This is a genomic window from Streptomyces sp. NPDC001002 (genome assembly GCF_053599215.1).
Genome location: NZ_JBSFLV010000081.1, coordinates 1 through 43,081 on the forward strand (window position 1 = coordinate 1; position 43,081 = coordinate 43,081).

Consider the following 43,081-nt stretch of genomic DNA (forward strand, 5'->3'; position numbering starts at 1 on the left):
GGGCGCGTGAGTTGATCGTGGCGGAGTACCGGATCACCGGGCTGTCGCCGGTTGTGATCGCTGAACTCATTGCCGAGACAGGGCCGTTGTGGCATGAACCGGCCGTTGATCTGCGCGCCGGTGACAAGCATGGCGTGGGTGTTGCCCACCACCGAGATGTACGTCGTGTCGGGGTCGTCGGGTGCCCTGCCTCGCATGCGGTGGGGGTGCGTGGCAGGGTTCGGCCGGCCGGCTGCTTACTGTGCGAACTGGAACCAGTTGAGGTTGACCAGGTCCCCGGAGCCGCTGGTGGTGAAGGTGGCGTAGAGGGTGTGCACACCGGTCGCGGTGGCGGACAGGTTGACCTTGGGACTTGTCCAGGTCTGCCAGCCGCCGGTGGTGGTCACCGGGACGGTGGCGACGACGGGTCCGGTCGTGCTGTCGAGGCGGTACTGAAGCGTGCCGGTGGTCGCGGAAGCCGACGCGAGCCGTGTGGTCACCGACGTCGCGCCCGCTGAACCGAAGTCCACTCCGCTGTAGGCGAGCCAGTCGCCGGCGGTGATGTACCCCACGTCCTGGCCGCCGCCGGTGTCCGTCGTCGTCTCCGTCTGCGTCCCGGACTGTGAGGTGTAACTCTCCGCCTGCGTCACGTCGTAGGCGCTGTGGTTCTGCGGTGCTCCATAGGTGAGCCCGTACCCGAAGGGGAACAGGGGTGTCTTTCCGTCGCCGTCGTTGATGGGCTGCTGGCTTGCCGACTGCATCCAGGTGCTGGGGAGTTTGCCGGTCGGGGCGTAGTCGCCGAAGAGGACGTCGGAGACGCCGTTGCCCTCGGTTCCCGGCAGCCAGGAGGCGAGCAGGGCGTTCCAGTTGGGCAACTGGGCGGCGATGTCCAGGGGGCGTCCGGATACGAGGACGACGATCACCGGCACCCCGGAGGCTTTGAGGGTGGCGATGGTGTTGAGGTCGGTGGAGTCGAGGCTCATCGAGCCGGGCCGGTCTCCGGCGCTCTCGGCGTAAGGGGTTTCGCCGACGACGGCGACGGCCGCTTTGTAGGAGCTGTCGATGCCGGTGCCGTTGGCGTTGTAGGTGACGGTGGTGCCCGTACCTGCGGCGGACCGGATCCCCTGCAGGACGGTGGTGCCGGGTGTGGTGGCGCCGCTGCCGCCCTGCCATGACATGGTCCAGCCCCCCGACTGGTAGCCGATGTTGTCGGCGCTCTTGCCGGCCACGAAGATCTTGTTGTTGGTCTTCGCCAGCGGAAGGACGTTCCCGGAATTCTTGAGCAGGACCTGCGACTCGCGCACGGCTTGGCGGGCGAGCGCCCGGTGGGCGGCGGATCCGACCGTCGGGGTGTAGCTGCGGTCGGTCAACGGCTTCTCGAACAGGCCGAGTTGGAACTTCTTGGTGAGGATGCGCCGGTTGGCGTCGTCGATGCGTGACATCGGCACATGGCCGTTCTGTACTTCGGTGCGCAGGGTGGTGATGAACCGCTGCCAGTCGGTGGGCACCATGACCATGTCGATGCCGGCGTTGATCGCCTGGCTCACCTCGGCCGCGGTGAAGCCGGCCTGGCCGTCGATCTCGTCGATGCCGTTCCAGTCGGAGACGACGAAGCCGGAGAAGCCGAGTTCGTCCTTGAGCAGGGTGGTGATGAGGTACTGGTTGCCGTGGTCCTTCACTCCGTTCCAGCTGTTGTACGAGATCATGACCGAGCCGACGCCGCGCCGGACCGCCTCCTGGAAGGGCGGCAGGTGGGTGGCGCGGAGTTGGGCCTCGGTGAGGGTCGCGTTGCCCGCGTTGACGCCGTTGTCTGTTCCGCCGTCGCCGATGAAGTGCTTGGCGGTGGCCAGCACGGACCCGGGTGCGTTGAGGGAGCTACCCTGCATGCCGTCGATGTAGCTGGTCATCATTGTGGCCACTTCGGGCTTCTCGCCGAAGGATTCGTAACTGCGGCCCCATCGGTCGTTGCGCACGACGCACAGGCAGGGCGAGAAGTCCCAGTCGATACCGGTGCCCGACACCTCCTGCGCCGTGGCCTGGCCGATCTGCTGGACCAGGGCGGGGTCGCGAGTGGCGCCCAGACCGATGTTGTGCGGGAAGATCGTGGCGCCGTAGACGTTGTTGTGGCCGTGCACGGCATCGACGCCATAGATGATCGGGATGCCGAGGCGGCTGGTCAGCGCGGCGTTCTGGAAACCGTCGTACATGTTCGCCCAGGACGTCGCGTTGTTGGGCGAGGGTGCGGAGCCGCCGCCGGAGAGCAGTGATCCGAGCCCGTACGCGGGGACGTTGCCGGTGGTGACGGAGGCGCGCTCGGCCTGGGTCATCTGGCCGATCTTCTCGTCCAGGGTCATCCGGGAGAGCAGATCCTCCACCCGGGTCGGCACGGGCAGCGTCGGGTCGCGGTACGGCTCGCCGGCGGCGTGGGCTGGCAGGACCTGCAGGCCGGTCACGACCAAGGACGCGGCGAATGCCAACGCCGCTGCGGATCTGGGGATCTTGAGGACGGCTGTTCGCACAGTGTGTCTCCCGTCTCGGGGGGAATGGCACGTCGGTCACTACGTCCCGGGAACCGCCCGGGTCCTTGCCTCGTGGACGGCACCGGACCGGTGCGCCCGGTGAAGTCCACTGCCGGTTGGCGCCAGAGTGCGGGCCGGGAGGTGCCGGAGGCGGCGTGACGCACGGTGCGGCGGCGGATTTCCTCTCCTCGGCCGCGGGGTGCACCTGCCGTCACACGGAATGCTGCCGCTCTGCGGCCGGACATCCGTCACCGTCGTGTCTGCTGCGGTGTCGCCCGGCCCGGGGAGGGTGGGCGAGACACAGAGCCAGGCGCCTGTCGCTGCCGCCCGTCACTGGGTGGTGAGGACCGGTCATGGCGGTCCCTTCGTGGGGGATCTTGTTCAGTTCGTGAAAGAGGAAGGGCGTTCCCATGGGAGCGGACGAGCCGTCAGATATCCCCGGGAAGCAGTGGTGCGGGGGTGTCCGACAGGTTTTCAGGGGCATTGAACAGCCCTCTCGAAGAAGGGTCAAGGTCCGTACCAATACCGGTGAATCGGAGTCCGTCGAGCAGCTGGACCCCTCTCGGTTTCACGACCTGAACGACCGTGAGGGCCGCGGTCTGCGATGAACGGCAGGGAGTGAATCAAGTCCGCTGCGTCGCCGGTGGTTCCCGCAAGGGCGGACGGGGCACTCACTCGTCTGCAGGGCGAGCCGGGGCCGGCGACGCCCAGACCGGAACCGGTCAGGTGGCCTACGGCAGGGACGGCGAAGACAACTGCGTCAGCTTTCAGGGCCCGCATGGTCACCGAGTCGACCGCGCGGCGTGACCGGTCCAGTTCACCCGGGGAGCCGAGTTCGTCGTAGGTCGCCTTGGCGAGGCGCAGGGTGTCGAGGACGTCGGCGGGCTCCCACGTGGGGAGGTACCGGTGCAGCTCCCGGTAGTCGACGTGCGCGTGGTGGGCGCAGGTCCAGGATTGGCCGAGGAAGTCGTGCACCCGCTCGGCGAGTTGGGGCCAGGCCGGTTTGTCGGCCAGCACGTCGTTGGTCAGGCAGTGGATGCCGGCGTCGTGGGCGAGTGCTGTCAGCTTCGGCCTCGTCGAGGTCCTGCGGCGCGATGCGCGTCCTTCGGCGCCAGGCAGCTCTGCATGCCGGGCTCGTCCAGGCCGCTGTCGGCAGCAGCCGTCGCGAGCACCCCTGGCCGTCTTGGCCGAACTCATCGACCGTGAGCGGCTGATGCTGCAACTCGCCCACGAGCCTCGTGCTTTCATGAGCGTGCTCGTCCATGCCTGATTACATAAGCGGAGAGTGCTTCTGAGCTGCAACGATGGGACCTGTCTGGGGTCTTGTTGGCTGCACGGAAGGAAGCACTCTCCAGGTGAGCAAGCGTATCGGGGTGTACCCACGTGTCCGCCTAGAGGGCGGTGGCAGCGGGGTAGTCTCGCAGACCGGGGCAGTGCTGCTGGTCGAGACAGTCGATCTGACCGACTGAGCCCGGATCCACCGGTTTGATGCCGGTGGATGGTTCACCCAGAAACGACGAAGTGCCTTGCGACTTGCGATGATGGGGTTTTTCAGGACCACATTTGGCGCGATCGACAAGGCACTTCCGAGATGCGGTCTTCCCATGCCGCGGCGACGGTCTCATCCGCGTTCGATGATCCGAACCTGATCCCGTACGGCGGGCTGGAGTGGGTGGTGCGGCTGGCCGAGCGGTGCGGTCTGCCCGCGCTGGTCGGGGAGACGGACCCCTGGTACGGCTGAAGGGGTTGGACTATCCGTTGTGTGCTTCGAGCTCGGTCGCCAGCGTCTGTTGGGTGGCCGCCCACGACGCCAGGAGCGCCACATTGTCAGCGGTCGGTGTGCCAGCGGGTGCGGTGTAGATGTTGAGGTGCAGACCGGGTTCGGCGGGCAGTTCCAGGGGCTCGACGTCCAAGTCGAGCCGGCCCACGATCGGATGGTGCATACGCTTGCGGCCGGACCGGTGCAGCCGCACGTCCTGAGATGCCCATCGCTGCCGAAACAGCTCACTGCACGTTGACAGTTCCCCGACCAGGGCGATCAGTTCCTCGTCGTGCGGATTGCGGCCGGCTTCCATGCGCAGCTTCGCGGCCACGAAGCCGGCAACCTGGTCGTAATCGACAAAGAAATCTCTGGCCGCCTCAGGGTTGAGATAGACGAACCGCGCTGTGTTCGCGGGCCGTCGCGGGTCGGCCAGCACCGGCGAATACAGCGCGCGAGCGAGTTGATTCATGGCAAGCACGTCATAACGGCCGTTACCGATCCAGGCCGGCGCATCGGAGATCGCGTCGAGCACCTGCTGCAGCGTCGAACGCACCGACACGGCAGGCCTGCGCCGGCGTGGGCCGCTGGGCGCCCCGGATTGGCGCGCGAGGTGGAACAGGTGGTCGCGCTCTGCCTCGTCGAGCTGCAAGGCAGAGGCCAACGCGCCGAGCACGCCGTCGGAGGCACCGGCGAGGCTGCCGCGCTCCATGCGCACGTAGTAGTCGACCGATACCCCCGCCAGTAGCGCGACCTCCTCGCGGCGCAGACCTTTGACCCGGCGGTTGCCGCCGTAAGCGGGCAGGCCCGCCTGCTCCGGTGCGATGCGGGCGCGACGCGAGCTGAGAAACTCCCGGATCTCCGTGCGTAGATCCATCGTGGTTATCTCCTCACCGTAAGCCCGTCCCGCAATCTAATGCATGTTTGTAGCGGTCGTTGCGGTGCCGCCGTCCACCGGGATGATGGCGCCCGTGAGGTAGGCCCCGGCCCGACTGGCGAGAAACACGGCGGCACCCGCCATGTCGTCGTCGCGGCCGACCCGGCGCAGAGGGGCCGCCGCCGCGATCGTGTCGCCCATGGCATCGAGAGTGGTCGCCATCATCTGCGACGGGAACACTCCCGGTGCTACCGCGTTCACCGTGATGTGCTGTGGGCCCAGCTCTCTGGCAAGCACCCTGGTGAGCTGATGGAGTGCCGCTTTGCTGCTGGCGTACGAGTAGTTGGGCGACGGGGCGACGTGGATGGCGGCGATGCTGCCGATGTTGATGATCCGTGCGGGATCATCGGCGGTGCCCGCCTTGCGAAGTGCCGGGAGCAGTGCCTGCACCAGCCAGAACGGCGACTTGAGGTTGAGGTCGAGCACTGCATCCCAGGCCTCGTCCGGGAACGTCTCCAGCGGCTCGCGCCACATCGCTCCCGCGTTGTTGACAAGGATGTCCAGGTGTTCCGAGTCAGCCTGGACAAGATCAGCGAGGCGCTGACACTCGTCGTGCCTGGACAGGTCGGCGGGGATTGCTCGCACGTCGCCGAATTCGGACAGTAGACGCTGTGCCTCCGCGCACGTGTCTGCGTTGCGTGAGCTGATGACGACGCGGGCGCCCGCCTGGAGAAGGCCGCGCGCTATCATCATCCCAATGCCTCTGGTGCCGCCCGTGACAAGGGCGTACTTTCCCCTCAGGTCGAAAAGTTCTGTGTGAGTGGTGAACTGCTTCTCTGGCATTGTTATCCGTTCCTTCTGTCGTAAAAGAATGCGCTGACACGGTCGCGTATTCGGGGCAGCTGAATTGAATGATGATGGTAAAGCTGCGTTTCCATGGAGTGTTGTCGGCGCTTTCGGCTCAACCAGGTTGACAGGTTTTTGGAACGGCGGGGAGACCCTGGTGATACAGGTACTGCCAGACCCCCCTTCCCTGGTGCGCTGAGTCCGGGTCACCCCGGCTTGATTCCCGTGGATTGTTCACCCAGAAACGAAGAGGTGCCCTGCGACTTGCGATGACGGGGTTTTTCGAGGACCACATCAGGCGCGATCGACAAGGCATTTCCGAGATGCGGTCTTCCCATGCCGCGGCGGCGGTCTCATCCCCGTTCGATGCCCCGAACCTGATCGCGTACGGCGGACTGGAGCCGGTGGTGCGGCCGGCCGAGCGGTGCGGTCTGCCCAAGCTGGCCGGTGAGCACGTCCGGCTGCCCGCCTCGAAGGAGGGCACCGGCGCCTTCCCAGCGGCGATACTGATGTCGCTAGTGGGCGGCATGGCCGCAGGCGCCCACAGCATCGACGACATGGACCGGCTGCGGCACGGCGCGATGGGCCGCCTGATCTCCGGAGCGCGGGCCCCATCGACGCTGGGGTCGTTCCTGCGCTCCTTCACCCACGGGCATGTGAAGCAACTGCACGCCGTGGCCCGCCGGTTCCTGCACGAACTGGCCCGTCACACCGCGCTGCTGCCCGGCGCGGACCAGGCCACCTACGTGGACATCGACGACACTATCCACCGCACTCACGGCCATGCCAAACAGGGCGTCGGATACGGATACAGCAAGGTCAAGGGCCTCAATGCACTGCTCGGCGTCGTCTCCACACTCCTGTCCGCCCCCGTGATCGCCGCCACCAGGCTGTGCAAGGGACCCTTGAGACTCCGCGCGCGGGGCGGCAGGGTTCCACTTCGGCAGCCGCTGGCTGCAAAACGCGTCATGAACGGTGCTCCGGGAGATTCCAGTCCCCTGCAGGACTTGAGCGACTTCCGTCAGGCTCGGGCGCCCGGCCAGCAGGTGCAACCGGTGCAGTGCCGCATTCAACTCTTGGTGAGCACCGGACAACTCAGGCTTACGAAGCTGTCCAGCCCGTCCCATCCCGGCCTCCGTCCGAAACCATCCGAATCCGTCCAGGATCATGCCACCGCGTACGACCATGGCGGGAGTCATCCGAAGACATCGCATTCCAACAGGGCGCCGTCCAAAGGCAGTTGCCGTAGGGAAACGTCGACACCGTGACGGCCTTCTCTTCACTTCCGCCGGACAGCGCACGAAGGAGACCACGATGACTTCGAAACGAAACAGGACGCCCGCCAGGACAGTTCACCGCCTGGCACAGAGCGCACTATTCGCCATGGTGCGAGGAGCATCGGCGGCAGCCGGCACCGCGGTGTTCGCCGTCGCAGCCTGGTGGTGGGGCAACCACTGATGGGAAGCTGCCGGAGGCAGGGTCGAAGCGTTCAACACCCGTCAGATCTGGCCTGATGGCCCGTATCAGGACCGCTTCACGGGAGAATCGGCGGGAGTTGTGACGGTGCGGCAGGAGGCCGGAGCCTGCAGTGAGGACCAGCTGCTGCAGGCCCCAGAGCGCTATGACGTTCGTACCGTTGCCATTGGTCACGGATGTGGTGCACCTGGCAAAGGAGTGTCCGGGAGAGTGCATCCGTAGAACTGCAGATAGTGAGGCTGTGAGGTGTGCGCCGAGGGCCTGCTGCAACGGGATGCCGTGCTCCTGGCCCTACTGCTCGCCGGGGCGCGCAGCGGAATGTCGACGGGAGAGGACGTGGCGGCGTTCGCGACGAACTCCTCGACTTCGTGTTCTCCATGACCCTCTACACCCGAAGCGATGACGTAGCCGAAGGCCGACCACGCTCGGTGAATTCGCCGTCACCGTCGCTGGACGACCTGCGGGAGCAACGCGATGACTGCGGGCACCAGGAGGTACCCGGTGATCGCGGTGATGGCCTTGCGCGTCCCGATGGGCAGCACCGACACGGACCACACCTGGGCTATCGCTGCGTCACGATCGTTCGCAGGCATGTCAGTCGTGGACAGCGAAGCGACGTACTCCTTCTTGACGTCCAGGGCCGAGTGGTAGCCGATCGAGGAGGGGTAGATGATCACGAGGGCGTCCACCATCATCACCACCACCACTGCGAAGAGCGTCCACGGTGCGGCGGACAGCCAGATCACGAACAAGACCAGCAGCCCAGCCAGATGAGCGAGGGCGGAACCGTAACTCCACAGCATGAACTGCCTGAGGGTGCGGAGCCCTTGGAACCCGTCACTGTCGTAGGCCATGTTCGGTGTCACACCGAAGCCGAGTTCAGAGGACCGTTTCAGGTACATGGTGAAGACGACGCCCATCGCCAGCTGCTTCGCCAGGAAGTAGAAGGCGTACGCGCCCGCCACACACAGCGCCATCGCCAGCTCTGGGTGGGTATACCGGTTGGCCCACCAGCCGTCGTACACCTCGGACCGCCATACCGCGTCCGGGAGTGTCGTCGAATTCCAGCCCTCCAGGAGACCATGGTCGTTGACGAACATGTACAGCAGGGCGGTACCGACCGCCACGGAAGCCATGATGGCTGCCGAAACGTCCCTGCGACCGAGCTTCGCGAAGGCCCTGTTGGTTCTGGCAGTCAGCCGATTGAGCTGCCTGATCCGGCGTCCTGAAAGCTGAGAGGCACCCCCGTTGCGCTCATTCATCGGTACGAAGTCGGAGATCGCCCGCACCTGCTGGCAGTAGAACATCGGCGTGACGAAGACGACGGCCAGGATGATCAGGCCAGCAGGATCCTGAAGTAGCGACAGGCTGACCGCGCTCGGCTCGGCGTTCACGGAGAAGAGGTAGCTGAGGGCCGGCCGTGCGCCGTCGGCAGTTGGCGACACCAGCACTCCTCCGGCATCCGCCAGACCCAGCAGCGCCATCGAGGAAGACAGGCTGATCAACAGGAACCTGGTCTTGGGAGTCCAGGGCGTGTAGCACAGACGGACCAGCAGGCGCGCCGCGCGCCGCACGGGACGCGGCAGTCGGCGAAGCACACGCATCGCACTGCGGATCCCGAAAGGTTCCCACGCACGGAAGATCGCGCCGGTCAACTGCGGCTGCAGGATGTCGAGTTGTGCCATGCGCTCCCCCGATCGCAATATCGCACCGCACACTTTTCATATCCGGCGTGACCAGCCTTAACCCAACCTTCAGCCACAGCCAGGGGCCACCGACCTTCACAGCGCCGCTCCGTACCTCCACGGCTGGCTCAACGTGTGCCCAAGTCCGGCTGGCGAGAGGTCCAGATGAGAGGAAGGGCGGCCAACCCGGCAGTGGCGGCCAGGAGGGCGTCGGTCGTGTGGACGCGGGTGTGTCCGGCAAGCGGTCACAGTTTGTGCATGACGAGATCGGTGCTCTCCGCGCTCGCGGGGGTTGTGGTGAGCAATCGAAGAATTACCGGTACTCCACGAACCATCAGGTCGTCATCGATGCTGACACCCGGCGCGTCGTCCTCGTCGGCCGGCCGGTGCCGGGCAACCGCAACGACTGCAAGGCGTGGGAGTTATCCGGCGCCAAGGAAGCCGTCGGCAAGACCACAGTCATCACAGACGGCGGCTACCGGGGCACCGGTCTGGTCATCCCGCACCGTCGCGAGAAAGGCCAGGCGGATCTCCCGGCATGGAAGGAAGAACACAACGCCTCCCACCGCAAGATCCGTGCCCGTCGAGCATGTCTTGGCCCGCATGAAGGGGTGGAGGATCCTCCGCGGCTGCCGCCTCAGGGGCGACGGTGTCGATCACGCCATGCTCGGCATCGCCCGCCTGCACAACCTCGCTCTGGCCGGCTGACACACCCAACAAGGCCACTACGTGCCGAAGGCCGGCAGCGATAGACCGATCACTACGGCCGAGAGTCGCGGTCCCGCAGACCGCTGACGCCGCTGCCATCGGCGAAATGCTGACAAGCATGGGCCTGGCCGCGCGCATCGCGAAGCCCCCGGGTAGCTGCCGCTTCGATCCGATGCCCTTCGGGATCGAGCGGTATGCGCCGTCGCTCCCGACGTACAAGCACGGTGATGGCCACGGCCAGAATTGACGCCACGACCGCCAGCGCCGCAACCACGTAACCCATCGTCCTTCACAATCGCTTCAGACGGTCGTCGTGATCGACGGACCCAGCTTCGCTCGTCGAAGACTGCCTGACAACGGTACGTACCTGGTTGCTCGACTTGAACGGCAAGTTCCGGTATCAAAACCGGCTGGTCTTTGCCGCCTTTCGGTAACGCCCAGCCAACCCAGTCTCACTTCGCACCCGATGGGGGCGTCTGACATACGGGACAGCCTTTACGACGGATTCGAGATTAGCGGTCTCCTCCAGGAGGACGGGTCCTCCGATGGCGTCGAATCAGCCGCCCGGAGGACCTTGGAGTTATCTGGGCCCTCTACGGTGCCACCCCGCCGATCTGGCAGGCGCTCTGGCCTGACCAGGACAACCAGTTCCCGAACGAGGCTCACTGTGGGTGGCCCGTACTCGGGTAACCCCTGCTTTGAATTGCCCGGGACGCCGAACTCGCTGTTGAACAACGTAGAGCGGTGGGGGCGCTCGCTGTTCGGCGGTTCGTCAAGCAACTTCGTACGTTTGACAGGCCAACGGCCTGATCCATCATCTGCCGGACTACGTTGAGCCCAATGTGGACAGAGACGGCAACTGACCTGCCGTGCCCGGCTCCATGAGCATCCCGAATGCGGGAGACTGCCCGGGGAGCCTGGAGGGTAGGGACAGTGAAGATCGATCTGACTCAAGCGCGAGGCACAGTGCAGGCACTGGCCGACGAACTGGCTGCGCTGGACGGAACCGACGTGATCGAACGGCCGAGCCGCGAAGCACGTCGTTTGAACAGTCACACCAGTCGCACTCTGCTGCGCCTGGCGCACCTCGGTGACCGCGCCTCCGTGGAGATCATGGACGTGTACCACGACTTCAAGCTCCGGGATGATCCAGGGCAGGGAAGCGGCCACTGACGTGAACGAGGAGACCGGGAGCTTGCTGTTCGACGTGGCTGGCCGATTGGAGCGGGCTGTTCTCGAACGGGACTGCCCAGCCATGGTGGCGTTGCAAGGCGACCGGATTCTCGTGCTGTCCGATTACGACTACCTGCGGGACCAGGCCACCGCCGCCGCGTTCGAGCAACGCGCGGCGGAGAAAGCCCAGGAGAACCATACCTTTCGCTTCGTCTTCGCCGTGCCGCAGGTCTGGGTTGATACGGACGATGCGGTCCAAGCGCGAGCAGTGTCCAGCCATCCGCTGCGCGTGGGCGAACGTGAAGTTATTGCTTGGATGAGCTACGACGTCCACGACGGCGTGGACTACGGGTTTGTGCCGTATACGCGCCGCCCCAATGGTGAGCCGATCTTCGCCGACCTCGAGGTCTTTAATGATCTCGTCCGGCCTCGTGAACAAGCTCCGGGCTGGACTCTGTTGCGCGCTCTGACGAAGGATGGTGCCGGGCCGACTGCCCACTCGTAGAGGCCTACGGCGGCGGTCCTCTCGGCGGGTAGTCACCCGAGGGAGGAAAAGGTCGCGCGTCCTTGGAGTTCAGCGGCCCGGAGCAGCGTGGGGAAGCCGCTGCTCCGGGCTATGCAGTTGCACATTGCTGCCGTGAATCTGGTATGGCGGGACGGACATGGCAACCAGGCGGCCCAGTTATCTGCCTGGCAAGTAGAAGGGGCAGGGGCTATCGCCGTCAGTCGGGGATAGCCAAAGGGGCTGATTGCACGAACACGCCTGCAAAGAGGCAGAGTCGTGTCGTGACTCTCCGTGCAAGTCGGGTGTGCGGCCGGACGGTCGATTGGCGCATGTCGGCACAGGTTACCCTTCCTCTTCTTTATGTGTCCTTTAGTCGAAGATCGTTGATTGTTTAAGTAGGCGATCCTTACGATCCTCGCGTCTCGGACATGATCCCCATCGGGGGTGAACTCCACAAATGCATAGGGGGGCGTATCTATGCTGCAATCCAGACGCACTCGGCACAGACCTGTGGCGCTGGCTGTCGTACTCTTCTCGGTACTCGCGTGGCTCGGCCTGGGAAGCTTGACGCAGGCGGGTGCCACGAGCGCTTCCAGTGGCGACTTCTTTCCCGTCTCGCCTTCTTCGAAGATCGTCGATACCCGCTCTTCTCTCGGAGTCAGTGCGACGCTCGGCGCGGCATCCACCACCTCCTTCCAAGTCGCGGGTCAAGGTGGGGTGCCGTCCTCGGGGGTCTCGGCGGTGTCGCTGGTCGTCAAGGCAGTGAACGCGACATCGTCGGGCGGCTACCTGGAAATGTGGCCTGACGGAACGGCCAAGCCAGCTCCTGCCTCCACCGTCAACTTCTCGAGCGGCGACACAACGAGTAACTCGGCGATCATCGCGGTCGGGGCGGACGGCAAGATCGACGTCTACAATTCAAGCGGCACCGTCGACCTAGTCGTTGACGTCAGCGGGTACTTCACCTCGGCTGGGGGCGCCACTTCTCCCGGTGGATATGTTCCTGTCACCCAGGAGCGGGTCCTGGACACCCGGAACGGAACCGGAGCACCGGAGGCGAAGATCGCCCCGGGTGGAACGCTGAACGTCCAGATCGACGGCGAAGCCGGTGTTACTGACGAAGCGTCCGTGTACGCGAATCTCATAGTCCCCGCATCGGGAGGCGACGGGAGCCTGTACGCCTACGCCGCCGGCGGTTCGACCGGACAACCGGTCGTCGACTACAAGAGCGTCACTACCTCGCAGGGTGCGGTCATCCCGGTGGGAACAGGCGGCCAAGTCACCCTGAAGAACGGGTCTTCCACGCAGTCGATCGATGTCGTTCTGGACGTCTACGGATACTTCACGGAAGCTCCCTCGGGCGGAGGCGTATTCACCGCCGTCCAGGACCGCTTGCTTGACACTCGTACCTCCACAGCGATCCCGGCCGGCGGTAGCGTCAGCGTCGCGGTGGCCGGCAACGACGGTATCCCGACCTCCTTCGGTGCCGCGGCGCTCAACCTGATATCGACTGGCCAGCAGGCCCCCGGCTACTTGCGGGTCTGGCCCACCGGACAGACCATGCCTTCCATCACCTCGGTGGACAACTTCCAGGCCAGTACGTCAACTTCCGACTTGGTGATCGCCCAACCGGGCACTCAGGGCGCGGTGAGCATCTACAACGGCAGCTCTGGCACTATCCAGCTCATCGTCGACCTGCAGGGCTGGTTTTCCTCCAACCAGGATCCGGCGACGCCCGACCCTACTGACACTGCACCCGACCCAGAGGTAAGCGACCCGGGCCCCAAGCCGACCGGAGCCGTCTCCATCTCGCCGGCGCCCACGGTGAGCGACACCACGGACCCGACAAGCAGCCCGGCACCGCCGGTCACCGGAGTCGCCACGGTAGGAGGGGTGTTCACCAACGCCAGTGGCGTACCGCAGCAGAACCTGGGTGTCTCGGTCACTGCGGTCGACGGTGTCCCGGACGACGGAAGCGAAGCCCCGGATCCGGTCGTTGGTACAGCGACGACCAGCGCGGACGGCAAGTGGTCGCTCACCCTGCCCGACCCACTCCCCAGCACTCTGCAGACCCTGGCCGATGCCAACGGCGGGGTTCTCAACCTGGCGGCTACCGCCAGCGGTTCGGCAAGCGACGGCACATTCATCACCGGTACGGATTTCCTGAGTGCCGGTGTCGCACACGGCTCCGACTCCACAACGGCCTCGGCTGAGGTGCGAGCGGAGGCGACGCCGCATACGACCCCGATGTACGCCGACACGGTCACCACTGATGTGGACAACGCGCCCACCGACGCGCAGGTCGCTCTGAGCGCGGCACAGCGTGTCGAGGACGACGCGAGCAATGTCACGGAAGACAACACGGATCTTCCCACCTGGCAGTCCGCGACGGGCGACACATCCGCCTACAGTGCTGCCGTCGCTAACGGGACCGACTACAGCGCAGCGATCGTCACCCCTGATTCCTGCTTCAACTCCGCCACGACGCTTCACTCGAGGATCGTTTACACCACGGTCGGTGAGGCACACGCCTACTTCGACGCGAAGGCAAGCTTCGACTACACCAGCACCATGTCGAGCACCATCAGCATCGCCGTGAGCGTCAACCAGAGCAAGTGGACGCTCAGTGGCGAATCGTCACAGACCGGCTCCATGGGTCACTCCACCGGCTTCTCCGGAAAGGGACCGTACTTCGCCAAGCGGTGGCGGGTGCCGATCCTCTACAAGTACCAGCGTGTGCACACCATTTGTGCTCGCGAGAACACTCACACGTGGTATCGGATCATTCCTGCCGGCTACAAGATCCCCGCAGGCGGTGCCGTCGGATCGTACGGAAAAGACGTCAGCAGCAAAGACGGGCTGTCCGGCTATCTGAACTCCAACTCCAAGTGGCGCGGAGTCGTTACCCGGGGAAGCTACTTCGGTCTCGTGAGCGGGACCACGCGAAACGAATCGGGTGGAGTGAGCGTTTGGGGTGTTGGACTGAAGGTGTCCACCTCGTACGACTCGAAGCACATCCAGAAGGTCGAGGCCGGCGACAGCCACGTCGAACACGACATCTGGGGTGCGCGTGGACCGCTGGATGGGAACCCTGGTGTCTTCTACTCTTACTAGGAAGCTCGCGGCGATCGCGGTGGCAACGCTAGCTCTCGGCGCGTGCTCAAGTTCCCAGAACACGGTCCACACGGGTACGGCGCTCCGCGCAGAAGGACCTCAAAACGTGGGAGTGCTGGGTATCCCTCACGCGCAGATCGGCAAGACCTATCGTTTCGCGTTCCCGCCGTTCGTGAACGGTACGGACACAACGCTGGTCATCGAAGGCGTGAAGCTCACTCAAGTTCCTCAGGGAGCCAGGGTGATCGACTACCCAGTGTATTCAGTCAATGATACCGATGGGTACATCCTGGACAGTCAGGATGCACTCAAGGACCCGCGGGACATGACTCGAATGCCTAACTATGCCAGCAAGCCGATCGCGGTGAAACCGCACAAAAGAAGTGACTTCTATGCAATGGTCGCAGTTCGGGTGACCGCCCGGGTTCAACACCACCTGGGAGGTTGTCAGATCAACTATTCGCAGAAGGGTAAGGAATATCGGCAGACCCTGCGCTGCGACTTCGCACTCGACATGAAGTGACCACTGGTCAAACGTCAAGCTGCAATATCGAGGCTGCGCTGCGGAACGGAGGTAACCGCAGCGCAGCCTCGTGGTCGTGCCGACCGGGACTCACCGATTACTGGTGGTCCGCGACGACAGTAGACCGCCAACTCGAATGCGCCCTTACACGTTCAGGTGTTGGATGGCCTGGTGGCGCCAGCGTCGGCCAGCTCAGAGCCTCGCTAGTAGCCCACGGCCTGTGATCCAGCGCAGGCGAGTCCTCCGATGAAGCTGCAGTCAGCGAGGAAACCATTGCCCGGTTCAAGGACACAGAACTCGTTGCCCTCGGGGTCAGCGAGTACCACATGGGACGCGTCCGGCCCCTGGCCGACGTCGGCGTGCTGCGCGCCGAGGTCGAGCGCCCTGGCCACGGTCTCCTGCTGGTCTTCCAGGGAGGAACTGGTCAGGTCGACGTGCAGCCGGTTCTGGGCGGTCTTCTGTGTCTGGGAGGGACGGAAGCCGATGCGGTAGCCGGAGTCATTCCCGGACAGCAGGGCGACGTCGTCGTAGGAATCGTCGGCTCTCTCCAAGCCCAGGACGCCGGACCAGAAATACGCCAAGCTCTCCGGCTGGTGCCCGTCGAAGGAGACTGCGAAGAGTCGGCTGCTCATTGCGCCACGCATCCTCGGTCCGTTGAGTGCCCACGGTCGACAGAGCACCATGACGGCGCCTCGAACGAGGATCCTATGAGTGGGCTAGCCCAGTGGCTGGAGACGGCTACCACGGTCACGGTGACTGCCGCGCTTCTGCCCTTCATGCAGTCGCTGGCAACTCAGGCCGGGGCGCGGATGTTCGATGTGGGGCACGGTTTCATGGACCGGACAGTTCGGCGCCTCATAGAACGAGGCGCGATGGTGGAACGGTCTGTCGACGAACATGGTGGCTCACGGGGTCGGTGAAGCCTGAAGCACCACTGGGTCTGGAGCCCTCTGATCAGACGGGTTCATCGGCCCCGGCCTTGCGGTGATGACGCTAGTGATCAAGTCGATGATGTTCGTGGTCCGAGCCCCTCGCGGGAAACACCTCTCAGCTCACCGGGAGCTTCCGAGCCTCTTGCAAAGACCGAGGACCCCGCGGGCAGCTGGGGTCACGAACGGCTGATCGGATGACGGGCCATCAGAGCCCTTCCATTAGGGAGTCGCGTGCGTCCACGGCTGTGACCACCAGCATCAGACACTCCCGACGGAAGGACGTGAAACAAGCCCGTGAGGATCTTCTGCGGAATCGACTGGGACAGCGACCACTACGACATCGCCCTCGTCGTTGCCGACACGGCGCGACAGTCGCCGTTCACCACGGGCGTCGAGTGCCACACAGTGGTGATGCTCCTTGCCGATGTCGACTCCGGCCCAGATCCTGAACATGACCGCCTCCGTCAGCTGTTCGTTCTGCGGTCCCGCGGACGGCCTTGCCGACGTTGTCCTGCACAGCGATCAAGTCGCTTATCCCAATGAGCGGTTGTGACCGTCACGGGCTCCGGGCGGCCAGGTCTTTTCGGCCATCGAGCGGCGACGAGCTCACTGCCATACCCGGAACCCTCGGACTCACCGATCCTACGAATGACCGGCGTAGACCCGCGCCAAAACCGTAGGACAAGCTGAACGTGCCTTTGACCTTGGCCGGGTCCCGTGACACCTTCTGCCACGGAAGTTCGACCGGTCTTATCGGGACAATGTCACCAGCCCATGTCCCTGGCGACCGCCTCTTGAGCGACGGCAATCTCCTCAGAGGTGGAGCCGGTCAGGTCGATGTCAGCGTCCGACTCCAACCGGGAGAGCAGATCCGCCAGTGCCTGCTTCTGGGCGGGGTGCGTCACTGGCACTGAGTCGAGATCCGTACTCATCAACCAGTCGAACAGCACGACGGCATCGGCACGCCACATGCGTACGGTCACGGTGGGCAGATCGGCTGTCATGGGCACATGATGCCAGTTGGTGATCCAGGCTGACGTCAGTCGAATGGCCCCTCGAACTCGATCGTCCGAGAATGAATTGCCTGACGTAGAGGTGGCCTTCGTCCGATCCTTTGCTCCGTCACGGAGGCACGGGAACAGCGCGAAGCCCGTGATCGTGAGCTTGGCGCATCAGGGAAACCTCTGGGACGGTGTGGAATCTGATGCGGGGCCTGGGGCTTGTGCCCGAGGCCGCCGATCTGGTGATCGACGTCCTCGGGCGACAGACGACGAGCCTTTGCGGGCGGCGAGTCAGGTTCGGCTGTCTGCGCGCCCCACCGGATCTATTCGGCCCAGGCATGCTCCAGCTGGGTGCGGAAGGTGGCGGGCTTTCGCCCGATCAGTTCGGCCAGCGTCGAGTCGACAGCGGTGAACTCGCCATTGCGCGCCGCGGTAAAGATGCTCAGCAGCAGGTCGGCGATCGGGGCCGGGGCGCCGTGCGCCAGGGCCTGGTCTCGGAAGACGTCGTCGGGGACGACGGTGCGGGTGAAGGATCGTCCGGTGGTCTCGGACGCGATCTCGGCGATGGTGTCGAAGTCGAGCGCCGCCGGGCCTGTGAGCGGCGGAGTGGGCCCCTCGAAGTGTGCCTCCTTGGCGAGGATCACCGAGGTGGCCTCTGCGAGGTCGTCGTGGCCGGTCCAGGCGACGGGGCCGTCGGCGGGGAGGGCGATGTCGCCGGTGCGGCGGGTGGGCTCTAGGAAGTGCAGGGCGCTGGAGGCGTAGAAGCCGTTGCGCAGCGCGGTCCAGGGCAGGCCGGTGGCGTGCAGCATGTCCTCGGTCTGGGCGTGGTCCCGGCATGCCTGGAAGCGGGAGTCGTGGGCGGCGCCCATCTGGCTGGTGTAGAGGATGCGGCCGACGCCGGCCCGCACGGCGGCGTCGATGGCGGCGCGGTGGCCGCTGACGCATTCCTGGCCTGTGCGGTCGAGGGACACGAGGAGCAGTTGCTCGGCGCCCTCGAAGGAGTGGGCGAGCGAAGTGGGGTCGTCGAAGTTGCCCTGGCGGACGCGGACGCCGCGGTCGGCGAGGTCCTGGGCCTTGCGGGGGTCGCGGACGCTGATGCCGACGCGGTCGGCGGGGACGCGCTCCAGGAGGCGTTCGACGGTGCGGCGGCCGAGCTTTCCGGTGGCTCCCGTAACGATGATCATTGGGTTCTCCGTGAGATGTTTCCGATGGAATCATAGAAACGGTAATACTGGAATTTCCGCTGGAAACAGATCATCGGTATCATCGGTTCATGGCTACGCGCGACTCAACCGACAGCCCACGGCGACGCATCGTCGAGGCCGCCGTCGAGCTGCTGGAGAACGGCGGCCCTGACGCGGTGAGCACCCGCGCGGTCGCGACCGCGGCCGGAATGCAGCCGCCGGCGATCTACCGCCACTTCGGCGACAAGGAGGGGCTTCTTGAGGCCGTCGCCGAGCACGGATACGCGCAGTTCCTGGAGAGAAAGCGTGCGCAGCTCGACCCCGCCCCACAGGACCCGGTGGAGGAACTGCGCCGCGGCTGGGACATGGTGGTCGAGTTCGGGGTCTCCCGCCCCGAGCTGTTCGCGGTGATGAACCGGGCCATCGGCCGGGGACCGGACGCGGCACACCGCGCGGGCCTGGAGATCCTCCACGGGCGGGTGCGTCGGCTGGCGGCCGGGGGATGGTTGCGGGTCGACGAGGAGCTCGCCGCCCAGATCATCCAGGCGACCGGCCAGGGCGCGGTCACCACCTGGCACTCCACCCCTGCGGACCGCCGCAACCCGGCGCTGCTGACCATCCTGCGCGAGTCCATGGTCGCTGCTGTCACTCGCGCCGAGCCGGTGGTCCCCGCCTCGGAGTCCGGTCCTCCCGCGGCGGCCCGCGCGCTGCGCGCCGCCCTCCCCGACGGTGCCGATGTCCTGAGCGACGCCGAGCAGCGCCTACTGCGTGAGTGGCTCACGCGCCTGGCGGCGGACGATGGCGCGCCACATGCCTGACCACGCGTCAAGCGCTGCCCGAAGGCCAAGGGTGACGTGGTCGACGCCGACCTGACCAACGCGGGCAAGGTCCCGGTGACCGAACTGCCGGGAGCGGCGACGACATCCCCGCCGTCGGCGGCGCCGTGGACCTCGCCATCGGCGCCCAGGACGTCTACGTGATGGTGACGGTATTCACCCGCTCCGGAGAGCCGAAACTCCTGCCGCACTGCACCCACCGCCAGCGCCCGCGATCTCGCGGAGCGACTCGGCATCACGCTGCCTTATAGCCCGCGACACCATCTTGCTGAAAGCGCCGTGGCCCACGGGGGGGGGCTTCCTGCCAACGGGTTCTGACGTGTTCGCCTGATGCGGTACGGCGAACAGGTCACAGGTGTTGTCGCGCCTCGCGCCGCCGACGCTGTGCGGCCGGGTCCGCGACCGGCGCGGCGAGCAGGAGCCGTTGCGTGTAGGGGTGTTCGGGGTCCGTGGTGACCCGACTCGCCGACCCGGTCTCGACGATGTCGCCGCGGTGGATCACGCTCACGCGGTGGCTGACGTGCCGGATGACCGCCAGATCGTGCGAGATGAACAGGTACGCGACGCCGGTGCGGCGCTGGATGTCGACGAGCAGGTCGAGGACGCGGGCCTGGGTGGTGAGGTCGAGTGCGGAGACGGGTTCGTCACAGACGATGAGCCGGGGGGCGGGTGCCAGGGCACGGGCGATCGCCACGCGCTGCCGCTGGCCACCGCTGAACTCCCGCGGCAGTCGCTGCGACGCGTCCTTCGGCAGCCCCACCTGGTCGAGCAGCTCCGCCACCCGGTGTCGGGCCTCACTCGTCCCGCTGCCCTGGACGATGAGTGGTTCACCGAGGATGTCCCCGATGGTGAGGGCGGGGTTGAGGGAGGAGTACGGGTCCTGGAAGACGACCTGGATGTCCCGGGCCAGGGCGCGGCGCTCCGCGCGCCCGGCGCGGGTGATGTCGTTGCCCCGGAAGCGGACCGTGCCGCCGCTGGGCGCGACCAGGCCGAGCACAGCCCGGCCGATGGTCGTCTTCCCGGAGCCCGACTCGCCGACGACACCTAGGGTCTCGCTCTGCCCCACGGTGAACGACACGCCGTGGAGGACCTCGTGGGAGCGGGCTCTGAAGCCCCGCCCCGGGTAGGCGACGCGCAGATCGCTCACCTCCAGCAGTGTGGTCATCGCTTCTCCGTTTCGAGCGCGCCCGCCGGGGTGGCCGGCGGGTCGGTGCGCAGCGTGGTCTCGTCGAGGATCGAGTCGAGGAGCGTGCGCGTGTAGGGGTGCTGGGGCGCGCCGAACAGTTCTTCCGTCGTGCCGGTCTCGACGACCGTTCCCTCCCGCATCACGGCCACGCGGTCGCAGATGTCGGCGACCACACCGAAGTTGTGGGTCACGAGCAGTACGGCCATGTTGAGTTCCTTGCGCAGGTCGCGCAGCAGGTCGAGGATCTCCGCCTGGACGGTGACGTCGAGGGCGGTGGTCGGTTCGTCGGCGATGAGCAGCAGAGGCCGGCTGGCGACGGCGCCCGCGATGAGGACGCGCTGCGCCATGCCGCCGGAGATCTGGTGCGGATAGGAGCGGAAGGTGCGCTCGGGTTCGGGGATGCCGACCCGGGCGAGGAGTGTCAGTACCCGGTCGCGGGCCTCGCCCCTCGACACGGGCGTCGCCGCGCGCACGCCCTCGACGAGCTGGGCGCCGACCGTGCAGGACGGGTCCAGGTTGGACATCGGTTCCTGGGGGACGTAGGCGATGGACGTTCCCCGTACCGCTCGCAGTTCGCGTTCGCTCAGGCCGAGCAGTTCGCGGCCGTCGAGGCGGATCGAGCCGCGGGTTACCACTGCCTCCGCTGGCAGCACGCCCAGTGCGGCGAACGCGGTCTGGGTCTTGCCGGATCCGGACTCGCCGACCAGACCGAGGGTCTCCCCGGCCGCCACGCTCAGGGTGACGCCGCTGACGACCTCCTTCAGTTCGCCGGTCGGCGTCGGGTAGGCGATCGCCAGGTCGTCGACGGTGAGCAGTCCGGAGACGGTGCCCGCCGTGGCGGGCGGCCGGTACGCGGTGGCGGTGACGATCCGGGCCGGCTTCGGACGGCCGCCCTCCAGGGCGTCCCGCAGCGCGTTGCCGAGGAGCACGAGCGAGGCGGTGATGATCCCGAGGACGAGACTCGGCCACAGGAACTGCAGCGGTTCCTCGTACAGGTTGGTGAATCCCTCGGAGATCATCGCGCCGAAGCTGGGCACCGTGTTCGAGCCGACGCCGAGGAAGGCCAGGCCCGACTGGACGGCGATGGACGACCCGGCGAGGAACGCGGTGGCGATGATCACCGGTCCGCGCACCACGGTGAGGACATGCCGGCGCAGGATGCGCCGGTCGGGGAGTCCGGAGACCCGGGCGGCGTCCACGTACAACTCGTTCTTCACGCCGAGGACGAGATTGCGTACGAGCCGGTAGACGCCCGGGGAGAGCAGTACGCCGAAGATGACCATGGTGGCCTTGTAGTCGCCCTTGGTCACCGGTATCAGCACGATGAGCAGCAGCAGCCCGGGGAACGTCATGATCAGGCTGAACAGCCACTCGGCGACTCCGCGTACGCGCCGCCCGAAGTACCCGCCGACCAGCCCGGACGTGATCCCGATCGCGAGGGCGATGCTCGTGCCGATGAGCGCCGAGACCATGCTGGTGTTGATCGAGAACAGGAGCCTGGCGAAGATGTCGCGGCCGCTCTTGTCGCCGCCGAGCAGATAGCCGTGATCGCCGGCGCCGGCGTTGACCGCGTCCAGGTTCGCCTCGTTGGCACCGTGGGAGGTGAGGACGGGGGCCAGCAGCCCGAGCAGGACGATGACGACGAGCAGGCTCGCGCTGACGACGGCCTGGGGGTCGGCGATCAGTCGCCGCAGAGTGGAGCGGCGCCGCGTTTCCGCATTCGGGGTGGTCAACTGACGATCCTCGCCTTCGGGTTGAGCCAGCCGTTGAGGAGATCGACGACGAGGTTGACCACGACGACGAGCAGTACACCGAAGAGGCTGATGCCCATGATGATCGGCACGTCGCCCTGCAGGGAGGCGTTGAACGCGTACTGACCGAAGCCCGGCAGGGCGAAGATCTGCTCGATGATCAGGGCCCCGCCGAGCATCTGGATGAACTCCAGGGACAGGACCGTGAGGGCCGGTCCGGCGGCGTTGCGCAGGGCGTGCCGCAGCACGATGGAGCGGGTGGGGATGCCTCGGGTGCGCAGGGTGCGGACGTAGTCCTTGCGCAGTTCGCCGATCATGGCGCCGCGGATCTGGGAGGTCAGGCTGGCGACCCCGCCCATCATCAGGGCGACCACGGGAATGGCGATGGAACTCGCCCAGCGGGCCGGGCTCTCGCTGAAGTCCGTGTATCCGGTGGCCGGGAACACGTGCAGCTTCACGGCGAACACATAGACCAGCGCGATGGCGACGAGCAGGCTCGGGACGAGGTAGCCGGTCATCGCGGCGCCCTGCGCGAACCGGTCGACGGCGCCGCCGCGTGCGGCCGCGGCCACCCCCAGGGCGACGCTGATGACCGAGGTGGCCAGCAGCGCGACGACGACGATCGACAGGGTGACGCCGAGCCGGGCGGTGATCGCGGAGCGGACCGGTTCGCTGGTGAAGTACGAGGCGCCGAGATCTCCGCGGGCGGCGTGCGAGAGCCAGTCGACGTACTGCACCGCCAAGGGCCGGTCGAGACCCATCCGCGCCTTCTGGGCGGCGATCTGCCCCGGTGTGGCGCCGTTGCCGAGGACACTGCTCGCCACGTCCTCGAAGGACGTGCTGAGCAACAGGAAAGTGATCATGGTCACCAGGACCGCGAGCACGAGGCCCGCGGTCAGGCGACGCAGCACATAGACCGTCATGGGTGGCCGCTCACCCTCCGGACCGCGACGAGTCGGCGACGCCGAACTGCCGGACGGTGGACATCGTGGAGGAGCCGTCGCCGAGGTAGGCGATGCCCTTCTTGGTGGCCCAGTCGCTGCCCAGGTAGAAGACGGGCGCCAGCCACGCGTTGTCGACGCCGAACGCGTTGATCTCCCGGTAGATCCCGGCGGCCTTGGCCGGGTCGAGTTCCCGGGCGGCCTGGTCGAGGAGCTTGGTCAGCTTCGGGTCGGTGGAGCGGAAGACGTTGCGGAAGCCGGTCGGGGTGTAGAAGCTGCGGGTCATGATCGCGTCGGAGGCGAGGCCCTCCACGAGCAGGAACATGGGGTACTTGCCGGAGGCGACGGCGGTGGTGGTCTGCTGGGCCGGCACCGGTTCCCAGGTCACCTTGATGCCGATGTCGGCGAGGGCCTGGGTGAACAGCGGCTCGAAGGACTTGGTGAAGACGAGGCTCGGCATGGTGACCTTGAAGCCGTTCGGGTAGCCGGCCTCGGCGAGCAGCTTCTTGGCCCCGGCGACGTCGTAGGGATACAGCTGGTTGAGCGCCTCGTCGTAGGCCTTGCTCTTCGGGTTGAACAGCTGGTCGGTGGCCTTGCCGGAGCCGCGCAGCACCTGCGTGACCATCTTCTGCCGGTCGAAGGCCATGTTGATGGCCTTGCGGACGCGCAGATCGCCGAGCGGCTTCAGCTTGGTGCCCGCACGGTCACCGAGGACGAGGAAGGCGCCCGCGGTCGCCTGCACATGCGTGATCTGGAAACCGGCCGCCTTGAGCGCGGGCAGCTGGGAGACGTCGGCGGTGCCGGCGTTGGTCTCGCCCGCCTTGAGGGCGTTGGCGGACGCGGTCGGGTCGGTGATCACCCGGATCTTGACCGTCTTGAAGGGGTACGCCTTCTTGTTCCAGTAGTCGTCGCGCCGGTTGAGGACGTACACCGAGCCGTTGACCGTGGTCTTCGGATCCAGGGTGTACGGCCCCGAGCCGACCGGGTTCAGAGTGGTGCTCTTGTTCGCCATCGTCTTGGGGTCGCCGATCACACCGGGCGACGTCGACAGCGCGGCGAGCAGTGAGGCGTCGGGCTGCTTGAGCTTGATGGCGACCGTCGAGGCATCGGGGGCCTCGACCGAGGCGACGGAGGCCAACGACAGCTGGCTCTGCCCCGGCGTCGAGCGGATCCGCTCCAGGGTGGCCTTCACCGCGTTCGCGTCCACCGGGTCGCCCGAACTGAACTTCATGTCCTGGCGGATCTTCAGAGTCAGCGTGCGGCCGTCCTTGGAGTACGACCAGCTCTGCGCGGCGCCGGGGTGGAGTTCGCCCTTGTTGTCCTGGAGAAGGAGCGTGTCGAAGATCGAGTCCCAGACGTAGGTCTGCTGGCCCTCGACGAGTTGGGCGGGGTCGAACGAGTTGGGCGTGCCGAGGATGGACAGCGCGAGGGTCTGGTCGGTGCCGGAGCCCGACGCGGTGGTCGGGCCGCTGTCGCACGCCGAGGTGACCGTGGCCAGCAGGGCTACGGCGGCTACGGCGGCCAGGGCCTGGGAGCGCTGTCGCGGCCGTGGCCCGGGCCGGGAAGGCGAGAAGCAGATGCGCATGGTGGATTCCTTCGTCCTGGAACCTGGAGGGCCGAGGCCTTCGTCAGTGCGTCGGTAGGGCGGTGCGGTCATGCACCGGTGCACGAGTGGGCCGACACACGCGTGGGGGTGTGCGGCGGAGCCCTGAGTGACGTCGGCATGCGGTGGTGAGCAGGGCCCGTTGCGGCGGTGGCTGATCCGCCGGTGCACCCTGTCACGTGAACAGTTACCACGTGGTCGGATTTCATTCGGAAGGTAAGCCCCGGCGGGAGGCGCGGGAAGAGTGGGGACCGCGTTCGTAACCAGAGCGTTATCCGGCGTGAACTCGCCGCGTCCCGTCCCTTGCGCTCATGGCCGCCGCCGCCCACAATCCGAACAGGCCGCGAAACGTTAAGGCTTGGAAGGTTTTTGGAATGGTGATGCGGGATTCGGAAAGAGGAAGCGCACTGTGACCCAGGCCAAGGCTCGCGGCCCGTACACCAAGACCCCGGCGAGGCGGGCGGAGATCGTCCGGGCGGCGCGCGAGAGCTTCGCGGAACACGGGTTCACGAAGGCTTCGCTACGGGACATCGCCGAGCGGGCCGACATCACCCACGCCGGTCTGCTGCACCACTTCCGCACCAAGGACGACCTGCTCGCCGCCGTGCTCGCCGAACGCGACACGGAAGAACGGCGGTACGCCGAGTCGAAGGTCCCGGACATGGACCACCTGGCGCCGTACCTCGGCGACATGCTGCGCCACCACCAGAAGTCCCCCGAGTTGATGCGGCTGTGGATCGAGCTCGCGACGGCCGCCTCACGTCCGGAGCATCCCGCACACGGATACTTCGTGCAGCGCTACGCCTGGGGAAGCGAGCAGTTCGCGCGGGGCATGCGCGGCAAGGCGGACAGCGGAGAACTGCACGAGGCCATCGCCCCCGAACACGCCGCCACCCTGCTCCAAGCCGTGCTCAACGGCCTGCAGTTGCAATGGCTGCTCGACCGGGATCTCGACATCGTCGGCCCGGTCCGGGCCTTCATGAAGATGACCTTCCCGCAGGCCGCACCACCAGAGGACGAAGAATGAGACCTGGCGCTCTCGCCGTCCAGCTCTACAGCGTGATCGATGCCCTGGAGGCCGACCGCCCCGGCACGCTCGCGCGCCTGGCCACGCTCGGCTTCCGTCACGTCGAGCCGTTCGCGCTCGGCCTGTGGAACACGCCTCCCGACGAACTGGCCGCCACCGCACGTGCGTTGCGCGCGGACCTGGACGAGGCCGGCCTCGGTGTCAGCTCGGTGCACATCGCCGTCTCGGCCGACGGCCAGGCAGCCGCGGTCGAGGTCTGCCGCATCCTCGGCACGGACACCGCCTTCGTGCCGGTTCCGTGGCTCGTCGACGGCTTCGACGAGCGGTCCCTGGAGAGCCACGACGGAGTGCGCGCCTTCGCCGGCCGGCTCAACGCGGCGGCGCGGGAGCTGGCAGGGGCGGGGATCCGGCTCGGCTACCACAACCACCACTTCGAGTGGGCGCGGCTGCCGGGCGGCGCCCACGCCTTCGACGTGCTGTGGGATCTGCTCGACCCCGAGGTCCTCGCCGAGGCCGACGTCTACTGGGCCGCCGTGGCCGGCCAGGACCCGGCCGAGGTCCTGAAACGTCTCGGAGAACGCGCCGTGGCCGCCCACCTCAAGGACGGGCCCGCCACATTGGACACACCGCAGACGCCCATCGGTACGGGGGACATCGACATCCCGGCCGCGCTGGGTGCCGGGACCCATCTGCGCTGGCACATCACGGAGATCGACCGCACCGAAGCGGACCGCTTCGAACTCCTCGCGGCCAACCGGCAAGCGCTCCTGGAGGGTGGCCTGACCGTCCCCTGATACTCCCTCAGCCGTGGTTGCCCCGTGGAGGGACCCGTGCCGTGGCCGACGGGGACAGGGGCGCGGACATGATCGAGCCCGAGCGGAAGCCGGTCACCAGCGAGGAGACCGTCGACTCCGGCGGTACTGCGTCGTTGTCGCCGACTCCACGGACGCCGGTCGACGACCGTTTGCACCCAAGAGGGCTGGAAGCCTTCGTTTCCCCATACTGGGCCTGTCGTTGGAGGTGGCATGACTGCGGCAGGGGATGAGGACGGGGCTTCGGTGGCCGTCGTCCGGCTGACGGGCGCCTACTGGCTCACGCACGAGGGCAGTGACTGCGCATGGTGTGGCGCATTGTTCGGTTCAGGCAAATCCGATGCGACAACGGATGTCGCGGGACGTGCCGATCACGCCGCACGGAGTGAGAGTCGGGTGCCGAGGTGGATGGATCAGGTACGAGTGGTGATAGTGCCGATGGCGGTGCTGGTCGTGGCCTCCGCGTTGGCGGCGGCGCTGTTGTGATCACGAGTCAGGTGCGACAGACGCGTTGAAGAATTCGCAACCGGGCGACGGCGTTCAGGAGTCGGGCCCGGGTGGGGGCGGGAGAGTAAGAGGTAGTGGTCGCCATTGACCGCGATGGCCGTCAGTACGTGCTGGATGTGGACCTCGCCGGTCGACTCAACCCGCCTTCCCCACGCGGCGGGAGGCGCTGAACCTGCCGCAGGGAAGGGGTTCCACCGTGGTGCCGTCGGGGAAGACGACGCGTGCGGTGGTGGCCGGCGGGACGTCGACCGTGACGGTGAGCAGGTCGCCTGCCGTTCGCCACTCGACGGCGATCGTGCCCTGCGGGGACTCGTGCGTGCCCCGGGCCCACGGCACGGACGGATGCGGGACGGGCGCGACCTCGAAGGACTCCCAGGCGACCGACCTCGGTATCTGCCGCAGGCCCAGGACGTGGGTGTGCAGGAAGCGGACCACCGCGCCTTTGCTGTAGTGGTTGAGCGACTCGTGCGCTGTGCCGGTGTCGTCGACGCCCTCCCAGTCCTCCCAGATGGTGGTGGCGCCGCGGTCGAGCATGTACAGCCAGGACGGCGCGGTGCGCTGGAGGAGCAACTCGTAGGCGAGGTCGGGGTGACCCGTATCGGCGAGGACGGGGAGCAGGTCGCCGGTCGCGAGGAAGCCGGTGCCGAGATGGGTGTCGGCCGCACGGATCAGCTCGACCAGGCGCGCGGCGGCGGCTTCGCGCAGTCCACCGGGGACGAGGTCGAGCGACAGCGCGCGTACATAGCCCGCCTGGGTGTCCCCGACGGTGCGTCCGTCGGGGGAGAGGAACTCGGTGCGCCACGCGTCACGTACCCGCTCGGCGATCTCGGCGTAGCGGTCCGCGTCCTCGGTACGGTCCAGCACTCGTGCCACGCGGGCCAGGGTCGCCGTCGAGCGGTACAGGAAGGCCGTACCGATCTCGCCCTTGTCGGCCAGGAACCAGGCGACGGGATCGTCCTTGACCGGGTCGACACGGCTCCCGTCGGCCGCCTTCACCCGGGGCTCGGTCCACTCACCCCAGTGGAAGGAGCCGTCCCACAAGTACCGCTCGTGCGGCAGCGGTTCGGCCGAGCGCTCGGTCCGGGACGGGTGACGGAGCGTACGGGCGGTCGTGAGCGCCCATTCCACCCAGCCGACCATCGCCTCCCAGTTCTCGGCCAGCACCTCCCGGTCGCCGTACGCCTCGTACAGCTCCCACGGGACGGCGACGACGGCGTCTCCCCAGCCGGCCGAGCCGGTCATCAGGGCGAACTGGTCGTCGAGGTGGTGTTTCATACGGCGTCCGTCGGGCGAGAAGTTGGCGATCCGGCCATCGGGCAGCTGGTCGTCGCGGACGGAGCACAGCCACTTGCGGCTGAAGCCCAGGACGTCGTAGAGGCGTGTCGCGGTGGGGGCGAAGACCTGGTAGTCGCCGGTCCAGGCGAGGCGTTCACGGGTCGGACAGTCGGTGGGCACGTCCACGGCGTTGCCGCGGAAGCTCCATTCGGCGATCTCGTGGAGGCGGTTGAGATCCTCGTGTCCGCACATGAAGGTGCCGGTGCGGCGCAGGTCTGAATGGACGACCCGCATGACGACGCTCGCCGGGTCGAGCGGGGCGCCGTCGCGTCGGACGCGGGCGTAGCGGAAGCCGTGCACGGTGTGGCGCGGCTCGAACGTCTCACCGCCGCCCGCGGACACCACCTCGTCGCGCTGGACGAAGGGGATCGATGCCTGGCCCGGCCGGGTGGCGTCGAGGTGAGTGGTCGTCAGGTCGCCGTCGGGGCCCAGGTGTTCGCCGTAGTCGATGACGGTACGGGTCCCGGCCGGTCCGAGGTCGCTCAGAGTGATCCGGCCGGAGGCGTTCTGACCGAAGTCGGCGATCCAGAGCCCGTCCCCGATCCGCTGGACCGATTGTGCGGGGCGCGACCCCACGACCCGCACCGGCGGTGCCGGCGACCAGGTGATCGCGGGTGCCTCGACCCGGTCCACGAGGACGGGCCGTTCGGTGCCGGGCCCGACGCGGAAGTCGGTGGTCTGCCCGTCCATCAGGTCGGCCCGGGTGATGGCCGACTCCGCGCTTGTCCACGTCCCGTCGGTACGGACGACCTGCCGTGTGCCGTCCTCGAGCATGAGGTGGAGTTCGGCCCGCGCGCCGGGCACCGATCCCCAGCCGGCCGGTTGGCGGAAGGCGCCCACCTGGCCCCGGTACCAGCCGTCGGACAGCAGGATCTCGATCCGGTTGTCGCCCGTGACGACGGCTTCCGTGACGTCGTAGGCCTGGGCGTAGAGCGTACGGTCGTACGAGGTGGCGCCGGGCGTGAGTTCGGCGGTGCCGGCCCGTTCGCCGTTGACGTACGCCTCGTACACCCCGAGTGCCGTCGCGTACAGCCGTGCCGAGCGCACCCCGGCCCGCACCGGGCACCGGGCCGACAGCGCGTATGCGGGTCGCCTGCCGTATCCGCGGTCGCCGGACTCGGCGGGACTGATCCAGCTCGCCCGCCAGTCGGCGGCCATCAAACCGCTCTCGAACGTGTGCCACCGCGACCACGGCGAGTCGCCGTCGGCGCCGAGCGCCCGGACCCGCCAGGCCACCCGACGGGCGCTGTCCAGCGCCGCCCACGGCCAAGGGAAGAAGCGGTGCCTGCCCACCGCAGTGGTCACAGCGGGCCGCGCCTCGTCGTCGACGGCGCACTCCACCTCGTACGCCACCGGGTGTGCCGCGTCCGACGGCGGCTTCCACGACAGCCGGGGTGTGGGCCCCGACACGGGGAAGCCGTCACCGCTGCTGTCGATGCCCAGGTCGTACGGTGCGTTGTGCATGTTGTGCCTTCTCCGAACTCGGTGGAACAGGATGGTTCTCGGGACGCCGGCCGGGGCGGCGCTACCGGACAGACTTGATCTTGAACTTGACGATGAGGCCGCCGACCAGGGCCAGGACGGCGCCGATCAGGTAGAGCCGGGTGTAGTTCTTCTCGCCGCCGTCGCTGACGCCGAGGGTGACGACGAGCGAGGCGATCAGCGGGGCGACGGCGCTGGGGATCTTCTGCGCGAAGGCGACGACGGCGAGATAGCGGCCGGCCTCGGTCCGGTCAGGCAGGACGGCGAACACGATCGCCTGGTCGACGGCGCTGAACAACGCGATGGCGAACTGCATCAGCACCGCGCCGACGACCAGTTGGGGCAGCGAGTGGGCGAACGCCTCGGTGACCGCCCCGGCGACGAACACCGCGGAGCCGATCAGGGCGAACAGCTTGCGCCGGCCGAGCTTGTCGGAGAGGAAGCCGCCCCCGATGGCACCGCCGGCAGCGGCCACCACGCCCACGGTCCCGATGACCGCCACGATCCCGGCGACTTCCTTGACCGGCAGGTCGAGCCGCTGCGCGTAGAAGAAGGTGCCGAAGGTCGTGTTGAAGTACAGGCCCATGAAGAAGACGAACCGGCCGAGCCAGTTCCAGCCGAAGTCCGGGTACTTGCGCGGGTTGAAGCCGTAGCTGGCGACCATGCTCCGCAGGGTCACGCCGCCGGTGTGCACGAGCGTGCGGGAGTCGCCCTCGGGCTTGAACACCGGGAACAGGATCACCAGGGCCGCGCCCAGTACGCCCGGGACCAGGAACACCAGAAACGTGCTGGAGGCCACCCCGTACGCGAGGCCGATGCCGATCACGGGGGCGATCTGGGTCATGACACTGGTCAGCGCCGAGACCCGGCCGCGCTGCTCCTCGGACACTCGGTCCGCCTGGACGTTCTGGACGGCCTGCCCGGTCGTGGACCAGCCGATCATGCCGACGACCCACGCCAGGCCCAGCAGGAGGACCGACGGTGCGAGGGCCACTCCGACGAGCGCGACGGTGCCGAGGAGGGCGCCGCTGATCATGAAGGGGGTCCGGCGGCCGAGCCGGGAACGGGTCCGGTCGCTCCAGAGGCCGATCAGGGGGCTGAGGACCAGGTAGACGAACTGCGCGGACCCGGTGACGTAGCCGAGCTGTTCCTCGTGCCCGGGTGCCAGGTCGGAGATCCGCACCGCGAGCGAGTAGGAGAGGGGCACCATCAGGGCCAGGGACCCGCCGAAGCTGGCGATCATCAGCCAGAGGAGGTAGTCCCTGCCGACCGTCTGCAGCGGCGGTGCCTCGATCTCGGGCTTGGCGGGCGGCTCGGTGGGAACCCCGACGGCGTCCTGCGGCGACACCGTCAAGGGGGACCCCACCACGCTGACGTCTCGGTCGGCGTGAGGCATGAGGACTCCTTTGTCGCATGGTCACGAGGTGTGGCGGCAGCCGGCGGCACGGTCGATGCCGTACCGCCGGGATCCCGGCTCGGGCGACGCCGGTGAGGGACGCCCGGGGCTGCGGCGAACGCACAACAGTGGTGGCCGTGGCCTTACGCCGATGGGTGCCGGGGTCGAGACATGGGCCGCCTGCTCGGTTACGAGGCGCAGTGGCAGCCCAGTGCTGCGTAACGAAAGCACGGTGCCGCGCGCCCCCGCAGGTGTCAGTCGGCCGTGGCCTCGCCGGGCTTGCGGCCGCCCAGACCCTGCCAGCGCCGGCGCAGGGCGAACGCGGCGGACTTGGGCTTGCGGTCGCGGGTGAACACGCCCTTCTTGTTGCCGTCGACGCGGTGGATGCCGGGAGAGGTCTGGAAGTCGGCGAAGTTCCAGACGTGTTCGCCGACGAACTCCGGGATGCGGTCGAACACGCGGTGGTACATGGCGAGGAAGTCGCTCTGGTACTCCTCGCTCCACGGCGTGTCCCAGACGGAGTGCAGGCCGGGCTGGGTGTCGGCGCCGTACTCGGACATCATGACGGGCTTGCCGAAGCGCTGGACCCACCCACGCAGGTCCTGCTCCAGATACCCCTCGGCGGTCGCGAGGTCGCCCGTGAACAGGTACCAGCCGTAGTAGCGGTTGATGCTGAGCACGTCGAACAGGTCGCCGATCTGGTCGTTCTGCGGCGTCGCGAACATGACGGCGGCGTAGGTGAGGGGCCGGGTCGGGTCGAGCTTGCGGGCCAGTTCGACCAGGGGCTCGAAGTAGTCGCGGGCGCCGTCCTCGTTGGAGGCCGGCTCGTTGGCGAGACACCACATCACCACGCTCGGGTGGTTCCTGTCCCGCTCGATCAGCTCCCGCAGGTGCTGGGCGTGGACGTCCCGGGTCGTCCCGCCGAAGTTCTCCGGCGCGAAGGTGGGGGTCGGCGGGATGCCGGTGAGGCCGCCCTGGACGCCCAGGTTGAGGCCGACGGCGGCGGTCTCGTCGATCACGACGATCCCGTGCCGGTCGGCGAAGTCCAGGACCTCTTCGGCGTAGGGATAGTGGGAGGTGCGGAAGGAGTTGGCGCCCGTCCACTCCATCAGTTGGAAGTCGTGGACGAGGTAGGCGTCGTCGTGGCCCTTGCCGCGGACCGGGGTGTCCTCGTGCTTCCCGAAGCCGGTGAAGTAGAACGGCTCGCCGTTGATGAGGAAGTCGGTGCCCCGCACCTCGACGGTCCGGACGCCGAAGGGCTGGGTGTAGCTGTCCACGGTCTCGCCGTCGACGGCCAGTTCCACGACGAGGTCGTAGAGATAGGCGGCGCCCGGCTGCCAGAGCGTGACGTCCTCGATGCGCAGGACGCCCTCGGGGCCGTGGCCCTCCGCGACGGTCCGGCCGGACTCGTCCACCGCACGCACCCGCACGGTGACGGTGTCGGCGTGCTCGCCGTCGGTCTCCACGCGGTACTCGACGGTGCCGGCCGTGCCGTCCCGTCCGGTGACGACGGTGACGTCCTCGACGAAGGTCGTCGGCGTGCTGTACAGGCGGACCGGGCGCGCGATGCCCGCGTAGTTGTAGAAGTCGTGCAGATACGACTGCCGTTCGCGGCCGTCGGGGCCGGTCGTGACGGTGCCGGGCGGGATCGTCACGTTCGTCAGCCGGTTGTCGACGCCGACCGTCACCCGGAACGCGGCGCCGGGCTCGACGACACCGGTCAGATCCGCCTCGAACGGGGTGTAGCCGCCGCTGTGCTCGGCCACGAGCCGTTCGTCCACGTAGACCTGCGCGGCGTGGGTGACGGACCCGAAGCGCAGGACCACGCGTTCGCCGGCCCAGCCGCGCGGCACGCGCACGTCGCGCTGGTACCAGACGACTCCGACGTGGTCACGGATCTCCGGGTCCACGAACAGGTCGTTGTAGCTGGCGGGCACGGGGACTTCGAGCGGTGGGACGATACGCGACGCCCACGGGGTCGCGCCGGCCCGGGTGCCGAGAGCGAACCGCCACAGGCCGTCGAGGCCGACGAGGTCGCGGGTGGGGGTGGTGCGGGGCGAGAGCATGGGGTTCCTACCGGGTCGTCGGGGCGCTGGGGGCGGTGTGCCGTTACAAGGTCTCGCCGGCGTCGGCGAGGAGCGTGCTGCCCGTCATGAAGGCCGAGAGGTCGCTGGCGCAGAACAGCACCACCCGGGCGATGTCGTCGGGCACGCCGAGCCGGCCGAGCGGGCCCGGCTGCATCACGGACATGAACGAGTCGGCGTCCACTCCGGCCGCCGCGGCCGCCGCCATGTTCCCCTCGGTCGGTACGAACGTCGGGGCGACGCCCAGTACGCGGATGCCGAACGGGGCGAACTCCAGGGCCAGTTGGCGGGTGAGGCCGCGCGCCGCGTGCTTGGAGCCGACGTACGCGGCGAGCCCGGGTGCCGTCCCGCGGAACCCGGCCGTGGAGACGACGTTGACGATGACGCCCCCGCCGCCGGCTTCGCTCATCCGGCGCGCGGCCTCGCGGGAGCCGAGGAAGACGCCGCGGGTGTTGACCGCGAACACCTCGTCGAAGGCTTTGTCGGACATCTCCAGCGCGGGCACGCTGGGGAAGATCCCGGCGTTGTTCACCCAGATGTCGATGCCGCCGAGCTCCCGCACCGCGAGGTCGGCGGCGGCCACGACGCTGTCGGTGTCGGTGACGTCCAGATGGGTGCCCAGGGCGCGGCCGGGGCCTCGGGCGCCGAGTTCCTCGGCGGTGGCGGTGGCGAGCTCGTCCTGGATGTCAGCGACGAGCACGTCCGCTCCGGCTTCGGTCAGCCGCTCGGCGACGGCCCGGCCGAGTCCCTGGCCCGCGCCGGTCACGACGGCGCGCCGCCCGCTCAGCGAGACGAGTTCGGCCAGGGACTTGGACGAGACGTCGGGTACGGAAACCTGCACGGTGTGTCCCTTCGGTGGAAGTGCGGTCAGATCCGGCCGCGGCGGGCGGTCTCGCCCAGCCATGCGAGAGACGGCTTGGGGCGGCGCTCGAACGTCTCGCGGTCGACCTCGACCAGACCGAACGTCGGCGCCCAGTGGCCCCACTCGTAGTTGTCGAGCAGGCTCCAGTGCAGATAGCCGCGTACGTCCGCCCCGTCGGCGATCGCCTTGCCGAGGTGCTCCAGGGCCTCGCCCGTGTAGGCGATGCGACGGGTGTCGTCAGCGGTGGCGATGCCGTTCTCGGTGATCAGGATCGGCAGGCCGCCGGTGAACTCGGCGGTGTGCCGTACCGCGATGCCCAGGGCGTCGGGCCGATAGGCGGTCCCCACCAGCGTGTTGTCCGGGTGCGGCGGGTAGGGCTCGATGCCGTCCGGGCTGACCCACGGGCTGGAGTACGACTGCACGCCCACGAAATCGTCGCCGCGCGACCCCTCCAGGTAGAGGTCCTCCCAGACCCACTCCAGCTCCCGCTTCTTCTCCTCCGCCCCGGGACGGGCGACGAAGGCGCGGTTGGCGACCGTCCAGCCGACCTTGGCGCCGGCGCGCTCGCGCAGGACCTCCCGCGCGGCATGGTGCGCCTCGACGAGCCGCGCGCCGATGGCCGCGTCGGGGGCGGGCAGCGCCGGTCGGGGCCCCTCGTTGTCGAGGGTGGGACTCTGCCACTCCCCGGCGGCCTGCGCGCTCTGCATCGCCCGGGCCATGCCGACCATGATGGCCAGCATGTTCGGCTCGTTCATGGTGACGACCCACTCGACGCCGTCGAGGATCGGCGCGACCGTCTCGACGTACGCCCGGAAGCGGTCGACCGCGCGTTCGCCGAGCCAGCCGCCCTCCTGGGCGAACCAGAGCGGGCTGGTGAAGTGGTGCAGGGTCACGACCGGGGTCAGACCGAGTTCGAAGGCCGTTTCGATCATGCGCCGGTAATGGGCGAGTTCGGCGCGCGACACCATGCCGGGAACGGGCTCGATACGGGCCCATTCGATGCCGAAGCGGTAGGCGCCCAGCCCGGCGTCCGCGAGCAACTGCATGTCCTCGCGGAACCGGTGGTAGCTGTCGCAGGCGTCGCCGCTGCGCTCCATGCCCGGGATGCGCCCCTCGTTCGCCCAGAAGTCGCTGTTGAGGTTGTTGCCTTCGATCTGGTGCGGGGCTGTGGAGGCTCCCCAGAGGAACCCGGGCGGGAATTCGGTCATCGTCGACTGCTTTCCTGAGTGTCGGTGGGTTGGGCCTCGTGGCACCCGGGCCACGGATCGGCCGTTCGGGCGCGGTGAGCAACGGCCCGAGCACGGAGGGGCGTTGAGGATTGAGCGGGCTCTCCCGCAGGGCGGGTTGCGACCTTTGCCGGTTCGTCGGTTCGTGAGTGCGAGGTTGCGACCCGCCAACACCTACCGTGTGGTTAGTTTTCGTCTGGACGGTAGACCGGGATCGGAAGGGCGGGAAGGCTGCCGCTCGGCTTCGTGATCAGAACGTTACGCAGCAACGTCTCGGCCGGTGGGGCCCGGGCGCGCGGTGAGCGGGGCGGGAACGAGCGGTCCGTATGCCGAGGTGGCAGCCCATGGCGACGATTCGCCTAGGGCGTACCGGAGGTGGCGGGGGCGCAATTGGCGCGCGAGGGAAGCGCGCTGCGGCGCGGACGGTTCGTCGCCGCCCTCTGTGGGTGAGATCCCTCGGGTCGCCCGCGAGGCCGTGCGCGAGCGTGCTTCAGAGGGTGTGGGATGCGTTGGTCGGCGCTACGTTCACTGGTCGGCGCGGTCGTGATCGAAGAGCAGACGTACGAAGTCGGTGACGGGCCCGACGATGTCGAGGTCCTGGTCCAGCACCCACTGCAGCTGGAGCCCGTTGAGCACGGCGTGGAAGAGGACCGCCGCGCTCTCCGGGCTGACGCCTTCGCGCAGCCTGCTGTGCGCGTCCTCGCTGTCGAGTCCCTCGGCGAACTGGGTGCGCCCGCGTTCGTAGCGTTCGACAAAGTAGGCGTGGGCGGGATGATCCGGCCGTGCGGCCGCGGCGGCGAGCTCGATCCACAGGCGCATCAGTTCGGGGGCCCTCTGGTGGTGGCGGATGAGCTCGCCGAGATAGGGGGCGAGCTGGTCCGGGCTGTCCACTGCTTCCAGGCCCTGCTGCCATTCCTCCGCGTCGCGTTCGGCGAGTACCTCGGCGAGGAGTTCGTCCTTGTTCCGGAAGTGGTGCAGGAGGCCGGCGTGGGTGATGCCGGCTCGTTCCGCGATGTCGCGCAGGGAGGCTTTGGTGTAGCCGTTCTCGGCGAAACTGTCGCGTGCCGCTCGTACGATCTCCGTCCTGCGGGCAGGTGTCTTGGCGTACGGTCCACGCGCTTTGGCCTGGCCCACGGTGCGCTCACTCTCCTCGACGAAGCCCGGTCCGGGACGGTCCTGCGCGGCTGCTGAGACCTCAAAGCTTCCCACATGGTCAAGATTCGTGTCTGCGCACACCCTTCCCCTGTCTGTCGCACGGGTCTAACGTCTGACCGGAAACCAACCGTGCGGTAAGGGTTGGCCGCCGACCCGGTCGGGGAGCCGGCCGTGCCCTTCAGTTGTCGGCGGAGGCGCTTTCGTAGCGTTGGAGGAACTGTTCGACGAACTCGAGTGCCTCGGTGTGCCGGGTGGTCATGCCCATCGCGTTCTCCATCATGAGGATCCGGCCGAGGGCGTTGGCCAGCATGAGCAGCACGGTGGGGGACACCGTCGGCGGCAGTTCGACGCCTGTCTGTGCGAGCCGTCGCGTGAGCGCCTCCAGTTGTACCTCGCGGTAGCGCTCGGCGCGGGCGGCGAGTTCGGCGCGGATCGCCTTGCGGTGATTGGCCAGCGCGGTGAACTCCGTGGTCAGCGCGTTCCCCGGGTGGCTGGTGACCTGCCACAGGGCGCGTATCGGCTGGGGGCCGTCCAGCCGGCGGACCACCCGCTCCAACTCCTCGTCGCCCCGTCGTCGCAGCACCGCGAGGAAGAGGTCGTCGAGGGTCCGGAAGTAGTACAGCACCAGCGCCGGGGCGACCTCGGCCTCGCGAGCCACCCGGCGCACGCCGACGGAGGCGTATCCCTCCTTGAGCATCAGCCGCTCGGTGACGTCGAGCAGGACCTGGCGCGTCTTCGAGTTCTCGGTGCCCATACGGCGAGGCGCAGTCATGGCGCTCATTGTCCTTGACGGCTCCGCGGGGCGCTGTTAAACAGTTGTTCAGCGCTCGTGTTAAACACTCGTTCAACATGAACGGAGGGCACGGCTGATGGCTCGCTATACGGGCACCCGCACCCCGCGCGTCGAGGACGCCCGGTTGCTGACCGGCACCGGTACCTACGTCGACGACGTCGTACGGCCCGGGATGCTGCACGCCTGTTTCGTCCGCAGCCCCGTCGCGCGGGCCCGCATAGTCGGCATCGATCTGTCCGAGGCGCTCCAACTGGACGGCGTGCGAGCGGTGTTCGTCGCCGATGACCTCAACCCCGGGGTGCGCGAGCAGTGGTACACGCTGAACGGGCGCGACGACCCCGACACGCCTCGCCCGCCACTGGCCGAGGGCGAGGTGCGGTTCGTCGGGGATCCGGTGGCGATGGTCGTCGCGCAGGACCGCTACACGGCCGAGGACGCCGCGGAACTGGTGGTCGTCGACTACGACGAGCTACCGCCGGTCGTCGACTACGCCGCCGCGCTGGGGTCCCCGGAGTCGGTCCACGCGACCCACCCGGGCAACCTGGTGGGCGAACTCGCCGGACGCCCGATGGAGGAGCTCGCCCCCGTCTTCGAGTACGCGCCGCACGTGGTCGCTGTGACGGTCCATCAACAGTCGTACGGCCCCGTGCCGTTGGAGACCCGTGGCATTGTCGCGGAGTGGTCCGCGCCCGCCGGGGAGATGACGATCTGGGCGGCCACCCAGTCCCCGCACGAGGTCCGTTCCTTCTGCGCACGTCTGCTCGGTGTCGACGAGCATCGCGTGCGGGTGGTGATGCGGGACACCGGCGGCGGGTTCGGACAGAAGGTGCTGCCGCAGCGCGAGGACATGTGCGTCATGCTCGCCGCCACCAAGCTGCCCGCCGCGCTCAAGTGGATCGAGGACCGCCAGGAACATCTCATGGCGGCCGGCCAGGCTCGCCACGAGCACGGCGAGGCGAGACTGGCCCTCGACGGCGAAGGACGGATCCTCGCCGCCACCCTCGACCACGTCCAGGACGCCGGCGCCTACCCGACACCGTCCCCCGTGCAGAGCGGCCTCGCCGTAGGCCTGCTCTTCCCCGGCCCCTATCGCATCCCCCAGGGCACCTTCCGCTCCCGATTCGTGTTCTCCAACACCAGCGGCCGAGTGGCATATCGCGGACCCTGGCAGTTCGAGTCGATGGCCCGCGAGGTCCTCCTGGACACCGCCGCCCGCCGCCTCGGCATGGATCCGGTCGAGCTGCGCCGCCGCAACATGCTGCGCCGCGAGGACCTGCCGACGGCGAACTTCAACGGCATGCCCTACGACCACATCACCCCGTACGAGACCTTCGAGCAGGCTCTGGAGATGCTCGACTATCCGGTGTTCCGGCGCGAGCAGGAGCAGGCCCGCGCCCAGGGCCGCTACCTGGGCGTCGGCACCTGCACCTACGTCGAACCGACCGCCGGGGCCACCCCGTTCCACGGCACCGAGGGCGCGACCATCCGCATCGAGCCCTCCGGCAAGGTCAACGTCTACGTCGCCGGGGGATCGTGCGGCAACAGCCTGGAGACGACCGTCGTCCAGCTCACCGCCGACGCGCTCGGCGCGGCCATCGAGGACGTCAGCACCATCCAGGGAGACACGGCACTCACCCCCTACGGTGCCGGCACCGGCGGCAGCCGGTCGGGTCCCATGACCGCCGGCGCGATCGCCGAGACCGCGGCCGGATTACGGGAACGCATCCTCGCGATCGCCGCACACAGGCTCGAAGTCGCCGTGGCGGAACTGGAGTTGACCGGCGGCCGGGCATCGGTGAAGGGCGATCCCGAGAAGGCGCTCACCCTCGCCGACATCGCCGACCTCGCCTACTTCCAGCCCCACGCCCTGCCACCCGGCATCCCGCCCGGCCTGGAGGCCAGCGGCCGCTACCGCTCCCCGCACCTCATGATCTGGGCCAACGCCACCCACCTGTGCACCTGCGAGGTGGACGTGGTGACCGGCGCGGTGAAGCTGCTGAGGTACATCGTCAGCGAGGACTGCGGACCCATGATCAACCCCGGTGTGGTCGAGGGACAGATCTACGGCGGCACCGTCCAGGGAATCGGCGGCGCCCTCTACGAACACCTCGCCTACGACGACGACGGCAACCCCCTCGCCACCACCTTCATGGACTACCTGCTCCCCACGGCCACCGAGGTGCCCGTCATCGAGCTCGGCCACATCGAGACACCCGGCCCAGGACCCGGCGGCCACAAGGGAGTTGGCGAGGGCGGCGCGATCGGAGCCGCCCCAGCCGTGGTGAACGCGGTCGCCGACGCCCTCGCACCGCTGGGTGTGGAGATCGGCCGGCTGCCGCTGACACCGGCCTCGATCGTCGAACTCGTGGAAGAGGCAGGGGCGGTGACCCCATGAAGCCGGCGGCATTCGACTATCACGCCCCCACCACCACCGAGGAAACGGTCGCGCTGCTCGCCGAGTCGGGCGACGAGGCGAAGCTCATCGCCGGCGGCCAGAGCCTGGTACCCATGCTGGCACTGCGCCTCGCGGCCTTCGCGCACCTGGTCGATCTGCGTCACGTGGACCAACTCCGGGGCATCGAGCACCGCGACGGGACGGTGCGCATCGGTGCCACGACCACCCAGGCCACTCTCCAACGCTCAGAGGACATACGGGACTTGGTGCCGCTCCTCGCCCGGGCCACCCCGCTGATCGGCCATTTCCAGATCCGTAGCCGCGGCACCATCGGCGGCTCACTCGCCCACGCCGACGCCGCGGCCGAGTACCCGGCGGTGGCCCTCACCCTGGACGCCGAGCTCGAAGCGCTGTCGGTGCGGGGGCGCCGGGCCGTCCCCGCCGCACGCTTCTTCACCGGGACCTGGACCACCGCCCTGGCCGAGGACGAGCTGCTCACAGCCGTCACCTTCCCGGTCTGGCGGCGGCCCCGCGGATTCGCCATCGAGGAATTCGCCCGCAGAAGCGGGGACTTCGCGCTCGCCGGTGCCTCCGTCGCCGTTGGCCTGGGCGCCGGCGGACGGGTCGACCGGTGCGCCATCGGCCTGTTCGGACTCGGTCCGAGCGCATGCCGGGCCCACGCGGCGGAGGCCGAGACCATGGGGCGCGAACCCACCGAGGACATGGCCGACGACATCGCACGCCGAGCCCTGGCCCACCTCGACTCCATCCCGTCCGACCTGCACGGATCGGCCGGCTATCGCAAGCGCGTCGGCGCGGCCATGGTGGCCCGCGCCTGGCGGCGCGCCGTACGGGAGGCGGTCCATGGCTGACGACATCGACATCCGGATACGGGTCAACGGCCTCCCACGCCGTGACACCGTGCCGCCCCGGCTCACCCTCGCCGACTTCCTGCGCGTCAACTGCGGCCTCACCGGCACGCACTTGGGGTGTGAGCACGGTGTCTGCGGCGCCTGCACGGTGCTGCTGGACGGCGAAGCAGTGCGCGCCTGCCTGGTGTTCGCCGTACAGGCCGACGGAAGCGAGGTCACCACCGTCGAGGGGATCGCCTCGCCCGACGGTGAACTGTCCGTCGTACAGGCCGCGTTCCGTGAGCACCACGGGCTCCAGTGCGGGTTCTGCACCCCGGGCCTCGTCGTCTCGGTCACCGCCTATCTCGCCGAGAACCCCAAACCCACCGACGAGGAGATCCGCGCCGCCCTGTCCGGCAATCTGTGCCGCTGCACGGGCTACCAGGGGATCGTCAACGCCGTCCGGGCTGCCGCCGACCGCGAGGACTCCGTATGAAAATGGAGAACAGGCTCACCGTTCCCGCGCCCGTGGAGGAGGCCTGGCGGGTCCTGCTGGACATCGAACGTGTCACTCCGTGCGTCCCTGGTGCGACGCTCACCTCCCGCGACGGCGACAGCTTCCAGGGCCGGATCAAGGTCAAGCTCGGCCCCGTCGGCCTGACCTATCACGGCACCGTCACGTTCCTTTCACGTGACGAGGCGGACAGGACAGTCGTGCTGGAGGCCGGTGGAAGGGAGATCCGCGGCAACGGGACGGCCAAGGCGCGGGTGACGTGCCGGCTGGTCGCGTCGGGCACGAACTCCACCGACGTCCTCGTGGACACCGATCTCGCGATCACGGGCAAGCCCGCCCAGTTCGGCCGCGGCACCCTCGCCGAGGTCGCGGGCACCCTCATCGGGCGGTTCGCCGAGAACCTGGCCGCCGAACTCGCCGTACCCGCTCCGGATCCGACTGCCGAACCCGTCCTGCAGCCCGTACCCGCCCCGGATCCCCTCGTCGCCGAACCCATCAACCTCATCGAAGCCGCCGGCGGGGGCGCCCTCAAGCGCATCGTCCCGCCGGCCACCGTGCTACTCCTCCTCGCGCTCCTCGTGCGCGGCCGCCGACGCACCCATCGGTGACCAGGCCTCCCCGCCATCGTCACCCCGCCCCAGCCCATCCCATCCCGTACTCACGAGACGAGGTCACTCATGCCCGGACGAGTAGAAGGCAAGGTCGCCTTCATCACCGGCGCCGCCCGCGGTCAAGGCCGCAGCCATGCCATACGGCTGGCGGAGGAAGGCGCCGACATCATCGCGGTCGATGTGTGCAAGCAGCTCGACGGCGTCACGTTCCCCATGTCCACGCCCGAGGACCTGGAAGAGACGGTCAACCAGGTCCAGAAGCTGGGCCGCCGTATCCACGCCGTACAGGCGGACGTGCGCGACCACGACGCGCTCAAGGCCGCGGTGGACGACGGCGTCGCCGAATTCGGCCGGCTGGACATCGTCGCGGCCAACGCCGGCCTCGGCAGCGACGGCGCCACGCTCGACGCCATGGAGGAGAAGACCTGGCGCGACATGATCGACGTCAACCTGACCGGCGTCTGGCTGTCCGCCAAGGTCTCCATCCCGCACATCGTCGCGGGCGGACGAGGCGGCTCCATCATCCTGACCAGCTCCGTCGGCGGCCTCAAGGGCTACGCGAACATCGGCCACTACATCGCCGCCAAGCACGGCGTGGTGGGCCTGATGCGCACGATGGCGGGGGAGTTGGGGGCACACAACATCCGCGTCAACACCGTGCACCCCACCCAGGTGAACACCCCGATGGTGATGCACGAGGCCACCTACCGGATGTTCCGCCCCGACCTGGAGAACCCCACCGTCGACGACTTCGCGGCGGTGTCCCAGGGCATGCACATGCTCCCCACCCCGTGGGTGGAGCCGCTGGACATCAGCAACGCCGTCCTCTTCCTCGCCTCCGACGAGGCCCGCTTCGTCACCGGCGTCACCCTGCCCATCGACGCCGGCGCCCTGCTCAAGTGAGCCGCACACCACAGGGAGGTGCGTCCATGACCACTGTCGACACCATCTACTGGGACCCCTACGACCCGGCCCTCGCCCGCGACCCCTACCCCCTCTACGCACGCATGCGTGAGGAAGCCCCGCTCTACTACAACGACCAGCACAATTTCTATGCCGTCAGCCGCCATGCCGACGTCCAGCGGGGCCTCGCGGACTGGCAGACCTACTCCTCCGCCCGGGGCGACATCCTGGAGATCATCCAGGCGGACATCGAACTTCCGCCCGGCACCCTCATCTTCGAGGACCCGCCCGTCCACGACATCCACCGCAAGCTCCTCGCCCGGGTCTTCACACCCCGTCGGATCGCGACCCTGGAGCCACGCGTACGGGCCTTCTGCCGGCGCGCCCTCGAACCGGTGGCGGGTGCCGAACGGTTCGACCTCGTCGAGGCCGTCGGCGCCGAGATGCCGATGCGGGTGATCGGGATGCTCCTGGGCATCCCCGAGGCCGACCAGCCCGCCATCCGCGACCGTACCGACGAGACGCTGGGC

Annotated in this window: 32 protein-coding genes and 6 pseudogenes; 18 read left to right on the plus strand and 20 right to left on the minus strand. The window is 68.0% G+C overall.

All coding sequences use genetic code 11. The annotated features are described in order from the left end of the window. A pseudogene (locus tag ACWDR3_RS30585) lies at positions 1–197 on the minus strand (hypothetical protein); the annotation flags it as partial. A gap of 39 nt (positions 198–236) precedes the next feature. Further along, positions 237–2,498 carry a glycoside hydrolase family 3 N-terminal domain-containing protein gene (locus tag ACWDR3_RS30590; RefSeq protein WP_450355812.1) on the minus strand — a complete coding sequence of 754 codons (2,262 nt, stop codon included), beginning with the start codon at positions 2,496–2,498 and terminating at the stop codon, positions 237–239. A gap of 1,591 nt (positions 2,499–4,089) precedes the next feature. Here ACWDR3_RS30590 and ACWDR3_RS30595 point away from each other — a divergent pair. Beyond that, positions 4,090–4,239, plus strand: coding sequence for a hypothetical protein (locus ACWDR3_RS30595; protein ID WP_450355813.1), 150 nt, complete (start codon positions 4,090–4,092; stop codon positions 4,237–4,239). Between the two features lie 10 nt (positions 4,240–4,249). Here the strand turns inward: ACWDR3_RS30595 and ACWDR3_RS30600 are convergent, their stop codons facing one another. Together ACWDR3_RS30600 and ACWDR3_RS30605 are read right to left on the minus strand one after the other, a co-directional pair. Beyond that, a complete protein-coding gene (locus ACWDR3_RS30600; protein ID WP_450355814.1) occupies positions 4,250–5,134 on the minus strand; it encodes a helix-turn-helix transcriptional regulator in 885 nt (294 codons plus the stop codon). Positions 5,135–5,170: 36 nt separating this feature from the next. Beyond that, positions 5,171–5,977, minus strand: a complete 807-nt coding sequence (locus ACWDR3_RS30605) for an SDR family oxidoreductase (protein WP_450355815.1) — start codon at positions 5,975–5,977, stop codon at positions 5,171–5,173. 272 nt (positions 5,978–6,249) lie between these two features. Between ACWDR3_RS30605 and ACWDR3_RS30610 the strand changes: the two genes are divergently transcribed. Both ACWDR3_RS30610 and ACWDR3_RS30615 read left to right on the plus strand, forming a co-directional pair. Next, positions 6,250–7,248 carry a hypothetical protein gene (locus ACWDR3_RS30610; protein ID WP_450355816.1) on the plus strand — a complete coding sequence of 333 codons (999 nt, stop codon included), beginning with the start codon at positions 6,250–6,252 and terminating at the stop codon, positions 7,246–7,248. A gap of 325 nt (positions 7,249–7,573) precedes the next feature. After that, positions 7,574–7,700, plus strand: a pseudogene (locus tag ACWDR3_RS30615) (ferredoxin); the annotation flags it as partial. Positions 7,701–7,896: 196 nt separating this feature from the next. On the opposite strand, the gene ACWDR3_RS30620 reads toward ACWDR3_RS30615, so the two are convergent. Further along, the gene (locus ACWDR3_RS30620) at positions 7,897–9,141 is read right to left on the minus strand and encodes a hypothetical protein (protein ID WP_450355817.1); all 1,245 of its coding nucleotides are present in this window, start codon (positions 9,139–9,141) and stop codon (positions 7,897–7,899) included. 299 nt (positions 9,142–9,440) lie between these two features. Between ACWDR3_RS30620 and ACWDR3_RS30625 the strand changes: the two are divergent. From ACWDR3_RS30625 to ACWDR3_RS30645, 5 genes and pseudogenes are all read left to right on the plus strand, one after another. After that, positions 9,441–9,849: pseudogene (locus ACWDR3_RS30625) on the plus strand (transposase); the annotation flags it as partial. A 933-nt stretch (positions 9,850–10,782) separates the two neighbouring features. Then, positions 10,783–11,022 carry a hypothetical protein gene (locus ACWDR3_RS30630; protein ID WP_450355818.1) on the plus strand — a complete coding sequence of 80 codons (240 nt, stop codon included), beginning with the start codon at positions 10,783–10,785 and terminating at the stop codon, positions 11,020–11,022. A 1-nt stretch (position 11,023) separates the two neighbouring features. Beyond that, entirely contained in the window at positions 11,024–11,527 is a 504-nt protein-coding gene (locus tag ACWDR3_RS30635) for a hypothetical protein (RefSeq protein WP_450355819.1), read from the plus strand. A gap of 510 nt (positions 11,528–12,037) precedes the next feature. Then, entirely contained in the window at positions 12,038–14,641 is a 2,604-nt protein-coding gene (locus tag ACWDR3_RS30640) for a hypothetical protein (RefSeq protein WP_450355820.1), read from the plus strand. Between the two features lie 106 nt (positions 14,642–14,747). Beyond that, the gene (locus ACWDR3_RS30645; RefSeq protein ID WP_450355821.1) at positions 14,748–15,164 is read left to right on the plus strand and encodes a hypothetical protein; all 417 of its coding nucleotides are present in this window, start codon (positions 14,748–14,750) and stop codon (positions 15,162–15,164) included. A gap of 203 nt (positions 15,165–15,367) precedes the next feature. Here the strand turns inward: ACWDR3_RS30645 and ACWDR3_RS30650 are convergent, their stop codons facing one another. The 4 genes and pseudogenes from ACWDR3_RS30650 to ACWDR3_RS30665 form a co-directional block, all read right to left on the minus strand. Beyond that, positions 15,368–15,796: a VOC family protein gene (locus ACWDR3_RS30650; RefSeq protein ID WP_450355822.1), complete on the minus strand. Its 429-nt coding sequence runs from the start codon at positions 15,794–15,796 to the stop codon at positions 15,368–15,370. 645 nt (positions 15,797–16,441) lie between these two features. Continuing rightward, a pseudogene (locus ACWDR3_RS30655) lies at positions 16,442–16,549 on the minus strand (IS110 family transposase); the annotation flags it as partial. Between the two features lie 311 nt (positions 16,550–16,860). Further along, complete coding sequence (locus tag ACWDR3_RS30660; RefSeq protein ID WP_450355823.1) at positions 16,861–17,100, minus strand: hypothetical protein; 240 nt, start codon at positions 17,098–17,100, stop codon at positions 16,861–16,863. A 320-nt stretch (positions 17,101–17,420) separates the two neighbouring features. Then, positions 17,421–18,281: an SDR family oxidoreductase gene (locus tag ACWDR3_RS30665; protein WP_450355824.1), complete on the minus strand. Its 861-nt coding sequence runs from the start codon at positions 18,279–18,281 to the stop codon at positions 17,421–17,423. A gap of 89 nt (positions 18,282–18,370) precedes the next feature. Between ACWDR3_RS30665 and ACWDR3_RS30670 the strand changes: the two genes are divergently transcribed. Next, complete coding sequence (locus ACWDR3_RS30670; protein WP_450355825.1) at positions 18,371–19,099, plus strand: TetR/AcrR family transcriptional regulator; 729 nt, start codon at positions 18,371–18,373, stop codon at positions 19,097–19,099. A gap of 18 nt (positions 19,100–19,117) precedes the next feature. Then, positions 19,118–19,317, plus strand: a pseudogene (locus ACWDR3_RS30675) (3-oxoadipate CoA-transferase); the annotation flags it as partial. Between the two features lie 149 nt (positions 19,318–19,466). Here the strand turns inward: ACWDR3_RS30675 and ACWDR3_RS30680 are convergent. The 4 genes from ACWDR3_RS30680 to ACWDR3_RS30695 are packed head-to-tail and all read right to left on the minus strand — an operon-like array spanning position 19,467 to position 24,580. Beyond that, positions 19,467–20,282, minus strand: a complete 816-nt coding sequence (locus ACWDR3_RS30680) for an ATP-binding cassette domain-containing protein (protein WP_450355826.1) — start codon at positions 20,280–20,282, stop codon at positions 19,467–19,469. Next, positions 20,279–22,036 (minus strand): ATP-binding cassette domain-containing protein, encoded by a 1,758-nt coding sequence (locus tag ACWDR3_RS30685; RefSeq protein ID WP_450355827.1) that lies wholly within the window; start codon positions 22,034–22,036, stop codon positions 20,279–20,281. The genes ACWDR3_RS30680 and ACWDR3_RS30685 overlap by 4 nt, the downstream gene beginning before the upstream one ends. Then, positions 22,033–22,977 carry an ABC transporter permease gene (locus ACWDR3_RS30690; protein WP_450355828.1) on the minus strand — a complete coding sequence of 315 codons (945 nt, stop codon included), beginning with the start codon at positions 22,975–22,977 and terminating at the stop codon, positions 22,033–22,035. The genes ACWDR3_RS30685 and ACWDR3_RS30690 overlap by 4 nt, the downstream gene beginning before the upstream one ends. Positions 22,978–22,987: 10 nt before the next feature. Continuing rightward, positions 22,988–24,580: an ABC transporter substrate-binding protein gene (locus ACWDR3_RS30695; protein WP_450355829.1), complete on the minus strand. Its 1,593-nt coding sequence runs from the start codon at positions 24,578–24,580 to the stop codon at positions 22,988–22,990. 427 nt (positions 24,581–25,007) lie between these two features. Between ACWDR3_RS30695 and ACWDR3_RS30700 the strand changes: the two genes are divergently transcribed. Together ACWDR3_RS30700 and ACWDR3_RS30705 are read left to right on the plus strand one after the other, a co-directional pair. Further along, positions 25,008–25,625: a TetR/AcrR family transcriptional regulator gene (locus tag ACWDR3_RS30700; RefSeq protein WP_450355830.1), complete on the plus strand. Its 618-nt coding sequence runs from the start codon at positions 25,008–25,010 to the stop codon at positions 25,623–25,625. Then, positions 25,622–26,419: a sugar phosphate isomerase/epimerase family protein gene (locus ACWDR3_RS30705; RefSeq protein WP_450355831.1), complete on the plus strand. Its 798-nt coding sequence runs from the start codon at positions 25,622–25,624 to the stop codon at positions 26,417–26,419. Before ACWDR3_RS30700 ends, ACWDR3_RS30705 begins: the two co-directional genes overlap by 4 nt. Before the next feature lie 660 nt (positions 26,420–27,079). Here the strand turns inward: ACWDR3_RS30705 and ACWDR3_RS30710 are convergent. From ACWDR3_RS30710 to ACWDR3_RS30740, 7 genes are all read right to left on the minus strand, one after another. Next, positions 27,080–29,743: a family 78 glycoside hydrolase catalytic domain gene (locus ACWDR3_RS30710; RefSeq protein WP_450355832.1), complete on the minus strand. Its 2,664-nt coding sequence runs from the start codon at positions 29,741–29,743 to the stop codon at positions 27,080–27,082. Between the two features lie 61 nt (positions 29,744–29,804). Beyond that, a complete protein-coding gene (locus ACWDR3_RS30715) occupies positions 29,805–31,157 on the minus strand; it encodes an MFS transporter (protein WP_450355833.1) in 1,353 nt (450 codons plus the stop codon). A 254-nt stretch (positions 31,158–31,411) separates the two neighbouring features. Next, positions 31,412–33,223, minus strand: a complete 1,812-nt coding sequence (uidA, locus tag ACWDR3_RS30720) for a beta-glucuronidase (protein ID WP_450355834.1) — start codon at positions 33,221–33,223, stop codon at positions 31,412–31,414. A gap of 43 nt (positions 33,224–33,266) precedes the next feature. Next, positions 33,267–34,082, minus strand: coding sequence for an SDR family NAD(P)-dependent oxidoreductase (locus tag ACWDR3_RS30725; RefSeq protein WP_450355835.1), 816 nt, complete (start codon positions 34,080–34,082; stop codon positions 33,267–33,269). A 26-nt stretch (positions 34,083–34,108) separates the two neighbouring features. Next, complete coding sequence (locus ACWDR3_RS30730) at positions 34,109–35,311, minus strand: glycoside hydrolase family 1 protein (protein WP_450355836.1); 1,203 nt, start codon at positions 35,309–35,311, stop codon at positions 34,109–34,111. A 543-nt stretch (positions 35,312–35,854) separates the two neighbouring features. Then, positions 35,855–36,463: a TetR/AcrR family transcriptional regulator gene (locus ACWDR3_RS30735; protein WP_450355843.1), complete on the minus strand. Its 609-nt coding sequence runs from the start codon at positions 36,461–36,463 to the stop codon at positions 35,855–35,857. Positions 36,464–36,662: 199 nt separating this feature from the next. Then, entirely contained in the window at positions 36,663–37,256 is a 594-nt protein-coding gene (locus ACWDR3_RS30740) for a TetR/AcrR family transcriptional regulator (protein ID WP_450355837.1), read from the minus strand. A gap of 97 nt (positions 37,257–37,353) precedes the next feature. Between ACWDR3_RS30740 and ACWDR3_RS30745 the strand changes: the two genes are divergently transcribed. The 6 genes and pseudogenes from ACWDR3_RS30745 to ACWDR3_RS30770 form a co-directional block, all read left to right on the plus strand. After that, positions 37,354–39,672, plus strand: coding sequence for a xanthine dehydrogenase family protein molybdopterin-binding subunit (locus ACWDR3_RS30745; protein WP_450355838.1), 2,319 nt, complete (start codon positions 37,354–37,356; stop codon positions 39,670–39,672). Continuing rightward, positions 39,669–40,544: an FAD binding domain-containing protein gene (locus tag ACWDR3_RS30750; protein WP_450355839.1), complete on the plus strand. Its 876-nt coding sequence runs from the start codon at positions 39,669–39,671 to the stop codon at positions 40,542–40,544. The genes ACWDR3_RS30745 and ACWDR3_RS30750 overlap by 4 nt, the downstream gene beginning before the upstream one ends. After that, positions 40,537–41,019, plus strand: a complete 483-nt coding sequence (locus ACWDR3_RS30755; RefSeq protein ID WP_450355840.1) for a (2Fe-2S)-binding protein — start codon at positions 40,537–40,539, stop codon at positions 41,017–41,019. Before ACWDR3_RS30750 ends, ACWDR3_RS30755 begins: the two co-directional genes overlap by 8 nt. Positions 41,020–41,021: 2 nt before the next feature. Continuing rightward, on the plus strand, positions 41,022–41,645 hold the full coding sequence (locus ACWDR3_RS30760) for an SRPBCC family protein (protein WP_450355841.1): 624 nt from the start codon (positions 41,022–41,024) through the stop codon (positions 41,643–41,645). Between the two features lie 69 nt (positions 41,646–41,714). Further along, a complete protein-coding gene (locus ACWDR3_RS30765; RefSeq protein WP_450355842.1) occupies positions 41,715–42,551 on the plus strand; it encodes a mycofactocin-coupled SDR family oxidoreductase in 837 nt (278 codons plus the stop codon). 26 nt (positions 42,552–42,577) lie between these two features. Next, a pseudogene (locus tag ACWDR3_RS30770) lies at positions 42,578–43,081 on the plus strand (cytochrome P450); the annotation flags it as partial.

Excerpts from the sequence above, each read along its gene's own strand:
- ACWDR3_RS30595 (WP_450355813.1), top strand. The coding sequence starts at position 4,090 with ATGCGGTCTTCCCATGCCGCGGCGACGGTCTCATCCGCGTTCGATGAT.
- ACWDR3_RS30600 (WP_450355814.1), bottom strand. The coding sequence starts at position 5,134 with ATGGATCTACGCACGGAGATCCGGGAGTTTCTCAGCTCGCGTCGCGCC.
- ACWDR3_RS30605 (WP_450355815.1), bottom strand. The coding sequence starts at position 5,977 with ATGCCAGAGAAGCAGTTCACCACTCACACAGAACTTTTCGACCTGAGG.
- ACWDR3_RS30610 (WP_450355816.1), top strand. The coding sequence starts at position 6,250 with ATGACGGGGTTTTTCGAGGACCACATCAGGCGCGATCGACAAGGCATT.
- ACWDR3_RS30620 (WP_450355817.1), bottom strand. The coding sequence starts at position 9,141 with ATGGCACAACTCGACATCCTGCAGCCGCAGTTGACCGGCGCGATCTTC.
- ACWDR3_RS30650 (WP_450355822.1), bottom strand. The coding sequence starts at position 15,796 with ATGAGCAGCCGACTCTTCGCAGTCTCCTTCGACGGGCACCAGCCGGAG.
- ACWDR3_RS30660 (WP_450355823.1), bottom strand. The coding sequence starts at position 17,100 with ATGACAGCCGATCTGCCCACCGTGACCGTACGCATGTGGCGTGCCGAT.
- ACWDR3_RS30665 (WP_450355824.1), bottom strand. The coding sequence starts at position 18,281 with ATGATCATCGTTACGGGAGCCACCGGAAAGCTCGGCCGCCGCACCGTC.
- ACWDR3_RS30670 (WP_450355825.1), top strand. The coding sequence starts at position 18,371 with ATGGCTACGCGCGACTCAACCGACAGCCCACGGCGACGCATCGTCGAG.
- ACWDR3_RS30680 (WP_450355826.1), bottom strand. The coding sequence starts at position 20,282 with ATGACCACACTGCTGGAGGTGAGCGATCTGCGCGTCGCCTACCCGGGG.
- ACWDR3_RS30690 (WP_450355828.1), bottom strand. The coding sequence starts at position 22,977 with ATGACGGTCTATGTGCTGCGTCGCCTGACCGCGGGCCTCGTGCTCGCG.
- ACWDR3_RS30695 (WP_450355829.1), bottom strand. The coding sequence starts at position 24,580 with ATGCGCATCTGCTTCTCGCCTTCCCGGCCCGGGCCACGGCCGCGACAG.
- ACWDR3_RS30705 (WP_450355831.1), top strand. The coding sequence starts at position 25,622 with ATGAGACCTGGCGCTCTCGCCGTCCAGCTCTACAGCGTGATCGATGCC.
- ACWDR3_RS30710 (WP_450355832.1), bottom strand. The coding sequence starts at position 29,743 with ATGCACAACGCACCGTACGACCTGGGCATCGACAGCAGCGGTGACGGC.
- ACWDR3_RS30715 (WP_450355833.1), bottom strand. The coding sequence starts at position 31,157 with ATGCCTCACGCCGACCGAGACGTCAGCGTGGTGGGGTCCCCCTTGACG.
- uidA (WP_450355834.1), bottom strand. The coding sequence starts at position 33,223 with ATGCTCTCGCCCCGCACCACCCCCACCCGCGACCTCGTCGGCCTCGAC.
- ACWDR3_RS30730 (WP_450355836.1), bottom strand. The coding sequence starts at position 35,311 with ATGACCGAATTCCCGCCCGGGTTCCTCTGGGGAGCCTCCACAGCCCCG.
- ACWDR3_RS30740 (WP_450355837.1), bottom strand. The coding sequence starts at position 37,256 with ATGACTGCGCCTCGCCGTATGGGCACCGAGAACTCGAAGACGCGCCAG.
- ACWDR3_RS30745 (WP_450355838.1), top strand. The coding sequence starts at position 37,354 with ATGGCTCGCTATACGGGCACCCGCACCCCGCGCGTCGAGGACGCCCGG.
- ACWDR3_RS30750 (WP_450355839.1), top strand. The coding sequence starts at position 39,669 with ATGAAGCCGGCGGCATTCGACTATCACGCCCCCACCACCACCGAGGAA.
- ACWDR3_RS30755 (WP_450355840.1), top strand. The coding sequence starts at position 40,537 with ATGGCTGACGACATCGACATCCGGATACGGGTCAACGGCCTCCCACGC.
- ACWDR3_RS30760 (WP_450355841.1), top strand. The coding sequence starts at position 41,022 with ATGGAGAACAGGCTCACCGTTCCCGCGCCCGTGGAGGAGGCCTGGCGG.
- ACWDR3_RS30765 (WP_450355842.1), top strand. The coding sequence starts at position 41,715 with ATGCCCGGACGAGTAGAAGGCAAGGTCGCCTTCATCACCGGCGCCGCC.